We start from the raw sequence: 57671 nt of genomic DNA on the forward strand, positions 1-57671 counted from the left end.
GGGGGGTGAAGACCCGCTGCAGCAGGGAAGTATTGTTTTCGCTGACAAAGCGCTGGAAGCGGGAGATATCAACTATGTCGACACCGGTGCCGTAGATCATTGAATGGTAGTTGTCCCTTGTGGACAAGGATCAATCGAAGATTTAAAGGAAGCACTTTTTCCGGCAATCGTTAAAGTTGTGATCGTTATTTTTGACGTGGCATCCTGAGCCGCATTCTGATGGGACACGGAAACAGTTTCGCCTGGGCGGATAACGCCTTGGTCGCTCCTTGGTGATTGGTTGGTTATCGTATACTTACTCGTTGCAGTCCCGGATACGCTGATGGTTGCAGAAGTCTGGAGATTAAATATCTGTATCGGACCGGAGTCCGCAAATGAGCCTGGCGACTGACTGCACTTATTCGTCCCCTCAAAAGAGAAGGAAACATTACTATTTTTGCTTCCCGACGTGGTACTATCCTCCGGAAACCACTCAACGCCGCACCCGGCAACAACCACAACCAAAAGCACCGCCACAATCCACTTGTTCATGTCATATCTCCACATCCTGCATAAGGTTTGAATATTTGAACCTTATAACACGTTCACCGCCTCTGTTAAACCCATTTTTGAGGGGATGCATAGAAAATGACAGGTTCTGCGGATAGGGGAGATTATCTGCTTTCGACAGAATGTTCTTTAAGGAGGATGTACTTGTTGTCGAGTATCTCGATCTTGCTCTCTTTGGCAAAGCGGTTTAAAAGACGGGTGACCGTTTCGCGGGAAACGTTGGCATAGCCGGCGATATCCTTGTGCATCAGTTTCAGGGCGATGATGATGCCCCGTTCATCCCGTACACCGTTCAATTTCCCCAATTGATCGAGAACCGCTCTCACCCGCTGCTCGGCGCTTGAAAAGCTCATCACCTTCAGCATCAGCCATGACTCTCTCAATCGGTGGCATAACATGGAGATAAGCTGATTCATGACCTTTTCGTTCTGCAGGAGAAACTTTTCGAAACTCTCCCTTGCTATGAGCTGGATCAGGGAATCTTCCATGGCAATAACCGTAGCCGGCGCGGTTTTACCGTCCAGAATAGCCATTTCGCCAAAGTATTCGCCCTTCTTGTGAATGGCGAGGATATGCTCCTTGCCATCTTCACTGGACTGGACGACCTTCACTTTGCCGGAGGAAACGATGTACATATATCGCTGGGTATCCTCCTCCCAGAGAATGACATTGTTCCTGAAGAACTTTTTTTCTTCGATAATGCCCATCAGGGAAGAAAGTTGATCATCCGTCAGTGAGGCAAAAATCGGGATGCTTCTCAGAAAGGCAAAGGTCTTAGCATTGTTGTTATTGCTGGCCGTATTGGATACCGTCATTTGTGCCCTGCCTTTCGGGGTTTGGTGAAAGCCTGCTGAGGCTGTACTTTTTCATGAGGTCGTAAAGGGTCGGTCTGCTGACACCTAGAACTTCCGCCGCTTTAGCTATATTGCCTTCCTGGCGGCCAAGGGCGGAGATGATCATTTCCCTTTCCAGCCTGTCTCTTGCGTCTTTCAAAGTCACACAGCCCATGGGCGGCATCATCAGCGGCATGCTGTTTTCAGTAAGCCCAAGATCAGCCGGCTCTATCAGTGGGGAATCGGACATGATCACCGCGCGCTGCACCCTGTTCTCCAGCTCTCGCACATTTCCGGGCCAGGTGTAGTTTTTCAGGATTTTCAAAGAAGAAGTACTGAAGCCTCTGGTCTTTTTGCAGAATTCCTCCGTCGCCCTTTTCAGGAAAAGGTTTGCCAGCAGCATGATGTCGTCCCCCCGCTCCCGCAATGGGGGAAGATTTATGGTTATGACGGCAATCCTGTAGTACAGGTCTTCCCGGAACAATCCTTCGCCGATTGCCTTGGCAATGTCCATGTTGGTTGCCGAAATTATTCTGGCATCAACGGCTATGTCTTCCCTTCCACCTACCCGCTGCAGAACCTTTTCCTGAAGAAAACGGAGAAGCTTTACCTGGAGGTTACCCGGCAGTTCCCCTATTTCATCGAGAAACATGGTCCCCTTGTGGGCATATTCCGCCTTGCCGAGAATCCTGGCATGGGCGCCGGTGAAAGCGCCACGTTCGGTGCCGAACATCTCGGATTCAAGGAGGTTTTCGGGGATTGCGCCGCAGTTTATGGGTACGAAAGGGCCGTTTTTCCTGAGGCTCATATTGTGCAGGGCCTTTGCCACCAGTTCCTTGCCGGTGCCGCTTTCACCTGTGATGAACACGGCTACATCCGATAAAGATACCTTTCTGATCATGGAAAACACCTGCAACATCTGCGGACTTTTGCCGATGATGCCACCGAAACCGCACCCCTTCTGTTCCAATACCGACTGCTGCCGTGCGTTGTCCTCTTCCATATCCAGCAGGTTAAAAGCCCTGTTGATGATCACCCTCAGTTCACTCATATGGATCGGTTTCCGACAGAAGCCATATGCGCCTGCCTGCACAGCCCTGAGCCCGATGTCACGGCGTTCGTGTTCGGTAATGACTATTACCCTGGTAGTGGGGGAATGACTGAGAATCTGCTCCAGACAGCGAAAACCTTCGACTATTCCATTCTCGTCAGGAGACAGGCCGATACCCAGAGTAACTACTTTGGGACGATACCTGTAAAATAGAGCAATGGCTTCTTTACAGTCTCCTGCAAACATGACGTCATATTCTTTTCCAATTCCCCGTTTGAGCTGTTTGCATAACTCGCAGTTGTCTTCGATGATGAGGAGTTTGTTCATCGTCTCTCCCGATGACTTGTTCGCCAACCTGCAGACCGCCCTTTTAAAACCAGACCTACAGCATCGCGCATTTAATTAAATAATAATAATATACTCCTATAGGATAATTTATTTACGGGAAAATTCAATGACAGCTGGAGATATTTGTAACGGTGCCGGCATAAATGAAAAAGGGTGCCGAGATTATCCCCGGCACCCTTTTTAAGAACATTGCAATGTTTAGCTCATTACCAGCTGACGAGCCCCACTGCCCGCTGCAGGATCAGGCGGGCATCGTTCAGATTAATCACACCATCCCCCTTGGGCTTGCCATTTGCGTCAAGCGGCCACACATCCCCGGCTGCTTTCATCGTCTGCGTCTGCAGTGCCGGCTTCAAACTGGCCTGCAAAATCACCAGCGCATCGGCAATGTTGACGACTCCGTCGCCATTACCGTCACCAGCAGCTGCAGTATCCGGCACAGCAGGAGGAACTACTGCTGCATAGGCTTGTACCATGTTGGAAAAAGCGCTTTCATTCCCAGAAGCATCGTAAGCTGTCACTTCAAAAAAGTAGTCTTTCGCAGGATCAAGGCCGTTCAAGGTAAAGGTATCAAGATTCTTCACGTCAACCGGCGATTTGCCCTGGACCGCATCTGAACCGTCGAAGGTTCCTGTGGATGAACCGGCTTTGTAATAAAGCTTGTAACCTGCCAGGTCAGGCTCAGTATTACGGTCCCAGTTGAGTGTTACATCTTTGGCAAATACTTGTGCGCTTGCACCGAAACAGGAAACAGCCAAAAGCAACAGGCAAATGCTTTTTTTCATAATTACTCCTTTTACTTTAACGGATTGAATCGCCGGATCGCCGGCTCTTGCCGATTTCCAGCACCTGCTTTTACAGGTGCAGCTCAGCTTGTGTTCCCTAACTTAGCCTCAAAGCTGAATCAGGTGTGTGACGAGAATCACCAGCTTTGCAGGCTGTTGCAGGAATCAGCGGTACCGGGTTTCCGCCGGGTTGCCGCCAAAAAATTCGGAACCTGTTGACAACGCCTTATTTTATGGAAATAATTTAATAAATTTCGCTTAACGACAGCTCAAGCACCTGGTTCTGGCGCTGCTTACAAAACCTGCCCTATCCCGGTTCCTGCCGTTGATCGAGACGTCCCGACTAAATAGTGGAGGGGATGCAGAGGAAGACCCTGCGTCACCTTTTCCAGGAAAAGTGAGTATTGAATGTGTGGAATAGCGGGCATATGCAATCCGGGACGCTCACCTGAAGTTCTGGTCTCAAGGATGATCGCCGTCATGCGGCACCGGGGCCCCGATGCGTCGGGCATTTTCCTGGATGCCAACATGGCCATGGGGCATGCCCGCCTCAGCATCATCGACCTGGGGGGAGGCACTCAACCGATCTGTAATGAGGATGGGCGGCTCTGGATCGTATATAACGGCGAGATTTTCAATTATCCCGAACTGCGGGCGCTGCTTTTGAAAAAGGGGCATGTGTTTCGGACGGCGACCGATACGGAAGTGCTGGTGCATCTTTATGAAGAATATGGCCCCGATGCCCTGTCCATGGTCAATGGGCAGTTCGCCTTCGCCATATGGGATACCCGGAAGAAAGAACTCTTTCTGGCAAGGGACCGGGTTGGCATCAGGCCGCTCTTCTACACCCGGAATGACAACCAGCTTGTCTTTGCCTCGGAAATCAAAGCCATTTTTCAGGACCCGGCCATAAAAAGGGAACTCGATCTTCAGGCACTGAAGCAGATCTTCACCTTTTGGACGACAGTCGGCGATAGAACTGCCTTTAAAAATGTCCACGAATTGCGTCCCGGTCATTACATGGTCTTCAGAGACGGCAGGATAGTGGAAGAAAAGGCCTTCTGGAGTCTCCCCTTTTATCAAAAGGAAGAAAGGTGGCAGGGAACATTCGGAGAAGCCTGCGAAGAACTACGGGAGTTGCTCTTGGATGCAGTCAGGTTGAGACTGCGTGCCGATGTTCCGGTCGGAGCCTACCTGAGCGGTGGATTGGACTCTTCCATAATCACTTCCCTCATCTCAAGCAGGTTCGACAATAATTTAAGGACTTTTTCCGTCGGATTCGACGAAAGTCCCTTCGACGAAACTCCTTTTCAGGATGAGATGGTCAGATTTCTGGGGACGGGCCATACGAACCGGCGAATAAAGAATACCGACATTCGGGATAACCTGCCGAAGGTGATCTGGCATTGCGAAAAGCCCCTGCTGAGAACTGCTCCTGTGCCCTTGTTCATACTCTCGAAGGTGGTCAGTGACAACAGCTTCAAGATCGTATTGACCGGTGAAGGTGCCGACGAAATCTTCGGCGGCTACAACATCTTCAAAGAGGCAAAGATTCGCCGATTCTGGGCAAACCAGCCGGAGTCAAGGGTGCGCCCTCTTCTTCTGGAAAAGCTTTACCCATACATTTTCCAGAACCCGGCCAGGGAAAGGACTTTTCTGCAGAAATTCTACGGGGTTGACGCCGCCGATTCGGAAGACCCTTTCTTCTCCCATGGCATCCGCTGGAAGAATACCGGCAGAAACGTCATGTTTTTTTCAGAGGATGTGACCACTGCCCTCAAAGGATATCAGCCCGTTCAGGAACTGAAGGCGGCACTCCCCCTTGATTTTGACGGCCGGGATTGCCTGGCGAAGGCCCAGTACCTGGAGACGAGCATCTTCCTTTCCAACTACCTGCTTTCCTCCCAGGGAGACCGGGTAGCCATGGCAAATTCGGTGGAAATGAGGGTACCCTTTCTGGACTTCAGGGTCATCGATTTCGCCATGAGGCTCCCTCCCAAATGGAAGATCAGGGCCTTGAACGAAAAGTATATCCTGAAAAAAACCTTTGCCGGAAACCTGCCCCCCAGGATTACCAATCGTCCCAAGCACCCGTACCGGGCGCCGATACAGGATGTCTTCTTCCAGAACCTGCCCGGTTATGTCGATCACCTGGTGTCCGATCAGTATCTGAAGAAGACCGGCATCTTCGATCCCGGCAAGACCGGCTTTCTGGTTGCCAAATTCAGAAAAAAACAGAAGCTGGGCGAAAGCGAGACGGAGAACATGGCCCTGACGGGAATTATCTCGACGCAACTCCTTTACCAGCAGTTCATGGAAAATTTCCAAATTGCAGACATAACTAATTTTGAGGTGAATAAGATCATTCGACTCAATTAATCCCATCTATCTGACTACTGGAGACAATGATGAGCCCACACGGCACCTTTTCCGCGGAATCATTGAAAACAGACGTTGAGTACGAAGCAGAGCGTATCTGCACAAAATTACGCACCATTCTCAAGGAAGATCTGAAAAGAAGAGGCATAGTCATCGGAGTTTCAGGGGGAATCGACAGCAGTGTGACAGCCGCCCTTGCTGTGAGAGCACTGGGCAGGGAACGGGTATATGCACTTGAGATGCCTGAGCGGCATTCGGCAGATGAAACAAAGACGCTGAGTTCAATGCTGATCGAGCACCTGGGAGTCGAGTCCCAGCATGTGAATATTACCGGCATACTGGAAGCCGTGGGCTTCTACCAGCTTTACGATGATGCGGTGAGGATGGTAGTTCCCGAATACGGCAGAGGCTGGAAATCCAAGATCGTCACATCCAGCGTCTTCGAGAACAACGGGTTCAACCTGCCATCGCTGGTGGCCCAGTCGGAGTCGGGTTGCACCATAAAGAAGCGTCTGCCGCTGACACCCTATCTGCACATAGTTGCAGCCACAAACTACAAACAGCGCATTCGCAAGATGATTGAATATTATCATGCAGACCGTCTCCATTACGCCGTTGCCGGAACCCCCAACCGCCTGGAGTATGACCAGGGCTTCTTCGTAAAACTCGGGGACGGTGCTGCCGATATCAAACCCATTGCCCATCTGTACAAGTCTCAGGTCTACCAGTTGGCTGGATACCTTGGAATTCCGGAGGAAATCAGAAAAAGACCTCCGACGACAGACACCTATTCCCTTTCACAGCAGCAGGATGAGTTCTATTTTTCGCTCCCTTACCAGTCCATGGATCTGTGCCTGATGGGCAAGAACAAAAGCGTTCCACCGGAAGAACTGGCAGCGCTGCTCGATTTCAATGTGGAGCAGATACAGAAGACTTACAACGAAATTGACAACAAGCGCAGCACCACCAGATATCTTCATCTCCCCCCACTGCTGGTCCAGGAAGTGCCAGAAGTGTCGGTAAAGTGACAATGCCGGTAAAGCGAATATATTTCAGGAAAGGTGAAAACAATGAAAGAGACAAAAGAAACAATCAGGAAATACATCGTGGAGAACTTTCTCTTCGGCGAGGATGAAGGTCTGAAAGATGACACTTCGCTCCTGGAAAAGAAAATCATAGATTCCACCGGTATTCTGGAACTTGTGGCGTTTCTCGAAAAAGAATTTTCCATCCGCATCAGGGACGACGAGCTCGTCCCGGAGAATCTCGATTCCATCGACAACATGCAACATTATCTGTCGGGAAAAAAAACTCCGTCTGCAGACTGCTGTAGCGCAGGCACATGGGTTTCCATCTGACCTGACCATTTCGCCCGATAAAGGAGTGAGATAATGCTGGTACATGAATTCCTCATCAATTCTGCGGCACTAAGGCCTGACAAAGCTGCGCTTGTCTGCGGCCAGCAGCGGCTGGCCTACAAAGAGCTGGACATCCTTTCGGACAGGCTGGCGGTAACCCTTGTGGAAATGGGCATTACGCGGCAAGACAGGGTGATCATCTTCCTGGAAAACTCGCTGGAGTCGGTAATAGCCATGTTTGCAATTCTCAAGGCCGGCGGCGTTTTCATCATGCTGAACCCGGACATGAAGGCCAACAAACTGAGCTTCATCCTGAAGGATTCCGAGGCGAAGGGTTTAATCGGACACACCGGCAAATTCGCGGTCATCAATGACGCCATGATGGATACAAACACTCTTGAAAACATCATCTGGTGCGAAGATGGAGATACGGACCTGCACCTGATGGAACGCTCCACCAGACCTGACATGGAGACTATTCTATGGTCAGGGATCATGAATAATCATGGTTCCGTCCCCACGGACAAGCTTCCCAGGTGCATAGATGTGGATCTTGCCACCATCATCTACACATCCGGGTCGACCGGCGAGCCAAAAGGGGTCGTCTCCACCCATTACAACATGGTTGCTGCCGCCGCGAGCATCACCTCGTACCTGAAAAACCGGGAGGACGATATCATCCTCAACACACTGCCGCTCTCCTTCGACTACGGCCTCTACCAGGTAGTCATGGCCGCTCTTTTCGGCGGGACAGTGGTCCTGGAAAAATCCTTCACCTATCCCTATGCCGTAATCGAACGCCTGGTGCAGGAAAAGGTCACCGGTTTCCCCATTGTGCCCACCATGGTGGCAATATTGCTGCAACTGGAGAGCCTCGGCAAATACGACTTCAGCTCCCTCAGATATATGACCAACACCGCTGCGGCCCTGCCTGTCTCATACATTGAAAAGCTGCAGGCATTTTTCCCACATGTAACCATTTTTTCAATGTATGGCCTGACCGAGTGCAAAAGGGTCGCCTATCTTCCCCCGGAAGAGCTGAAACGAAAACCTTCGTCGGTGGGAATTGCCATACCCAATGAAGAGGTATTCATTGTCGGCGCCGACGGCAACAGAGTCGGGCCGAAAGAGGTGGGAGAACTGGTAGTTCGAGGCTCCAACGTGATGCAAGGCTACTGGAAAAGACCGGAGGAAACGGCAAAAACCTTCAAGCCCGGCAGATACCGGGGCGAGACTCTTCTTTATACCGGCGACCTGTTTACCATGGATGAAGAAGGCTTCCTTTACTTTGTCGCCCGAAAAGACGACCTGATCAAGACCAGGGGCGAGCGTGTCAGTCCCAAGGAGATAGAGAACTGCCTGTGCTCCCTGCCCGGGATTGTGGAAGCTGCTGTCATAGGTGTGCCCGATGAGATTCTCGGCCAGGCGATAAAAGCCTTTCTGGTTACAGGAAAAGAAGCCCGATTGACTCAGGACGACGTTCTGAAACACTGCAGCAAAAATCTGGAGTCATTCATGGTTCCCAAATATCTCGAATTCCATGAAATCTTGCCAAAATCGGCAAGTGGAAAAATCGACAAGAAAAAATTAAAGACAATGACAGAGTCGAAAGAAGATATCCCGGATCCTCTGCAGGCCCAGCAGTAACGATGAATAAAATGGTGCAGACGGGAGATCAATGGCCCTGAGAGTCAGACGATATACTCCGGACGATGAAGATGCGTTGTTTACCTTCAGAGAGAAAATATTTCCCGAAGGGCACAAGAGCCTCGACAGAGCACATTTCCGATGGAAATTCCTTAAACATCCCTATGCCGATGAACTGCCGTTTTTCATCATGGAGCATGATGGCAAAGTGGTAGGCACCCAGGGATATTGGCCATTTCTCCTCCGTATCGGCAACAAAAGGATGACCTGCAGCCACCTGGTGGATTTCAATGTGGATGATGCATACAGGGGGTTGCCGACACTCAGGCTGTTCAAGGCAGTATGCTCCTGCTCTGAATTGAATTTCGGGGCCTACCTTTCTTCAGATGCGAAACGTTTTTTTGCAGCGGCCAATTGGATAGATATAAGTTCGCACCTGAAGAACTATTACTGTTTCATAAGTGCGCCTGCTAAAGCAGGACTGATTGGAAAATCAAGGTCCTTCTTCAGGTCATTGCTGATCAGTGCCAAACTCAGGGCTTTGACAATTACAAACAGAAGTTACACGTTCAAACTTGAGCCGAACATCCCAACCCAGGCGGATGAAATCCTTCGCCAGTCACAAAATGAAGAACAGGTATGCTTGGTCAAGGAGAAAAAATTTCTCAACTGGCGCTATGAACCGTCTGTCAGGAGAAAATACAACTTTGCGTCTGTTTATCTTGATGGCAGCCTGAAATGCTTCCTGATTTTCAAAATTATTAAAGACAGTGGTTTGAACCGTTGCTTCATCATGGACATTATCCATACTCCAGGGGAGAAACGGCCGCTGAAAATACTTCTGATTCATCTGGCTGCATATCTTAAAAATACAAGTGACGTGGCTGTATTACAGTCAGCCGCTTTGCCGACATTGGGAAACCTGTTACTGTCATGTGGCTTTTCAAGCAATGATAGCAATATCGGTTTCATGCTGTCACACAACAGCTATAATTTTACAAAAGAATCAAATAGCTTATCAAGGTTCAACTTTGTGTTGGGGGATACGGATTTCTTATAGATTCAGAGGGAAACAATGAGAAACCTGATCAGAAACATCAAATTCAATATTAAAAAATCACTGGTAGAGATGAAGCCGATCATTCTGACTTATCACAGCATCCATAGCGGGAATCTCCCATTCCCTATCTGGACCCAGCTGGATTATCTTTATTTCGAACAACATTTACAGTTCCTATCCTCCAATTTCAACTGTATCAGTCTTGAAAGCCTGCAGAAACAGATACAAAATGGAAATTTCGAGCCCTATTCGGTTGTTGTTACCTTTGATGATGGTTATCACAATAACTTCTTTAATGCATATCCCTTGTTACTGAAATACAAAATACCGGCTACCATTTTTGTAACAGCAGGCTTTGTCGATAAAGACGAATATATCTGGTCTGATAAGATTGCCGCTATTTTGTCGCTTTTGGACAATGTGGCAATCGACCTGAATGATGTGACTGTAAAAATTGAATCGGTAAAGGACAAGGCCGTTGCATACCGTATGATAGTCAACCGGTTCAAGGCGCTGCATCCCGACGAGATCAAGACCTCCATCAGCAACCTGATGGAATACTTCGGGGTATCGGAGGAGAACCTGAAAACACCCCTCCTCAAATCCTGTTTCGGTCACCTGGACTGGGACGAGATCATTATAATGCGCGATTCAGGATTGATCGAGATAGGTTCCCACGGAATGTCCCATTCCATATTGGCCCGCCTGTCCGATAAGGAAGCCAAGGCGGAAATTTTTCAGTCCAAAAACACCATCGAGACCAAACTGGCGCGTTTTGGGCCGGTAAAATTCTTCGCCTATCCCAATGGGGGTGAAAACGATTTCACCAGGGCTCACCGGAATCTTCTCATCGAATCCAACTATCAAGGGGTCCTGACCACCAGAATCAACCGTGTCGACCAAGGTTCGGACTGCTTCGAACTGCCCAGGGTCTGCATCGGCGACGAATGCAGCGTCAACTATCTGCGCTACCTCATGTGTCAGTGACAACCTTCAACAAGGAAACCGTATGAAAGAAATGATCAACGAGCTTATCCATTACAGGGAATTGCTGTATATACTGACCTGGCGCGACATAAAAATACGCTACAAACAGTCAGTCATGGGCTTTATGTGGGCGGTGTTCATGCCCATGCTCATTGTTGCGGCCGGAATCATCATGAAACTGGTTTTTTCGTTCATCTCGGGCAAGCCCTTCAATGCCATGGATCTGGCATCCATTTCCGTCAAGGCCCTGCCCTGGTCCTTCTTCATCGGGTCCATCAGATTTTCCACTATCTGCCTTACGGCCAATTCCAATCTTGTGTCCAAGATCTATTTTCCACGGGAGATATTTCCCCTGGCGGCAATTCTGGCCAATCTTTTCGATTTCGCCATAGCAGCAAGCGCCCTGGCCGTGATCCTGACCATCAGCAATATCGGCATAAGCCTGAACATTCTATGGCTTCCGGTCCTGCTTTTCCTGCTGGTCCTGTTAACGGCAGGCATTGCCTTTGTCCTTTCCTGTGCCAATCTCTTCTTCAGGGACGTTAAATACATCGTCGAGGTTATCCTAACCTTTGCCATTTTCTTTACGCCGGTTTTTTATGAAGCTTCCCTGTTCGGCAAATGGTCGAGCCTGCTCCTGATCAATCCAGTGGGGTCCATTCTGGAAGCCATCAACAACGTGGTAGTTCTCCATCAACCTCCCGACCTGTTCTGGCTTGGTTATGCAGCAACCTTTAGTTTGTGCCTTTTTGTCGTCAGCTGGTTCGTTTTCCACCGCTCGGAATTCCTGTTTGCCGAACGCATTTAACCTTAAGAGGATCCATTATCGTGTCAGAAATAGCATTGGAATTAAACAGCGTCTGGAAGAAATTCGTCAAGGGGGAGCGCTACGACTCGCTCAGAGACCTGATCCCTGCCATTTTCAAAAACACCTTTTCCAACAACCGGACATCGGAACTGTCGGGCATGGAATTCTGGGCTTTGACCGATATCTCCTTTCAGGTCCGCCGGGGAGAAGCCCTGGGCATCATCGGCCCTAACGGCTCCGGCAAGAGCACCACCCTCAAGATCCTGAGCGGCATCCTACGCCCGACCACCGGCAAGATAACCGTTAACGGCAGGCTGAGCGCCCTTATCGAGGTGGGAGCCGGATTTCATCAGGACCTGACCGGACGGGAGAACATTTTCCTCAACGGCTCGATTCTCGGCATGAAAAAGGATGAGATCAAGCGAAGAATGGACGAGATCATCGAGTTCTCAGGTATCTCCGAGTTCATTGACACTCCGGTAAAACGCTTTTCATCGGGCATGTATGCCCGTCTTGGGTTTTCCATTGCTGCCCATGTGGACCCGGAAATACTCCTGGTGGATGAGGTGCTGAGCGTGGGGGACATGTGGTTCCAGGAAAAATGCCTGGAAAAGATGCTCTCCTTCAAGAACAAGGACATCGCCATTATTTTCGTTTCCCACAACTTGGAGTCGGTCAATGTTCTCTGCAGCAAAACGGCATTGATCAAAAAGGGCGTCCTGAGGAAAATCGGCGATACAGCTGAAACGATCAGGGAATATATCTGCTCCAATCAAGAAGATACGGTGGATACCTTGACTGAAAATTCCATCTCCAATGTGAAGCTGTTGAACATGAAAAACGAGTTGGTCTCCATCTGTTATCCCGAACAGAAGTGCCGGCTGACCTTCAAGATCAAATGCGACAAGCCCTTCAAGGAGTGCCAGATGGGCTTTCTAATCCACCGGTTGTCCGATGGATTGAGTATCTGCGACTACAACTTGTCGTTGAATTCCATAAAAACCACGGACAACAATGGGGATACGGCAGACGGCGCCATCGACTTCGATATCAATCTGCTGAGAGGGTCATATTCCGTGTCCTTACATCTGTATCATTACCCAAGCGCCACATTTCTCACCCGGGTGAAGAACATCGCCTATTTCAGTGTCGAAGAACGGGTAAGCTGGCATGGAGTTACCCATATCAGCCCACTCATTCATTCCATCGGATAAAGAATGCCTATTATTTCGGTAATAATACCTGCTTATAACTGTGAATCCTTCATTGGTAAGGCAATTTCCTCTGTCCGGACCCAGACCATGCAGGATTTTGAAATCGTGGTGGTCGATGATGGTTCGACCGACCGCACCCTGTCCGTGGTTGAATCCTTGGCCAGGCAGGATAAAAGGATCAAGATTGTTTCCCAAAAGAATTCGGGCAAACCTTCAGTTACAAGGAATGTGGGCATCAGGAATTCATCGGGGGAGTATCTCTGTTTCCTCGATGGTGATGATTTCTATCTCCCGAGGAAACTTGAAAAGGAACTGGAGATACTGCGTAAATATCCCGCCGTGGATCTGGTATTCCATGATGTCCTGGAGCAGACGGATCGCCATGCTCCCATGGAGGGTAGCTATCTGGGGAGAGCAGGTTTTCCCGCCAATGCCGCCGACTATATCTTCAGGGTTGAAGATGGCGTTTACCTGTGCAGAGAGAACTTTTACAACTTCATGTCCGCCTGTTGCGCCACGATCCTCATGTCGGCGCCCATGCTGAAAAGAGCCTGTCTGGACTCGCAAATGGTCTGGTTTCCCGAATTCATGACCATCGGCGAAGATATCGATTTGTGGTTCCGGCTTGCCATGAGCTACGGCTTTGCCTATCTGGACGAATCCCTGAGCTGTTACCGGCGCCATGACAAGAGCATTACCAAAAACGTGGAGAGTTTTCTCAAGGGTTCCATAGAAGTCCATAACCGCAATTACCAGCGGGGATGCCACCTGTTCACAAAGGGGGAAAAAATCAGGTACAAGAGCAGGATCAGCGCGCTGCACTGGCACCTGGCCTATTATTTGTACAGTAAATTTGAAATGACCGCGGCCAGAAAGGAAATAATCAACAGTTTGAAACTGAATTTTACCTTTAAGGCTCTGTTTACCTTTGTTAAGAGTTTGCTGCCCTTGAACATCATTAGATTCTGCAAGGCGTATTCCCAAAGACAGACTGTCTGAAATGGAGGGATTCAATATACTGAAACGATAACGGAGGGCATCAGCATATGACAACCAGATCTTCCCACTTGAGGTTATATCTATGCCAAAAATATCTGTCGTTATCCCGGTTTTCAATTGCGAAACCTACATAGAGGAAGCACTGAAGTCGGTTCAGACACAGCGTGTACAGGATCTCGAGATTATTGTCGTAAATGACGGATCGACTGACGGGACCTTATCCGTCGTCGAGGCGCTTGCCGAAATGGATAAAAGAGTCAGGATCATTACCCAGGCAAATTCGGGCAAACCTGCTGTAGCAAGAAATGCAGGTCTCAGGCATGCCGCCGGAGAATACATCTGTTTTTTGGATGGAGATGACCTTTTCCTGCCGGGAAAACTGGAAAAACAACTGGAAATTTTCCGACGGTTTCCCGAGCTGAACCTGGTCTTCCATGACATACGATATCTATATGAAAACAACCGGCATGACCTGGAAAGCTACCTGGGCAACGCCGGATTCATTGAGTCGGCGAAAGAATATCTGGCACCGATACAAGGGAACATCTACCTGTGCCGGGAAAACTTCTACAACTTCATATCCGCATATTTCCTCTGCATTCATACCTCGGCGGTCATGGCCAGAAGATCATGCCTTGACGACCAAAGCACCTGGTTTCCCGAAGACGTCACCATTGGCGAAGATGCCGACCTGTGGTTCAGGCTGGTATTGTCAAACCGTGTTGCGTTTTTGAATGAAATCCTCAGCTATTATCGGCAGCACAGCACCAGCATCACCAGCAACATGGCCGACTATCTCCAGGGATCGATCCTGGTGCACCGCCGGAATCTCAAGCGGGGGGAGAATCTGTTTACCCCTGGGGAAAAGAGGCTGTACGAGGAGAAGATCCGCGGGTATCACTGGCACTACGGCTATCTCCTGTACAGCAACTACGAAATGGAAGGAGCACGAAGGGAATATATGGATGCACTGAAACTGGGATATTCCACAAAAGCGGTGGTTGCCGTTGCCAAAACCATGCTGCCCAGGTCTTTCGTCAGATTCTGCAAGACCTGCCTGAGAGGATAACCCCATGCCCGAAGTTTCCATCATCATACCCGCATACAATTGCGAGCGTTACATAGGCCAGGCAATAGAATCGGTACTATGCCAGGGAGTGCGGAACCTGGAACTGCTTGTCATAAACGACGGCTCCACCGACGGCACTCTTTCTGTCGCCAACTCCCTGGCAGAAAAAGACAGCAGAATCCGCGTCCTCTCCCAGGCGAATTCGGGAAAGCCCGCAATTGCCCGCAATGCCGGGATACGGCAATCATCGGGGGAATTCATCTGCTTCCTCGATGCGGACGATCTGTTCTTCCCCCGGAAACTGGAGAAGCAACTGGACGTTTTCCGACGATACCCCCACCTCAAACTGGTCTTTCACGATGTTAAAAATCTTTACGAAAACGGGGAAGAGAGCGGCAGCTACCTGGGACGGGCCGAATTCCGTGATCATGTGGGCAACTACGTCAGCCGCGAAAGGGATGGACTTTATCTGTGCAACGGCAATTTTTACAACTTCATGTCCGCCCATTGCCCGAGTCTGGCCATACAGAACGTAATGGTACGCCGCGCAGCCCTGGAAGCTCAAAGCACATGGTTTCCCGAAGATATGAAGATCGGCGAGGACCTGGACCTGTGGTTCAGACTGGCCCTCAATACCCCCATGGCATGCATTATGGAACCACTGAGCTATTACAGGCGGCACGACAGCAACATTACCAATAATCTGTCAGGATATTTCAGGGGGTCTCTGGAGGTACACGAAAAAAACCTCAAGCGCGGCGCCAAACTGTTCACCAGGCAGGAAAAGGACATTTACAAAAGCAAGATATCAGCCCAGCATTTCCATTACGGTTACTACCTGTACCGAAACATGGACATGAAATCCGCACGTCAGGAATATATGAGTTCTCTTGGGCTGCAGCCGACACGAAAGGCCCTGTTCGCCCTTCTCAAAACCTTTATCCCCGCAAGGGTCATAAAGTCGTGCAGATACTACCTTAAGACAGATGAAGCCTGAAGATACCCGGAATCACTTGCCCGGCTACCTGTTGGTCATTCCCTGGGACCTATCATTCGTGGGAGGGGTCAACGAGGTCGTAAGGAACCTCTATCGGGAATTCCAGGAGCAGCATATTGTCGTCCCGTCAGTCCTGATTCCCCGATGGGAATGCAAGAGGCTGTCGAGGCAGCAGCTTGACGGCAGGATCACCTTCAATCTCAGGATGCCGGCGCCTCCTCTACCGGGCAACGACCTTGCCAAAAAATATGCGTCGTTTCTTGTGGGAGCGCCTAAGGCTCTGCTGCAGCTGCACCAGCTCTTGAAAAATGACCATATCCCTGTGGTCAATCCCCATTATCCGGGTCCCTACTTGATTCACTTCGCCCTGTTGAAGAAGATCTTCCCGGACCTTTTCCGCTTCGTCATCTCCTGCCACGGCAGCGACGTCCTGGCCATGGAAAACGGGACCCCCGGCACAACCACCACCCGCTGGATCCTCAAATGGGCAGACGCGGTTACCGTCCCGAGCCGCTCCCTCGCCACAAAGCTTGCGGTGGCGGTACCGGAAATATCTGAAAAGATCACCTGCATCTACAACGGCATCGGCCGGGACAAGTTTCTCTGCCGCAAAGAATGTGATCCGTATTCCGGGATGCAGCGCAGATACATCATTCACGTGGGATCTTTCGAGCGGGTAAAGGGACAGGATGTTCTTCTCCGTGCCTTCAAACGCGTCCACGACATCAACAGAGATATGAGACTAGTCCTGGTGGGGCGCAGCGGCAAACTTCTTCCCGAAATAGAGACGATGAGCAATGCATTGGGAATCGCCGATGCCGTATCGATCATGACCGACGTTGCACCCGAGAAGATTCCACCCCTGCTGGAACAGGCTCAGCTCGTGGCGCTTCCGTCCCGTTACGAGGGAGGCATTCCCCTTGTCCTAATGGAAGCAGGTGCCGTAGGCAAAGCAGTCATCGCTACTGACGTCGGCGGTAACAGCGAGTTGATCGACTCCGGGCGGAACGGTCTTCTCGTGCCGCCGGAAAATCCCCAGGTGCTGGCACAGGCCATGCTGACCCTTCTCGAAAACCCTCAACTGATGCTAGAGATGGGGAACAATCTTTACGATACCGTCTCCGGTTCATTCTCCTGGAAGATGACCGCCTGCCGATATCTTGAACTGGCCCTGCAGTGATCGCGTCCCACTGTGCTGAAGTTCGGACAGGGATCCTGCCACGACATTGTAGTGCCAGTCGTGAAACGCCGCAGCCGACGAAAAGAGCCAGGATTATGCGGTCGAGGAGCCCCTGCAGGCGCAACCGTAACCGATGACCGGAATTCCAGCGGCTGTTGCAACAAAAAATCACTTGTAGGCTGTAACCTAACAGGCTACAATCATCCCATGATCAAGAGCTTTCGGCACAAAGGCATTCAACTCTTCTTTGAAACGGGCTCGAAGGCAGGAATACAGCCACATCATGCAGCTCGGTTACGGGTGCAACTGACCCGTCTTGATGCCGCCACCTGCCCAAATGACATGAATGCCTCAGGCTGGAAGCTTCACCGGCTGACAGGAGAACTTGAAGATCATTGGGCGATAACTGTCAACGGCAATTGGCGTCTCACTTTTTCATTTGAGGATCAAGATGCAGTCCTGGTTGATTACCAGGATTATCACTAGAGGAGAATATTATGGCACGCATGCATGACCCCGCCCATCCAGGCGAAGTACTCCGCGAATTTCTTCCTGAAGACATGAGCATAGGCGAAATCGCAGCACGTTTAGGTGTATCGCGGCCACATCTTTCCCGTCTATTGAACGGACATGCGGCCATGACCGCCGAAATGGCGATCAAGGTGGGGCTGCTAACCCGAACTACCCCGGAGTCATGGTTAGTGAACCAAGCCAAATGGGATCTCTGGCGAGCTTCACAAAAACCGCTTCCCAAGGTCGAACCACTTGACCTGGAATCTGCGGCTTAAAGAAGTTGCAAACTCATCTCGTGTGTTGAGTCTGTTTTTTCTTTAGTCTGATTTTGGAATGCATCGAAAAAAAAGCTCCCCCGGTTCGTTTGCCGGGGGAGCTTTTTTGTATCCCTTTCGGGTCATGGAGTTACAGGACGATGCGCAGTCCTGTCGGTGGTGCCGGAGGCGTATCTGCAGTCGAAGTTCCGGTTGTGACCTGGATATCGTCGAGCCAGAATTTCTGGGTCTGCTTGGCGCCGTTGTGGAAGTACGGGGCGATCATGAAGGTGCTCCACTTCAGGTTCGGATTGGCGCCGGTGCGGATCATGATGTTTTTGTTGTCCATATAGGGTACACCGTCAAGCCAGTACTGCATGATGCCATCTGCCACCCCCACCCCGTTGATGATGGAGTTCATCTTCAGCCTGACCTTGACAGAATGCCATACACCGTTGGTAATGACCGGCATGGAGGCCTTCCATGTTTTTCCGTTTATCTTGGGGGTGCCCCAGCAGATGCCGTCAGGATAGGAGTCGGAACTGCCGTTACAGCCGAAGACGCCACGATTTTCACTGATTCCCTTCAGGGAAGTTCCTACCCGGTTCTGGTCGATGTTGAGAGCATCCTGGAAGGCAATAGTCTGCTTGCCTTCGATGGATTCAAGATAGGTGGTCAGATGTGTCTTTGCCGGTCCGATCCATGAGCTGTCCAGGTTGGACAGGAGGTAGAGCTCGTGTGGTCCATAGCCCAAGCCTGTCCATTGCCAGTTCGATGCGTATTTGACGTAATAGGTGATGGTGATGTCATCGGCATCGGTAAATTCCTTACGCAGCGCACCGGTTGTTGGAGTGCTGGCGCCGCTGTTGTACGAGTATTCCAGAACATTTCCCCTGGTGGCGTCGTTCACCACCTTTGAGTTGGTTGCCCCTGCGTCGAACCACCCCCTTGAAGACAGCAGGGCATCGTTGAACTTTTCCTGAAGCAAGGTTACTCCTGCAGTCTCAACCGGTGCCGCAGGTGCTGGTGCTGGTTCTACAGGTGCCGGGGCTGGTGCTGGCTCTACTGGCGCCGCAGGTGTAGACGATGTTCCGGATGTTCCAATAAATTTGTCCACTTCTTCCTTGGTGGTGGCGATAATGTAATCGTCCCAGTACATGTACTTGGTGGGACCGTTATAGGTTGCGGAAAGATTGCCCTGGATGAAGAAGAAGTACCAGCTGCCGTTATAGCCATAGTTGAAATAGGTTCCGTTGTTGATGGTTCCGTAGTCATTCCATTTTACATTGGTTCTTTCCCAGACAACGACATCGTCAACCCACAGCCTGATCACACCGTCAGCAACAGCCGAGCTTGACTGGGCGGTGAATTCCCACAGATATTTGTGCCAGTTGTTGTCAGGCCTGTAGATGCCGTTAAAAACATTGGAAGTGCCTATGAAAACTGAGTATGCACCCCCTACCAGCTCAGGGATAACGTCATTCTTCTCCATGTTGAAACGGAGCATTTTCAGGGTGCTCCCCTTCGATCCCCAATTGGAGTTGTCCGACAGCTTGGAATAATAGCCGATATACTGGGACCTGCCTTGCCATGGGGTCTGTGGATACCCCCCCATTTCACAGCCAATGGTTGTAGTGCCGCTGCCCGGAGCTACCTGGAACCGCAATCCTCGGCCGGCGTCGCCGTACGCGGATTCCTGGTTAATGACGACCGGATAGTTCGCGCCAAGGGAAGCCCACTTGTTGCCGCTTGCGTCGGTGGAGGTTATCCCCTTTGTTGCCTCATCGGTGATACCTGACCAGTCTTTGTCCATGTTGAAATGGTCGGCGACAATAATCATGGCGTTAGCCGAACTGACAGCGAACAGACATAATACAGATAGAAACAGCGTTGTAACCTTTTTTTTCATGCAGTAACTCCTTGTTGTACGAGTATAACAAACTGTCTCACCTTGTCTTTGTGAGACTACGGGTTAGTCCCTTTGGCAACCACTTCTTATGACACTGGCGCATATTCAGTGGTAGCTGTTGCCGGTATGGATTGTTGAGATTCATTGCCTGTGGCATCTATTGCCGAAACAGTGTAGCTGTAGTCAGTCGATGGGTTCAGTCCTGTGTCCGACATGGAGGTTCTGGTAACTGTTGTGACATAGGTACCATTACGATAGACCTTGTAGCCGGTAACCGCCACGTTATCCACTGCTGCTCCCCAGGAGATATCCACCTGCTTGGGCGATGAAGCTGTTGCAGCGAGTCCTGTGGGATCATCGGGAGCAAGATTATCCTCGACTGTTGCGCCACCGGTCATTGCCTTGGCTGCGGCAGTTGCCGGAGTGCCGATAAAACTTTCCACCTCAGCCTTGGTCGTGGCGATGATGTAGTTGTCCCAGTACATGAACTTTTCCGGGCCGTTATAGGTCGCCGAGAGGTTTCCTTGCAGGAAGAAGAAGTACCAGTTCGTCGTATAGCCATAGTCAAAATGGGTACCATGGGCGATAGTTCCATAGCTGTTCCACTTGACGTCGGTTTTTTCCCAGACCACTGCATCGTCAACCCACAGTCTGATCACACCGTCAGCAGCAGCCGAGCTTGACTGGGCGGTGAATTCCCACAGATACTTGTGCCAGTTGTTGTCAGGCCTGTAGATGCCGTTAAAAACATTGGAAGTACCTATGAAAACCGAGTATGCACCCCCTACCAGCTCAGGAATGACGTCATTCTTTTCCATGTTGAAGCGCAGCATCTTCAGGGTGCTGCCTTTCGTTCCCCAATTTGTATTGTCGGAGACTTTCGAATAGTATCCGATGAACTGGGACGGTCCTTGCCATGGAGCTTTTGGGTAGCCGCTCATTTCACAACCGATTGTTTCTTTGCCGCTGCCGGGGGCAAGCTGAAAACGAAGTCCTCGACCTGCATCCCCGTATCTTGATGCCTCGTTGATAACAGCAGGGTAATTAGCGCCAATTCCTCCCCATGCGTTACCATTTTGATCGGTAGATGTGATGCCTTTCAAATCTGACTCTGTTTTTCCGGACCAGTCATGGTCCATATCGAAACGGTCCGCCACGATAATGGCTGCATTGGCTGAACCGACTGCTATCATGCTGACAACTGATAAAACGACTAGATTAAAGATTTTCCTCATGTATTTCCTCCATACCCGCGCCCTTTGACGGGGAGCAAAAATAGGTTTGAAACGTGTAGTTGTGCTACGCTGTGGATAACCATTAACTATGCACAATCAAAACTTGAAAATCCTCCGTACGTTTTTGGTTGCAGGGTCCGTTGTCGCCGTCTGCGTCACGATCCGTTTTTCCATGCTCCTAGTTATGGCTGAAATAGCTTCTAATTGGTGTGACCAGAATCACCGGAGGGGAAATAGATGGACAGACGCCGTGAAGGCTTGATGATGAGGTTATAAGACAGGAGGACAGAAGTGAGGAAAACAGGGGGTGGGGAAGCAGTACGGTGCGGGAAAAGGTCTGATCAACGAAAGATCTCTCGTTCCATGATCTCTACTACCCGGGGCCAGGTGAATCGCTCCAATACCCGTTCCCTGGCCCGGTTCCCCATGGATGTTCTCAAATGGGAATTTTGATAAAAAGTGACAATCAACTCCGCCATCCGGATGTGATCGCCTGGCTCGACAATGAAGCCTGTTTCGCCGTCGGTTATGATCTCCGGCATGGCGTTCATGTTTGAGCCCACACAGACCAGGCCCTGGGTCATCGCTTCCAGGAAAACAAAACCGAAGGAATCACAACGGGAAGGAAGAAGGAAAAGGTCGGCACTTCGATAGTAGTCCAGCAACTCCTGACGGTCCCTGACGGCGCCCACATGGCGCACCCCTTCCTGATCCATATCCTCGGTGTAATTTGGCCCGATGATGGTCAGTTCAAGGTCAGGCACATATTTCCTTGCCAGGGTGAATGCCATGAGTACATCGGGCCCACCCTTCAGATGGAAAGTATAACCGACAAAAAGGCATTTTTTTGCAGGTTTTTCCGGTAACAGTATTCTCATGTTGCGCACGAAAAAATCATCCACTCCCATACCGGCGACGGTGATACGATCTGCCGGAATACCGTATTCGGCTATCAGGTGGCGGCGCACGAATTTGGAAGCCACGAATATATGTTTTGCCTCAGAGTAAAGACGCGTCTCGAGCTCGACAACCGCTTCACGCTCCCATGGTTCGGGGATCCAGGGTGAGTAGCCGTCCCTGTAGGCCAGTTTCATGGTGTAGGTGAAGAACAAATAGTATTCCAGCCCGGTTGACGCCGGATGCGGGGCATAAAGTCCGCCTATCTGCAGTATCTTGTCCTCCGGCTTCAGAACACGGTCGAGAAGGGCCCCGTTTATTCTCGTGTTTCGATGCCAGGCAGCGACGGAATAGGTTCCGAGCATGGAGCGGCGATGGAACCATTTTTTTTTGTTCGGATGGAACGACTGCAGCAGCACGCTGATCTTCGGCAAAAGACAGGATTGGGCATCGATGAAGTTGACTTCATGGCCATTACCGGTCAAGCCGTTACGCAGATAGACCGGCAGTCCCGAGGAAGACTTTTCTTGCGTCACCATATGAATAGCTGCCATTGACCGCTCCTTCGTCTGAAATTTCTGTTGATCCGTCATCATTAGCCATGCAGCCTGCTCTGGGCACCAGACTCGTACAAGCTTTCAATCTTTGCGATCCATGTTCCCACATCATATTTCGCAGCTATGTCTTTTTTTGCCCTGGAGACCATACTGTTTCTTACGGTATCGTCGGTTAAGATATTTGAGATGGCAGCAGCCATAGCCGGTGCATCGTCCGGAGGAAGCAGGATTCCGTTAATGCCGTCACTAATCACTTCCGGAACGCCACCGACCCTGGTGGCTATGACAGGAACGCCAAGACACATTGCTTCCAAAACCGTCAGAGGAATGCCTTCGTCAAGAGATGACAGGACGTACAGGTCAAGGGAGCTGAAGACCTCCGTCGGATCACTTATAAACCCTGCAAAGCGGAAATGGGCACTATGCCCCGACTTTGCCACCGACTCTTCCAGGACAGCCTTCTGGGAGCCATCACCAATGATTATGAAATAAAGATCGCTCCGTGTCTCAAGGGCGGACAAAGCAGCATCGATAAACTGTGCCCCTCCCTTAACCTTTTCCAGGCGACCGATAAAACCTACCAGCTTTGCCTGAGGCGGAATGCCCAGTTTACTCCTGGCCGATGTCGTGACAGGGGAGCGACAGGAAGAGACGGCAGGGATATTTTTGATTACTGTGATTTTGTCGGCACCTATTCCGCATTTTTCCAAACCTGATTTCACTGCATCCGAAACTGCGATGATCTTGTCGAACCGCCTCAGGCATTGAAGATTGACCCAGTAGAGGAATCGGGTGATCAGACGTTCCGCATGCAGCCCCCCATGTACCGTAGATACCGCTTTGATATTGAAAAGTTTGGCGAATAAAAAGGCCAGAATATTGGTTTTGTAACCATGGGTATGGATGACATCCGGTTTGTGCTTTTTGATAATGGCGTAGATGTCGTGCAGCTGGTTGAAATCGAAGGCAGAGCGAATGACGACCGGCTCCAGCGGAATTTTCAATTTTTTCGCTTCCTGCCACAGGAGGTCATTTTCATGATCGGGACGGACGAATATCCCCAGCACCACATCAAACCTGTTCAGGTCCACGGCTTGGGCAAAGGCAATAAGCAACCTCTCAGCCCCCCCGATCTTGTGCGATGCAATCAGGTGTAGCACTTTGGTTTTTATTGTACTGGCTTCCAGAGACAATCCCATTTATACCACCAGGGAAAACTGAAATTTTTAAGATCAAGTTGATTTAACCGGCTCGTTGAAAAGGGCTCCGGGTTGCAGCATTGTCTTCTCAACTGCAGGTGCCTGGGTTGTCGCAGGAGAAACCGCCCTGACCCGCTGGAAAAGGATGCCCAGTGACACAAGGGTGAAAAAAAAGGAATTGAATTCCTGGTCGAGAAAAAAGGAGCCAACCAGCAGCAGGTATAGAGCACCTTCCACGGCATTCACCTTCTGTATTGCATTCGAATCACCTTGTTCCCGGAACCAGGCCTTTACCGATCGCATGTTCATTACCACTTTCTTCAGCAGCAACAAATACAGGAACAATCCCATATAGCCCGTCTCTGCCAGAACCTTGAGGTAACTGTTATGGGAGACCTTCCAGGCAACATTGTATTTATGGTCATCGACTTTTGAAAACCTGCCGTCTGCCAGAAGCCTGCCATAAGCCGAGGGGAAGGCCCCAAAGCCCACACCGAATACAGGATTGGCATTGGCCATTTCCACTGCCCTTTTCCAAATGTAGGTCCTGCCGGACCCGGTTGATCCTTTCATAAAAATAGTTTGAATCCGTTCCAGATATGCAGGTGTAACCATGCCCATGAAAAAAACGGCAAAAACCCCCGTTATGAATACCCCCTTCAACAAGCCCAGAAGCGACGACCTGTTTTGCAGAATAGTCAACAGGGAAGCAAGGACCAGCAGCAGAAAGCCCATTCTCGACTGGGTCAACACTATTTGCATTAGTGTCGCCAGTGCAGTTATGAGAGCAATGATTTTTAGCATGAAATTCCTGTCCCTCAGGTGATACATGATGAAAGGTATGCACGACGTAAGGACCAAAGCAAGGTCGTTCGGGTCGTAAAAAGTTCCGACACTGGATCTTTCCGATGACTCCCCTATGAACAAGCCCCCCAAGGAAAGGGTGAGAATGGAAAACAGCACTGTCCTGCTGACAAGTTCGAAGTCTTCCTCAGTCTTGAAGCAGTAATACAATCCCCCATAGAGAACCAGGTTCTTAAGTATGACCGTCATGGTGCCGACTGTGTGCCCCAGGTGCATTGAGAAGGGGGCCGTGATGAGTACCCACAGCAAGACACGGAAAATGGCCTTGTTTTCTTCGGCTTGAACCTCCAGGCCCTGGTCCAGCTCTTTCTTTTTGAGCAGCAGGTAAGCCAATGTCAGTCCGCCGAAGATATATCCCAGGCTCAAGGGTTTAAGAAAAGTAAGTACATCCTGTGGCCGGCCTATATTGATGTACAGCAGGCCGAGAATGAACAGTTTTGGCATCGTCATAAGTCACCATGTCCGTTGGTTCCATCAACCGGTAGCCTTTCAGAAACGTAAACCCCACCGGTTTAAAGGTAGCCGTTATGGGTTATTCGACTTGTCCCACACCACGATAGTCTTCTTCCGGAATATTTTCAGCCAGGCAAGGAGACACGCCTCATTCATCTGAACAAATGATCTCATCAGGGCGAGAATGGCACTGCCCCCCGGCTTGATAAAAAGGAAGAATGCTACAAAAGCCGCAATCAGGAAAAACAGAACCTGGTGGAACAGGCTGCCGGCAAGGGCCAGAAAAACAATCACGCCGTAGAGCAATATGGCAAACCAAGGCAGAAGAAAACGAAGCATCTTGTGGGACCAGAGCATCCAGGCGAAAAAGCCGTGCCTGAAAGGGTTGAGCATGTCCCGGTTACTTATGAGGGCGCGGATGGTCCGGTTGGTGATCCTGATCTGCCGCGAGAACTCCATTCCCTCATCGTCAGCATGCTCTTCCAGGCAATGGACATCCTTGTCCAGAACCACCCGTTTCCCCTGCCGGACAACGTTCAGGGGAATGACGAAATCGTTGATGTCCTTTTCGTCCAGGGGACGGTAATACTCCCGTCTCATGGCGAATATTGCTCCGTCCGCACCGATACACGAACCGATGCGACTCTCCTGTTCCTTGATCCATCTCTCGAAGAGGGTGTATTTGCCCATGGTTGCCACCATGCTGCCGTCCCCTGCCTTACTCAGATAGCGGGTGCTCCCGGTGACCAGGCCTATCTCCTTGTCGGCAAAATTGCGCACCAGCAGATTTAGCATTTCCTTGTGGAACATGGAGTCGGCATCGGTAAATACCAGCACCTCCCCTCTGGCCAGGTCACAGGCGCAGTTCAACCCGTAGGTTTTACCCTTTCGCGTCTCATTTCTCAGCAGTTTCACCCCTTCTTTGGCGAAGCTGCCGGCAATTTCATCGGTTCCGTCCGTTGAAGCATCAGATATGACGATGATCTGCAGAAGCTCACGGGGGTAATGAAGCATCAGGGTGTTTTGCAGCTTCTTGCCGATGACGGCTTCCTCGTTGAAGGCAGGGATTATGATCGTCACCGGCGGTTTCCCCGAGCCTGCAGCGACTTTCCTGTTGCGGACAAGTCCCAGCAGATAGAGCATCCCCGGGTAAATGACATAGGGGTAAAAAATGAGAATTATGAGAACCCAGAACAAAAACGCCAGTATTTCCATGCTCTCTCCCGAACCGTTATTTGCAGATTAGTGAGGTAAACAGCTCCTTGTAACGGTTCACGGAGCTTTCAAGCAGATAGTTATCCTTGACGAAACGGTGGCCATTCTCTGAAATCCTTTGCCTCAACGGGGCATCGTTCTGCAAAACGGTGATGGCAGCAGCCAGGTGGGGGCAGCTGTCATCAGGTACCAGCAGTCCGTTGTGATTATGGGATACAACCTCGGCAATCCCCATCACTTCAGTGCCTATAACCGGCAGAGAGGCGGACATGGCTTCGAGAATGGTCAAGGGCAGGCCTTCGAAGCGGGAAGAGAGGCAATAAATATCGAAGGCGGCATAGAGCGATGGGACGTCATTGCGGGTGCCCAGAAATATGATTTCTTCCCCCGCCCCAAGAGTTGCCGCCAGTTCTTCAAGCTCCTTGCGACAGGGCCCGTCACCAACGATAACCGCCTTGCAGGGCCTGCCCCAATCCTTGAGCATGGCAACGGCTCGAATAAGGAGGGCCTGGTTCTTTTCCCGGCGCAGGTTGCCAACCGTTCCCACGACAGTCTCACCAGGCTTAAGCCCCAGAGACTCCCTCAGCTTGCCCCTGTCGCATTTTGATTTGAAAAGTTCCATATCGATACCATTCAGGGTCAATACCGCCTTGGAATTGCTGACGCCGTAAGCCTGTTGCAAATGGGCGAAGGATGCTTCCGATACGGCATTCACCACCTGGATGTTCCGCAGAAAGAACCTGAACCAGCCGTTCCAGAAAGGGGTATGTGCTTCCATCTCCCATTTGGAGTGCTCCGTGTGCATGACCGGCATCCCCAAAAAGCGGGCGGCCCAGAAAGCATAGAAGAGGGAGACGAAGTGATGGCTGTTCACCAGCCGAATCCCGTATTTTCTCATCAACTGCAAAAGCTTGAAGATCAGGCTCACATCGATGCCGCCGCGCCGGTCCAGGACATGACAGCAAATGCCGGCCCTGGTAAATTCACTTCGAAGAGCCCCGTCACGGAATGCGGCAACAACGGGAAAATACTGGGGCCCGGCATTCAAGCACAGATTGAAGACGACCCGTTCCGAACCGCCGGTGCCAAGGGTCGGCAAAACGAATAAAACGGGAACGGGAACTTTCATTGCCTTTTTCATATTTTGACCCGCCTGGCGAAGAGCCGTCTCTTCAGGTAAAAACCGAGACCCGGTTTTTCCTTGTTCAGAAGCCGCAGCTTCAGGTGCGTTTCCCGGGAAATGGGGCGTCTTTGCTTCATCATCTCGGGCAGATGCAGCAGAGCGTCCCCGACTGCTTTCACCCAGTAGTGGAGAAAACCGTCCCGCACCGCATAAATAAAAGTTGCAGGTAATCTCCGCACCAGATGCAACATGATGAACAATGGTCTGTAGTTGCGGATGGCCAGCCAAAAATCATTCCTGGTATCGTAATAGTAACGGCGCCACCCGGGCCGGGCATTCTGGGCATATTTATGGCTGACGGTCACTTGAGGCGTGTACCTGATTTCATAGCCACGGTCGATGATCCGGGCCGCCAGGTCTGCCCCCTCATGGCTGATAAAAAATTCGTCCGGATAAAGCCCCACCTGGTCAAGTACCTCCTTGCGAAAGGCCACTGCCCCCTCGGTTATCTCATTGGTTTCGAAGGAAAATTCCGCATAAGTACCGGGATCCCTGGGATGGCACCAGTTGCAGACAAGGCCCGAATAGTGATCGATCACCCTGAAGCAGACGGCACCCAATCGCGAATCAACGGCAAACATGCTGCCGATCCTTTCAATGGCAGTGGCATCAAGGCCAAGAATGTCATCGTCTATGGTAATTACAAACCTTCCCCTGGCAACGGCCATTCCCCGATTCCGGCCCACAGCACCCATGTTTTCAGGCGGCCGCACCAGGGTAAAAGCAGGAAATGATGCTCTGACGAATTCTTCGGTGCCATCCGTAGAGCAGTTGTCCACCACTACCACCTCCACAACCGGGCTAGTCAGTCCGTCCAGCTGCTGCAGCAATTCGGCGAGAACTTCCTTCCTGTTATAGGTAAGGACGACAATGGAAAACAGCGGCATGGTTCCCCCAGCTATTCCCATATTCCTTCCAGCGATTCATGACTTCTCGATCTTCCTCCCCGCTTACTGAGCGACCGATAGAAGGCATCGGCCATCCAGTACATGAAAGGCAATGGATCGGAAAAACTCAGGTCATCGTAATGACTGGCTTTGCGGTGCGGCCGGAAATATTCCCTGAGAAAAGCGAGCTTGTTCTCGGCCTCTCGCAGCGACGGCATGAAGGCGGCCAGATCGCCCCCTATCCAGCGTGTGACGACCCCAGTGCTGAATGATGCTTGTGAAGGAACATCACCCCTGGCTGCAATCTTGTAAACCAGGTAGGGAAAATCGACCCCGCAGGCGATACTTTGGGCCAGAGAGCCCCAGAAACGGGGATTGACGTCAATCAGGTAAGGGACCCCGCTGCATTTTTCAACGATGAAGTCGGCCTGACAGACCCCATGCCATTTCATCTCCTCAAGGAGCCGCTGCAGGCTGTCTTCTGCCCCCTTGTGTTCGACGCTGATCCTCAGGGTGGCCTGTCCGCATTTGATGGGATAGCTGCGCAGCTGCCTGTAGCCAACCTTTGCCCGGTATTCCCCCTGTCGAAAGAGCATGGCCACGCAATGGGTCTGGCCATCGATTTTTTGCTGAATGAAAAAGCGTTCCCAGGGGCGTCCCCAGTGGTCGTCACGGCTCAGCAGGCTTTCCATTTCCTGGGGCGAATCCACCTGGACTATTCCCCATCCCCCGCCCCCTTGTTTGGGCTTGATCAGCACAGGAAAAGGCAATCGATCAGCCCTCCCCAGCCTTACATCCTCGATTTCGAAGGTGGCGGGGCAACGGATGCCAAGTTCTGCAGCCAGCGCTCCCCAGCGGTCCTTGTTGTGGGCAGTCAGGATTTGATCATAGTCAGGGACCACCACATTTGTATGCTGTAGAAACTTCTGTTTGTGTTTGGCTATCAGATAGGTTTCTTCCCCGACCGGTATCAGCACATTGCAGCAATGGAGCTTTACTTTTTCCATCAGTGTCTGGACGAACCCACTTTGTTGGCTGAAGGGTGAAGGGTAGAGAAATGACCCGCTACTGTATTTGGACGCAAAGGACATGGATCGGGGAACGAAATCAGAAGTGTAAACCCGAATGTGCTTAGTCCCCAGGCTTTTGGTTATGGCATAGGCCATTCTGTTTCTGGCATTGGTCACTATTACAGGCATTTTATCTCTTTTATACGTTGTTAATTCAGGAAGCAACGCAACTATTTTTGTTCAAGTGAACAAGCCAATGATAAACGCTGATCAGTATCATGAGCCCGATGACAAAAATGAACATGCCTATAACATCATGTATGGTTCCTGTTATGGCTTCTATACCGTAATGTTGCCCGATAATTCCAGTGCTGGTTATGCGCATTATATTGTTCAGCAGGGCAACGGGAATGGTAACAGCAATGAGTGTCAATTTTTTCCATGAAGATGACTTCATATGATAGGCAAGAAGGCTGCCGAGCATAATGTAGGAAACCAGGGATTGCATGCCGCTGCAAGCCTCGACAACGCTCAGTTGCAGGTTGGACAACTGGATAATGTTTCCGTCTCTTAAAACGGGGATGCCGAAACTTGAAATTATTCCGGCAGAAAGAGTGCTGGCTAAAAGCTTCATGGAGCCGGTAAGGCGCAAATAGACAGAACTTGGTATGGGAAACATGAAGAAAAGAAACAGGTATGGAAAAATAAACAATTTGAAAAGCTGTAATCCAAAAAACGAAACTATTAGTCCGGCGATTGAAATCATATAGGATAAATAGGCAAATGTATCAGATTCATAAGCTAAAGCAGCGACATATACAAAAAGACCAGCGTATGTCATGATGCAACCCCTGTAGGATGGCTGCACATGGTTGCTCTGCAAGCTTTTATGTTTCATGAAACATAACCAGGCAATAATCGGCAGTACAAAATAACCGTGGGAACACTGTGGCATCGATCCCCATGCCTGGACAAGCCGTAAGTAAACCGGGAAATAAAGGACCGTATGCAAAACAATGAATAAAGCTACAACTGTTAAAAAATAAATGTTTTGCCCCTTATATCCTGGATTTGCCATATGGATCACCATTATCTTCCTGTAAAGCACTGTCTATGAAAGGATACACATCTGTAATGAACTGGCCCAAATATCGATCTGACGCTTCATTATTCTCTGGTTTTAAGGGCATTGAAAATCTTATTAAGGCATTGTCTGTTTTTTTTCCCTGTATCAATTTCTTTACCAAATCAGTTCTAAGCCTTAGTAAGTTATTTGTATTCAGGGTGTTGTTCATGAAACCGAAATACACAATTTCATTAGTCGCACCTTTACTTACTTTCAATCTGGAAAGATCAAGTTTTTTACCACCGGCGAATACGGTGATATCGGAATTTTCCACAATCTTCCATCCCTGGGCCGGGTAACAGATTGTAGGTAGATGGGCTGAGTCAGATTTCTTCAAGCTGCTGTAATAACCCACATAAAGGTTAACCTGTCCGCCGTTATTCTGATAGTTCCTGAAGAGGAACGCATCAGGCTTGATCTTGTCGATTGTTGCATCGTCAAGGCCCAGATCTCGCCCTTTCCAGCCATTTATATGCAAAGGTATGCGAAGATCTTTTTCATTTTTTGTTTCCGGGCGCATGTTACGAACAAGAGTGCCTGCAGCAACAAAAACAATCAGTGTTAAAAAGGCTATGATGGTCAATTTCATAGGGCATTCTTACCCAATATCGAATTGAAGACATCTGATAGCATTCCCGTCAATGTGCGTCCGTTGAATTTTGCAATAAATTCCGGGTTTACTTTTGGTTTAAGGCTGTTTGACTGCCATTTGCCGTATAGGTCTCGTAAAGCAAGATATACTTTCTCGGGATCCTTATCAGTGATGACATATGAATTGGAGGAGTAACTTCTGAACAATTCCGCGTTGTCACCTTCAGGCAGGTCAGCAATGACAGGTTTGCCTGTCTCCAGATATTCGAATGATTTATTGGCAATCGATACGGAAAAATACCGGTCCACATGGGGCAATTGAGAAAGAAACAATACATCAGATTGGTAAATGTGAGCTAAAGCCTGTTCGTGTGGCAAATTGCCGATGATCTCAACCTTGTCCTCAATGCCAAAAAATTTGGCCTTTTGCATAATGCCTTTGTATGTGTCCCCTATGGATCTGAATAGTATTTTACATCCCTGCATTTTTGCCATAGCTGCAAACAGTCTGTCCGGGTCTCTTTTCATTCCGTATAAATGGCCCGCATGAGATATTATCATTTTATCATTTTTCAGTTCAGGACAGTTTGATCTGAAGTCAAACCCATTGTTGATTACTGATATATTCAGTTCTTTATAACGATCTTTGTATAATTGTTCTCCGCCTTTTGTATTTGTTATGAGATAGTCTGTGTATTTCAATACAAGTTTTTCCATATACTTTCTCATGACTGAATAGTATGAAGGTACTTTTTCATGATAGTCCAGGGCATAGGGGTCCCTGAAATCCAATACTAGCGGGAGTTTCAGCTTTTTCTTCAATAAAACCCCGGCAAGGGCTGTGGAAAAAGGTTTGCAGGTTACATAAATAAGGTCGTACCCGTGGTTTTTATAAACTTCAAGACTCTTTGAAACTGCGGAGGGGACAAATCCAACAGCGTTGTCAGGAAAAAGCAACAACCGCTCAAAAAGCCTGAAATTGCTGTCAAACCCGCACTTGTCCCAGAGTTTTCTGACCAGAACATCGGGCAGTGCCACAGCATCAAAGGTAAACTGGCTGGCTCGAAAAACATTACTATCATCGGCGGTAATGACATTGTCTTTGCTTTTTACCGTGACAACCAAAGGCTCATAACCATAGAACGGCAGATTGTCCACAAACCTCTTGATTCTCATGCATCCTGAGGCAATGGCAGGCGGATAGTGATAAGAGAGCATCAGCACTTTTTTTTTCGGCAGTTGATCCAAGCTTTTCACCATTTTTTCAAGAATTTTGTTACTCGCCGGACATCTTTGACCGTTACCAGAGGGTGAACAGGAAAGGTTATCAGTTCGCGCGCCATTTTTTCAGCGACTGGATATTCCTGGTTGAGAAACAGCTTCCTGGTCTGTTCAATGTGATTGACCGGACCAGGGTAACCCGGCATTATTCCCAAACCTGATCGTTCTGCATCATCAAGGATTTCCGTCCTGAGCCTTGAATCAGCGATCCCGATCGGGAAACGAATCAGGTCAGGTACATTTCCAGGGTTATGAAATATTCTTCCGGCCCTGGTTTTTCCCGCAAAATCTTGCCAGCACATCACTATTTCCTTGCGGGCACGTTTAAATTCGTTGATTTTGCCCAGCCACCTTCTGGCCAGTCCAGCCTGAAAGGAAGACATGTATTTCAAGGTAAAGGTGCTTGGGTAAAGGGTCTTACCAAGCCCAAGGAACGGTATGGACTTGGGTAACCAGAAAAGAGACGGCCGCATAAACAGCCACAATATAAGTCCCTGAATAACCAGCACCAGGTTTTCAATGAAAGTACAGTGGGGCAGCATCTGCAACCGTGTTTGCAGATGCTTTGCAATGTCGTCCCTGTTTGTGACGATTATTCCCCCCTCGACCGTTGATAGCGCCTTTCCCCGGCCAAGGCTGAAAAAACCAACATCGCCAAGGCATCCCAGTTTCTGCCCCCCATATTCACCCCCCATGGCCTGGGCGGCATCTTCGACGAGAATTGTCCCGGCTTCCGCCATCTGCCTGATCCTGCCGATTTCGCAGGGGATGCCGAAGAGGTGGGTGGGGATCACGCAGAGAATTCTGCCCTCCCCTTTAAGGAGCGAGGAAAGCATCTTCCGGTCGAAACCGAGGGTCCTGGAATCCATATCGCAAAGCCTGATCTTCAATCCGGCCCGGATCACCGCTGCCGGCACCGAATAGCAGGTGTAGGCAGGAATCACCACCTCTTCCCTGCCGGGCGAAAGCTCTTTCAGGGCTTGAAGGATCACCGTCAGAGCCGCCTTACCCGATGAGACGAGAAAGCAGTGCTTTACCCCGAAGTATTGCTTCAACTCATCTCTGAACCGTTCAATTTCCCGTTGGCCATTGAACAATCCGCGGATGCCGTTCAAGATATCGACAAGGGAGATGGGCGCTGCTGCCGGCGGTATCGATCTGCCGATTCTCATGGTATGCCGCGCACGATTTTAGGCCCCACATAATTGGCAACAGCCAGGGGCAGGCGCTGCCAGACCTTGATCATGGTCCTGTATTTGGGGTTCGACGGATTAAGTTGCGGCAGACGGGTCCCTTCCTCGATCAGATACTGCCAGTACAGGGGTACCGCCTCAGCTCCCCACTGTTTCTTGAAACGGTAGGTGCCCTCTCCCGGCGTCGAGCGGCCGAAGTCGAACCTGCGCGCCCTCATCTTCAAGGCACACCTTATGGCTTCCCAATACAGGAGGTTGTTGGGACAAAGGTTTCGATATTCCTTGATGGACGAAGCCCAGGGCACCTCCACCGTATCCCTGAACCACATCATGATGCCTGATGCTACCGTGGTGCCATCCAGCAGTACCGAGACAATTTTCGTTGTCCGGGGAAAGGTTTCCATGATGTTCCTGAAAAATTCCTTGCCGTAAACCGGCGTCCCCAGGTCCCGCATATTTCTGCAAAAGACCCTGTAGAACGGATCGAGCAGTTCCACATGCCCTGTGATCACCTTCAGGCGGCTTTTTTCGGCCTTGCGGATCTGGTTTCGCACTTTTGTATCCAGGATCTTCCATTGCGCCGCTTCGTTCTCCTGCAGCGTAAGGATCATGGTCACCTTATGGCTCCTGGTCGCCATTCCCTTCAGGCACTTGTCCAGATGGCGCAACTCCACATGGGTTACCTCCAGCTCCTCCCTCATTGCCTTCGCCCTGTTGATAAGCAGCCTCTCCACTGTCGTGTCGTCACAGAGCACGCCACCATAATTGCAGAATGGCACTGATACCAGGTATCTGCCAAAGAGGGCGCTCTGCATCTTCACCAGCGGCAATACGCCGCACACCTTTCCCGAGTCGCCCCTGGCCGCCAGAAAATACGCCTCATGGCCAAAGCTTTTCTCGATGACCTCTTTCCATCCATACTGGTGATAGCAGGTCCCTTCATCGTGACCGAGGACATAGGCATCCCAGGCTGAATCGCTGTTTGTGATCAAATCTACGCTGATTGGCATCAATGGAATCCTTGGTTTCTAATTGGCAGCAACCTGCCCTGCGTTGATATGGGCATCGCTCCCGGAGCCGATTATTTCCTGCTTCAGGACTTCTCCCATGCTGGTGAATTTCAGATGGTCCAGCAGGTACCTCACCTTGCCTTCCATTTGCTCAAGGTTCAGGTAATGGCGGAAGGAGGACTTCAATCCGGCTTTTATGCGCGGCTGTCCCGGGTCTATTTCCCATGGATGAAAATAGACTACCGCCGGCTGCAGCTCTTTCTCGTTCACCCGCCTTATGGCCCACGCCACCAATTGGGCGGGTAAAAGCCTGAGATATCCCCCCCCGGCCACCGGCAACGTCCATTTCCGTCCCCCAAACTGCAGCGGCAATGTGGTGATAGGAAATTCCCTGAGCCTGCCGGATTTGGTCTCGATGTCATGGATAAACCTGTTGCCCCCGGGGATGCCGTAAATATCATGGACTATGGGAAAGATGCTCGAATCGAAGGTAAATCCCTCTTCCACCAGGATCTCCTGGGCCCAGAGGGATCTGCCGGTTATCGAATAACTGGGCGCCCTGTAACCGCAGACAGCCATACCGGTGATATCTTCAAGGAGTGCTTTCGACCGGCGGATATCCTGGCGAAACCGTTCACGGCCTATTTCATAAACCAGCTGATGACTGTAGCCATGGCAGGCGATCTCGTGGCCACGGGATCGTATTTCCCGCACCAGGTCAGGGAGGCGGTTGGCCAGCCAGCCGAGAATGAAGAAGGTGGCCCTGATCGATCGGATTTCCAGGAGTTCCAGAATTCTCAGGGTGTTTTCCCTTGCCCGTATGGGGAAATTGTCCCAGTCGGCCATCTTTACGCGACCGGCAAATGCCGTCACCTGGAAGTAGTCCTCCACATCGATGGTAAGTGCATTATCCATGGGGCTCCGTAGCGGCTCAGAAAACCTTTCTGAATTCAAGGGCAATCCTGTTCACTTGCCCCTGGTAGCCGGAAAAATAGTTGGCGTACCGATAGAGGGCGGAAGCTGACATACCCTCGCCGAAAGTATAAGTGATGCCGGTTGCGACCAGCAACCTGTGGGTATCGTTGTTGCTGGTAGAGAGATTATTGCTGGAAATCAGGCTGTTGTTCTCATAGCGGGAACCTTCCACGGTCATGTCGGCAGCCAAGCGGTTCAACAGTTCATACCGCCCTCTTATGGCGGCTGTAGCTCGTTGGGTTACCAGTCGGTCAAGTTCCGTGTCTACGAACCTGGAATAGGAAATCATGCCGCCCACCAGTCCCTTGGAAAGTAGCAGATCTATCGCTCCAGAATAGCTGGTCTCCTTGGTGACCGCTCTCAGGGGGTCCTCGTCGTAAAATACCCTGGTGTTCAAGGTAGTTAACACGTTGCCCATCTGATGCTTTATCTCTGCGACCCAGAACGGAGCGTTGTACCGTCGCCCCTGCCGGTAGCGAATGGTTGTCCAGCCCCCTTTGAGGGAAATGAGCGATGTGCCATCAGGCCCGTATTTCTTTTCCAGCCCAAGGTACGAGTCCTGCTTGTTGGAACTTCCCGAGGACCGGTCAGTACGGGTAAAGGAATATCCGGCGCTGGCCCTGGCGTTCCTGGCGAACTCGTAGGCAACCTCGCCGAAGCCGGTATGCGCCCTTCTTGAAATGCTGTCGACCTGGCGCAGGGCCACAATTTGAGCTTCATCAGGTCTCTGATACCAGATGTTGGTATACCGGTAACCCAAACGGGTTGTGGTTCTCGGCGAAAGATTGAAGGAGAAGTATGGCGTGGCGGTGAGGTCGTTCTGGTCGGTCTGGCCGACGAACAGGCTTTCCTGGGTCACATCCCGCGACACATCCAGGGAAACTCTCTGGTAGTTGTCCCCCGCATCCAGGAACAGCAATTGGTCAATCAGTGCCAAATGTGCATTGACATTGGCATAATGGGTATCATCGTCCTTCCTTGACTGGCGCAGGTAATAGCGGTAGTCATACCGATACTCCCCGTCAACCGTACCTATGGGGGCCTCATACCTGAGCTGGATGCCGGGCATGGCCCGCGTTATGTAATCGCTCTTTTTGTTGTTCTTGTTTTCGTAGACGTTGTCCGTAAACTCCTCGCTTACTGTAATGCCGGGATGCATCTCGAAATCGGCAAGGGCATCCCCCTCGGCAAAAACAGACAAAAAGAGGCAGAAGAACAGTAAACGGCAAATGTAAAGAAAGCCTTTGTTTTTCATTTCAGTTTCCAAAAATGCGGCGGATAAAGTTGGTTTTCTCTTCTTTCTGCATCGCCGGCTGACTTGCAGCATGGCTGGACTTTTCCATGTAGCTGTCCATCTTGCGCCTGATCTCGCTGATGGAATGATCGGTCTCGCCACGATAGGTTGTGACCAGGTTCTGCACGGATTTGATCCTGTTGCCGATATCATTCACCATGTTGGTATTGAACCTGGTGGATTCCTTTTCAAGGGATTCCAGCCTCGACCTGATATCAACCAGCACTGAAGCCAATTGACTCTCTTTCTCACTGTTTCCGGCACCCGCACCATCAACTGAGCCTTTATCGGTTTCGGCAATGGTTGTCTTCCAATACTGGTTTTCAAAGTCCAGGTCGCCGATGATCTCGTGGACCATTTGGCCGTCAAGCTTCTTTAGGCCTTCGGCAGCGGCCGAGAGCATGAGGAAGTCGCAGATGATGTTGATCAGCCTGGGGATCCCCCTGCTGTATGTGAAGATGTTATCCAGGGCCTCCGTTTCGAAGATCACGGCTGCACGGTCCCCGGCCACATCCAGCCGGTGATGGATGTACTCCTCGACCTCCTGACGGGACAATGGCTGCAGGTGGCAGTTGATGCTGATTCTCTGCCTGAGCTGCAGCAATTCCGTACGCGCCAGGGTCTTGCGTAACTCCGGCTGGCCCACCAGTATGATCTGCATCAGCTTGGCGTGATCGGTTTCAAGGTTGGACAGCAGGCGCACCTCTTCCAGGAGCGAGGCACTGAGATTCTGGGCCTCGTCTATGACCAGGGTCGGCTGGTTTCCCTTGGCATATTGCTCTATGAGAAAAACGTTCAGGTCCCTGAGCAGCTCTATCTTGTCCTTGCCGTGCACCGGCAGGCCGAAGTCGTCATTGATCATGGAAATCAGCTGCTCGGAATTCACCCTGGTATTGAAAATTTTGCCCAACAACACCCTTTCGTGGTTTTTCTTTATCAGGTCCCGGATGATGGTCGTCTTGCCTGAACCCACTTCACCGGTGAGCAGGATAAAGCCAGAGCGCTCCTTGATGCCGTAGTTCAGATAGGTCAGTGCCCTTTTGTGAGATTTGCTCAGGTACATGAAATCCGGATTGGGCAACAGGTCGAACGGCTTTTTGGTCAACTTGAAATATGATTCGTACATGCCTTCTCCCCTTATGGGACGTCTCCGTTGCTGATCCGGTTCCTTCACCAGGCATACTGCTTATGCTGATAATAATCGTGATAATGCCCGTTGAGGTTCTCATTCACCGTTTCGTTGTAAACGATCCCCAACAGATTGCTCTTATCCAAGGCGGTCAGCGCATCGTTGACTTCCTTGACGCTGGCAGCCCCTTCCTTGACCACAAACACGATCCCGTCGACAATGGTGCTGATGGTGCGGGTTTCGGCAAAAAGCAGCACCGGCGGCGTATCGATGATTATATAACGGTCAGGGTAACGGCTTTTGATCTCGGCTATCAGGCTCTTCATCTTCGACGAGGAGAACAGCTCACCCGGATTCTCCACCTTTTTCCCGTAGGGCAGGATCGACAGTTTTCCTATGCCGGTCTTGATCAGCGTCTCCCCCACATCGATTCCCCTGGTGAGACAATCGGTAAGACCCAGTTTCGGCTCGAAACCGAAATATTTATGAATTGAAGGTTTTCTCAGGTCTGCATCCACCAGGAGCACCGTATGGTCGAATTCCTGGGCCAGACTCACGGCCAGATTTATTGCCGTTATGCTCTTCCCCTCGCTGGCAAAGGCACTGGTAACCATGAGGGTATTCCTGAACCGGTCGCCGTTGGTGAGCTTGACCAGAAGGGACTTCAGCTTTCGGTATTCTTCAGCCACGGACGTCTGCGGTGCGGTAACGCTTACCACCAGCGGATTTTTCACCTTCAGCCTTTCATTGGGCATCGGCTGCTGATAAGCATGCACAGATCCATGGGCAACGGCCAATGGCGAGCCGGGCACTTTGCCCAGGGCTGCTTTGCCATCCGTACCCCGCATTTTCGCCGCTTTCTCCAGTGCTTCTTCTATTCTGCTCATAAAATTTCCTCTCCTGTTTGGCTTTCTCCGTAACCTTTCATTTAAATTGCCCCACGGCTTGGGACAAGTACTGCTTCAGCTGGAGGGAATTCAGGGATGAGGAGAAGAGGGGTATTTGCAAGAGCTCCAGCAACAGGACAATAAGTATGAGCGAAAAATAACAGGCCGAAATGGCGTAGAGCCTGACATCGTGAGCCTTTTGCAATTTGATCTCTGCCGGGATCTGCATCTTGGGAATGACCGCCAGTACCGGCAATCCCAGTGCCTTGAGCCCATCCAGGCTCTTCACCGATTCATCATAATAATCCAGGAGCAGCACCAGACCGAATGCAACCGCAAGGCCCCCGGCAATCCCCCCGAGAATGATGGCGATCCTGTTGGGACTTATGGGCTTGACCGGCAACACTGCAGGGTCGACTATTCTGAAAGTGGTCCCCTTGTCCTCCACCTCCATCTGTTTTGAGAACTCCGACTGCCCATGGCGTGTGACAAGCTGGTCGTAGACCTGTTTCTGATTGGCCTTGTCACGTTCCAGCTGTTCCAGTTCTGCCCTTGCTGCGGGAATGTTGCGAAGCATAGCCCGTGACGAGGCAATATTGGCGTACTGCTTGGACTCGGCCGATCTGAGGACCCTGAGTTCGGCGTCGATCCTCTCCAGTTCCTGCATTTCCGCTCCACCCAGTCTCGCTTGGCCGGAGGAAGCAAGAGCCTGTTCCCGCACCGATTCTATTTCTGACTTCAACCGCATGACTTCAGGATAGCGATCAGTGTATTCAACCCGCATCTCCTCCAGCTTTTTCTCCAGTGTCTGTAATCGCATCTGGGCTGGATTGTGCTTTTTCAGCTGATTGCGTGAAGCTTCAAGCTGTGCTTTTCGAAACGCTATCTCGTCAATTCTCTGCTGCGCCCCCGATATTTCCCTTTCCAATGCAGCCGGGTCAGCCGTTGCGACCGAACCCTTCTCCATTCTGAACCTGCTGACTTCTGCCTCCGCCTTGTCCATTTTCTCTTTCAATACGGTGATCTGCTCCGAAAGAAACTTGCTGGCGCCATAGGATTCGGCCCGTATCGAAGAAGAGTTTTCTTCGATGTATCGCCTTACCAGGGTGTTCACGTAATCCCTGGCCCGCTTCGGGTTTTCCCCCGTATATGAAATGGTGAAGAGATTTTCCTTGTCTCTGAGCTCGACTTTAGTGTCCTTCTGAAACTGGCTTATCAATGTATCAGTATCGCCGTTCTTGCCAAGATTCAGGTCAAGATCGCTGACGACTTTCTGCAATAAGGGGCGGCTTGCCATGGCATAATTCAGGCCCTTGATTTTGTCCTCCATGGATGGAGTCACTGCGAAGCCTCTGACCAGCTCATTTATCAGTGCTTTTTCGATAAACACCGTGCACTTTGCCTCATATTTTTCAGGCAGAACATAACTGACGATAACAGTAATGGTCATGACTGCCAGTGCCGTCACCAGAAAGAGTGTTTTGCGCTGCTTGACCAGATTCAGATATCGCTTGTAATCGAAATCATTCGTTGTCGGCATAACAACTCCATATGACTTATTTTATTTACCTACCCCTCTCAATCCACCCTGTTCCATAGGGAGGAAGCGAACGTAAGTGGCAGGGGTAATCAAAACATGCCTTCTTTGACTATTATATAATCGCCAGGTTTCAGTTTTATGTTTTGTGCCAGATCTCCATCCATTATCAAATCCTTTGCTTTGATGGATATGGTTACATCTTTCTTGCCGTTCTTTCTCAGTATCGATGTATCATTCAGTTTGGCAAACCGGGTAAAACCGCCCGATTCAAGAACAGCTTCCATGACTGTCATTCCCTCCCGGTACTCGATGACGCGCGGAGCATTGACTGCCCCAAGCACATAGATGTTCTTATCCAGAAGCTGCGGAATAAATACGGCGTCGTTACTCTCTATGATCATATCTTCGCCCACATCCCCGTCCACGAATAGTTTATGAAAATCCTGCTTTATCTTTGCCCCGTTCCGCAACACGTACGCGTTCTTGTAGTCGGCAACCCTTGAGTTGGCAGCAACTCCTCCACCCCCTTGGCCCCTGGCTACCGGGCCGGGCGCAGCGCCAGGACCTGAATTGCCGATGGCGCAGAGCAACTGCAGCAGGGTCGTCCGCCGGTTCAGATCGAAAACGCCGGAACTTACCCCACCGCCAAATACATAGACCTTGCTGTTGGTGATTTCCCGCACCGCCACCGAGACGATCGGGTTTTTCACCAGGGACTTGAATTTGACCGCCAGGGTTGACTGTAACTCCTTGGGGGTCACACCGGATGCGGTGACGTCGCCAAGACCGGGAATAGTAATTTTCCCGTCGGGCCTTACCCGCACCGATACGTTAAGGTCCCTCACCCCCCATACGGAAATGTCCAGGCCATCCCCCTCCCCTATGACATAATCTCCGGCAAACACGCACAGGGGCAGTAACATCAGAACTGTCAGTACAAAAGCCGTCAATCCCATACATCGTTTTGTCATCTTCCACCTCGCCTGAAAAGAACCACCTTTATTGTCTCCAGGATGATCATCAGATCGAAAATAAGGGTCAGGTTCTTGATATAGTAAAGGTCGTACCTGAGCTTTTCTATGGCATCATCAACTGACGCACCGTAGGGATAGCTGACCTGCGCCCATCCTGTGACCCCCGGTTTGACAAAATGCCTGCTGGAATAGTAGGGAATGATCTCCTTCAGTTTCTCCACGAATTCCGGGCGCTCGGGTCTGGGGCCCACCAGGCTCATGGAACCTCCCAGCACGTTGAAAAGCTGGGGGATCTCATCGATCCTGCTTTTGCGGAGAAATTCACCTGTTCTCGTCACCCTCGGGTCGTCCTTGCTGGCCCAGACCGCACCGGTCCCTTTCTCCGCATCGGCCTTCATGGTCCTGAACTTGTAGATGGTAAACGGCTTTTCCCTGGCCCCCACCCGCTGCTGCCTGAACAGGACCGGCCCTGGAGAATCAAGCTTGATCAGGAGCACGATGATTGGCAAAAAAGGGAGGAACGCCAGCAGAATGAGCGCTGCGCAGACTATATCCACTACCCTTTTCAGGATACGCAGAAGTATGGTGACCCTGAATCCCTGGGAGAATATGAACCAGCTGGGAGTGATATTCTCCAGAAGCAGCTTTCCCGTCATCTGCTCGTAGAAAGAGGGAGCATCCACCACCTCTATGCCGCTGAATTTGCAGGTCAGGACTTCCTGCAGGGGAAATATGCCTCTCCGTTCGGACAGGGAAATGACGATCTTGTGTGCCCGTGAATTCTTCACCCTTTCGTAAAGTTGGACAGACAGGGCAGGAATCTCTGCCGATGTTTGATCGAATATCTCACTGGTGCAGTCCACATAGCCGGAAAGAACATAGTTCTGATTACCAGCGGTGATGAGCCCGCCGATCTGCCTTGCCAGAGGGCCGGTCCCGAGCACCAGCACCCTTCTGGCAAAGGCTGAGAACCTGGAGCTCAGATAACAGAGATAATGCCAGGCCAGCTGCAAAGACCCGAACAGCACCAGCGCCAGCACCAGCATCCACCCTCCATACATATGGAGTGGCTGAAAATGGTAGATCACCGACAACACGAAAAATGAAAAAATGACCGATGTGCCTATACGGACGGCACTTTCCTTGCCACCGAGAAACCTGTTCAGGTAGTAAATCTCCACCAGGAAAGAAGAAAACAGGGAGGTAAAAATAAAGATAATTACCCTTACCAGGTGGATCTCGCCCAGCTCCTCACTTGCCGGCAGAAACCCGTAAAGGGCGTAATGGGCCAGGATCAGAGCAAGACATGCCGCTACCGCATCCCCGGTTATCAAGATTAGGACCCTTTTGACCATGAGCTAATTCCTTTTTTCAGACCTGCGCAACTGGGCAAGTATGTTTTTTGCCTGGTCCTGTTCGGGGAATTTTCCCAGCTGAAGGGCCTTCTTCAGCTTCAATCCGGCCTGGACTTCATTTCCGGTTTCCATGAGGGCTAAAGCCAGATGATACTGGGCATAGCCATTATTCGGCAGTCTCTCGGCCGCCTTTTGCAATAGTTCGAGGGCATGGGGCTTTTGCCCGTTTTTGAGCAGAACGTAACCAAGGGTTTCCATCACGGCAGGATTGGAGGGTTGAAGCTTGTATGCCCTCATGGCCAGACGTTCGGCCTCACTGAGGCTGCCATAACCGTCGGCATAGAGACAGGCCAGATTATTCAGCGCCTGGACATAGTTTTCCGACTTTTCCAGGGCTGCCCGGTATTTTGCCGCCGCCTCTTTCTTTTGTCCCGACTGGTCCAGCAATACCCCCTGTGCGTACAATGCAGGAGCATAGTCGGGTTTGTTCCGCGCCGCTTCGGTAAATGCTGCCATGGCTGCCTTGTTGTCCTTGTTTCCTGCATTCAGATCACCCAGTATCATCAGGGTTTCAATATTCCATTGATCCCCTTCGCCCCCTCTTTTCAACATATCGCCGGTGGCTGTCGGACCCAGGCCGGTCGCTGCCTTGAGTTCCCTCACTCCCTCTTCATTCATCCCCTTCGCCAGATATCCCCTGCCGAGGACGTTATGGGCAAAGGCATGGCCTGGGTCAATCTGCAAGACCTTCCGGATTTCACCGATAGCATCATCGGCCCGCCCCTGCCTGAGAAGTATCAAGCTGTTGAGGACGCGAGCCTGGACAAATGACGGGTTATAATCGATTATTCTTCTGAACTGGCTGAGGGCATTCTCCAGTTCACCATGGCAATAGAGGCTAAGCCCGAGAAAGTAATACCCTTCCATGGATGGTTGTTTTTTCAGGGATTCCTGCAAAAGTGCGATAGCTTCCGTGTAATTCTTCGTATAGTACTGGACAAGCCCCTGCAACCGGCTCCCCTCACCCTTGTCCGGAAAGGTTTTCACCAGGTAAGCTGCCAGTTTCCGGGCCTTTTCCACATCATGCTTGTCCAGATAGACAAGGCCCATTTTGTAAGGTGCAACCGGGTCGGCCTTATCGAAACCGGCAATCTGCTGATACAGCTCAAGGGCTCTGTCGCTGTTGCCCATGGTATTCTCAAGTGCTGCCATAAGGTAGCAGGCCTTGCTGTTTTTCGGCTCCATGGCCAGTGTTTCCTCAAGCTGCCGCCTTGCTTCCGGGTGCTTCCGCCAGGCCATGTAGATACCTGCAAGGGCAAGTTTTACGCCGGTGTTTTTTGTGTCCCCCTGCATGGATTGCAGCAGGTAGCGTTCGGCCTGTTCAAGGTTTTTCTGCAGGGCATAGCTTTCTCCGATCAAGCCCAGCGCCTCTGCGGTACGGCCATTGCTTTTCAGGTATTCTTCAACTTCGGCACGGGCCTGTTCAGGCTTTCCCATGGTGTTGTAAAGCCTTGCCAGGTCCAGATGTACCGTACTTTTTGCAGGATTTTGCTCCAGTACCTGCAGGAACTCCTTTTCCGCCTGTTCGTGCTTGTTGGCCTTCACATAAGCCAAAGCCAGCTGATATCGCGCACTCAGATACTCGGGATCCTTTTCCAGGGCATTCTTCAACAACACTATCGCGCCGCCGGCGTTGCCTTTGCCGATCTGACTGATTCCCTCGGCATATAGCTCTTCCTTTGCCTTGCTGCTGCAACCGGGCAAGATGAAGATTAAGACGAGCAACACGAGAAACTTTAGCAAAACCGAATCCTCCAGCCATGGATTGTGAACAGTATTTCGCCTTACCGGAAAGTCCAATGTGATCTGGGCGGTTTACTCGAGGACTCCTCAGGGACCAAACCCGTGCGGGGGACCAGCAAGTTAATTATTTTTCTATTATTTAAATAGCTTAATTTAATTTACCGCAGCACGGTGCGATGTCAAGGCAGATCAAAGGAAAAGAATAAGGATGACAGAGGGTGTTTTGATAAGGATTTGAGAGAGGAAAATGGCTATGGCAGCCCACAGGCCAATTTTAATAATGGGGGGTTACACGAGTAAGGAGAAGATTGCGGCACAATGGGGAGATTTTCCCCTCACTATTCGTAGGGGGAATTTCCTGGAGAGATGCAAGGTTGCAGTTCAACGGGTAGTGTCTTTTATTTCCTGTCCCGAGCTTACAAAGGAGATGCCTTGTCCGGACTTCATGCCGATCATCACGCTTTCTATGACAGGAACATTTACTTCTTTCTGCGAAGTCCATCTGACGATAAAATTGGCGCCAGTACCGCCCGTTGTATCCTCCTCAGGAATAAAAATATCCGTTGACTCCAAAGGTCCGAGGGTTACTGGTTGTTGGTAGTATTTTCTCACCAACCTACCCTTTGTATCATAGTAATCCGCAGCAACAATTTTGATAGGATTCCACATATCCGTATTCCTGATACTTAAAATAGTTGCCAGATTGAATGGAATCTTTTTTGGGGCGCTGAAGATATTGGAATAGACGGGCACATATAAGATTTGTCCTTTTGAAGCCCTGTATTCTGTTCCTGCAAACGCGATTTGGCCAATAGACAAAAGCATGACAAGTAATATACAGATGGTAAGTAATTTGTTGCACTGACATCGGTATGTCATAAGAGTCTCCTGATATCTCATTTTATGGATACAGAGCCGGATCAATTTGTCAGTTTCTACTTTCAAAAAGATAGTCAAAATCATCGATATATTGAATGCCGTTGATTTTCCATGTATTCAAGGGTTTATAGAAGGTGAAACGCCAAAGCAGCGAGTGGTTCTCGAATTTATGCAGATAATAATAGCGAACGAAGGATTTTCCTATACTCTCTTCTCTCACAAATTCTTTGCCGGTAGCCTTTCCGAAACGTTGTTGAACCACCGGCCATTGGGTTGCTATTTGATTTGCAAGCCCGTCTATTTCCACTTCCGGCAGAGGCCAGAATGGTTTGGCCAGCTCCAGCCCCTTTTTGAAGTCAGCCTTGATAAAGTAACCGACGATATTTTCAGACAGTTCCTTAGCTTCCTTTGTCGTTTGCAGCTCGCCTGCCAGAGAAAACTGCGGGATCAGCCACAATAAAACGAAAATAATTTTTCTCATCACACTCTCCAGGTCTCTTTAACGAGATGTGAATACAACTTTTCCAACACGGGCGCACTATATAACTACCGTCCATTCTTGTCAAAGGTGAAACACCAGATATTGGATGCAGGTCCGCCAAACACGGGCATTGCTGGACATCGTCCGTGTTGCTTTTTTACAGATTCAATTTCGCGGAACCTGTGGGTAGAGGGTAGAAAAAATTAGAGCATTGCTGGTTATCTTCCTGTTGTTCAAAGCGAATGTGAGGTTTTCTACGATTCAATCATGTCAGCCTTCGGGCGGCAAGGTACGTCATGGGGGGTCCGGAGACATTGCCCTTTGCCCCGCCCCCCCCAATTATCGGGACTTGACGGCCCATAAGCCGGATTTGTGCGCGTAATTATCCAGCACCACAAATTGATGCTTGACAATTTATAATTACGACAATTATATTAACCATTCTTAAATACCTCCCGTTATTCTTCATACCATCCCCTTATTTTTGATTGTTCCACCTAAACCGTTACTGCCGGCTGCATCAAATTACCCAAAAGATTCATAGTTCGTTGTGTTGACGCTTGTTATTTTCTGCAGCAGCAAAAAAAACAGAGGAGGATGCAATGTACAGGTACAGGCTAAGCAGGATGCTGGGATTGTTGTTGCCGGTATTGATCATTCTTGGCGGGGTGGGAATCTCACACGCCCAGAACCGAGTGCAGATCAACGGTTACAACTTCGACCTGAAAGAAGGAGAACCTTCCGTTCCGGCAGTACTCGATACTGCGGACGAGCAGGAGCCTGACAAGGGACCGCCAGAGAACGGACGGCAGAAAAAAAGAAGCGACAGAAAGTGGATCGTTCAGTTCGACGGCCCAGTGCATGAGGCAGACAAGAAGCAATTGGCCGAACTTGGAGCCCGAATCGGAGATTATGTCCCCGATTTCGCATTTATCGTCAGCATGGACAATAAGACGACAAATGAGGTGAAAAAGCTACCCTTCGTAAGCGGTGTCGTGCGGTACAAGCCCGCTTACAAGATTCACCAGAATCTCAAGGACGAGAGCGGTGAGCTGAGAGTACAAAAAGGAAAGAAGGTAAAGCTTCATATCAAGCTGGACAGCAAGGAAAATCAATCACAGGTATTGTCCATTGTTCATGGGAAGAAAGGAAAAGTCCTCGATGTAAGCGGCGATTTGCTCCGGGTGGAGGTAAACCAGGAGGATATTGCCCAGTTGGCCCAGATCGAAGAAGTGCTTTCCGTCGAAGAAGCAACTGATCTTCAGCTCCTTAATGACACCTCCAAATGGGTCATACAGACCTACACTTCGAATAATACCAAGATATGGGACCATGGGCTCCACGGAGAAGGCCAGATCGTGGGCATCGGCGACAGTGGGATCGACTACGACATGCCCTGGTTCCGTGATCCGGCAGGGACAACCATCGGGCCTATGCACCGGAAGGTCGTCGGTTACGATCCGACCTACGGCGATGATTACGATTCCAACTCCGGTCATGGAACCCATGTGGCCGGCTCTGTGGGTGGCGACCGTACCCCCGTCGACGGCCTTGCAAACGCTAACGGCATGGCCCCCAAATCCAGGTTCTTTCTCCAGGATATCAGCCCCGGTGAAACAAGGTATGTCTACCCACCTTCAGACTTGGGTCTCATGTTCATAACTGCGTATAACGCAGGCGCCAGGCTTCATACCAACAGTTGGGGGGGCGGCGGCAGTTCCTATAATGCAGCTGCAATGAGCGTCGACCGCTTCATGTGGGAACATAAAGACTTCCTGGCCCTTTTCGCCAATGGTAACGCCGGTCCCGGAGTCGGCAGTGTGGGATACCCGGCTTCAGCCAAGAGCGTTGTCAGCGTCGGGGCCACGGAAAATGGAACAGGTGCAGAAAATATCGCCTCCTTCAGCTCAAATGGCCCCACTGCAGACGGCCGCATCAAGCCAACAATAACAGCGCCGGGAGTCAATATCATCTCGGCTGACTCCGACGGAATCAAAAACAGCAACAACAGCGGCACCCTCTCCTATAGCGGTACTTCCATGGCCACTCCCACGGTGGCTGGAGCAGCGGCATTGGTCAGGCAGTATTACACCGAAGGTTTCTACCCAGGGGGAGCGGCCAATTCTGCTAATGCCTTCACACCCTCAGCCGCCCTCATCAAGGCAACCCTGGTGAACAGCGGCCAGAACATGAGCGGCAGTAACACCGACGACGTGATCCCTTCCAGCGGTCAAGGGTGGGGAAGGATCAATATTTCAAAAACCCTCAGCTTCAGCGGTGACGCGAATACGCTTGAAGTCCTGGACAATAACACCGGATTGGCCACCGGCGAAAGCTGGAGTCAGCCCTACTTTGTCACCGGCGACCATGCCCTGAAGGCGACCCTTGTCTGGACAGACTATCCCGGTGCAGTAGGCGCCGCAAAGGCGCTCGTCAACGATCTGGACCTGACAATTACGGCACCAGACGGGACCACATATACCGGGAACGTCTTCTCCAACGGCGAATCAGCGGCCGGCGGCAATGCCGACAGGCTGAACGTGGAAGAGCAGATCCTCATCAAAGCGCCGAATAAAGGCACCTATACCATCACCATCAGCGGGTATAACATTCCGAACGGGCCACAACCGTTCGCCCTTGTCCTTACCGGCGCTTCCGGGGTAACCTCCAAAGGGATGATCAGTCTCAACAAGAACAGGTACAACGCAGCCGGCACCGTAGAGATAAAGGTGGCCGACCTCGACCTCAATAGCGACAGCACAACACTTCAGGAAGTATATGTAAACATAAAGAGCGACACGGAGCAGGCAGGCGAGCGTGTGAGACTTGTTGAAACCACCCCCGACTCGTCAGTCTTTACCGGCACGGTCGGCCTCAGGCTCGGTGCTCCGGCCTCAAACAACGGTTATCTTGAGGTAATCGGGGGCAACACCGTTACCGGTACCTATGAGGACGCCAACGACGGTACTGGGTCTCCGGCCACGGCAACCGCTACGGCCCTGATCGATATCACCCCCCCGGTCATATCGTCGGTAACCGTTGATTCCATATCCGATATCGGTGCAACAGCCGCATGGCTGACAGACGAACCGGCCGATTCTACCATTAACTACGGTGAAACAGGCGCCCTCGGCTCCTATAAATCCGACTTCAAACTGTCAACCCAGCATGGTATCGGCCTTGGAAACCTCAAAGAAGCCAAGACCTACTACTATGAGCTTTATTCGACCGACGAGGCCGGAAACCTTGTAAAAAGCGACAACGGCGGAAGACTATACAGCTTCACCACGGCAAACGTTCCACCGGAACTGACCGCCAACTCCTCGAACGGCTATGACACGTATCTCCCCGAGTCGAACATATACGGGACTGCGACCGACCATTCCGGAATCGCCTCGATTACGGTCAACGGGACGGAAGCCACTTACCGTTCAAGCGACGGATATTATGAACTGGCGGTTCCACTGACACTGGGAATGAATAACTTCACCGTCATTGCCACCGATACTCTCGGTAATGCGCAAACGACGGGTGTGAGTATTAATCGTCTCCAGCCCCCCGACCTGGTGATGCAGACAATCGCTGGTCCTCCGACAGCGGGAACAGGAGCCTCGGCTGCCATAACCGATACCGTGTGCAATATCGGGGTGGGAAACTCAAATGCCTTTTCGTTAGGATTATACCTTTCATCCGACAACAGTATTGCCACAAGCGATACACGCGTTGGCAGCCGGTCAGTAGCTTCTCTTGCAGCAGGACAATGTTCTTCGGGGACGACCACCGTAACTCTTAACGGCAGCATGGGGAGTTACTATGTCGGCGCGATAGCAGATTACGCCAATGTACAGTACGAGGCCGATGAGACCAACAACAGCCTGGCAGGAAACCTGCTTGAACTGCGAGGTCCCGACTTGGTGGTAACCTCAGTATCCGGTCCGACCGTCATCGACACCGATACCGACAGCACGCCACCGGCAACCGTCGTGGTCAAAGTAAAAAATATCGGGGAAGGCAGGGCGTCCAACACCTTCCTGGTCCGTCCCTACCTCTCGACTGACAACGCGATCACCACGGCCGATACTTCCCTGGGTGCCCAGTACATCTACGGTCTGGCCGCAGGGGAAGAGGTAACACTGACCTTCACCACCACCATTCCCCGTGGAGCCGGGGGTGCCACACCCTATTACTTCGGAGCCATAACCGACACCGGCAACGCCAATACCGAGATTGACGAAGCCAACAATGCTCTTGCCGGAAACCTGGTTACGGTCAACCGCACCCAGGTGACTCCCGATCTCGTCGTCACTTCCGTTGCCGGTCCGACCGTCATCGATACCGATACCGACAGCACGCCACCGGCAACCGTCACCGTCAAAGTCAAGAACAGCGGTAACGGCAGGGCATGGAACACCTTCCTGGTCCGTCCCTACCTCTCGGCTGACAACGCGATCACCACGGCCGATACTTCCCTGGGTGCCCAGTACATCTACGGTCTGGCCGCAGGGGAAGAGGTAACACTGACCTTCACCACCACCATTCCCCGTGGAGCCGGGGGTGCCACACCCTATTACTTCGGAGCCATAACCGACACCGGCAACGCCAATACCGAGATTGACGAAGCCAACAATGCTCTTGCCGGAAACCTGGTTACGGTCAACCGCACCCAGGTGACTCCCGATCTCGTCGTCACTTCCGTTGCCGGTCCGACCGTCATCGATACTGATACCGACAGCACGCCACCGGCAACCGTCACCGTCAAAGTCAAGAACAGCGGTAACGGCAGGGCATGGAACACCTTCCTGGTCCGTCCCTACCTCTCGGCTGACAACGCGATCACCACGGCCGACACTTCCCTGGGTGCCCAGTACATCTACGGTCTGGCCGCAGGGGAAGAGGTAACACTGACCTTCACCACCACCATTCCCCGTGGAGCCGGGGGTGCCACACCCTATTACTTCGGAGCCATAACCGACACCGGCAACGCCAATACCGAGATTGACGAAGCCAACAATGCTCTTGCCGGAAACCTGGTTACGGTCAACCGCACCCAGATGACTCCCGATCTCGTCGTCACTTCCGTTGCCGGTCCGACCGTCATCGATACCGATACCGACAGCACGCCACCGGCAACCGTCACCGTCAAAGTCAAGAACAGCGGTAACGGCAGGGCATGGAACACCTTCCTGGTCCGTCCCTACCTCTCGACTGACAACGCGATCACCACGGCCGATACTTCCCTGGGTGCCCAGTACATCTACGGTCTGGCCGCAGGGGAAGAGGTAACACTGACCTTCACCACCACCATTCCCCGTGGAGCCGGGGGTGCCACACCCTATTACTTCGGAGCCATAACCGACACCGGCAACGCCAATACCGAGATTGACGAAGCCAACAATGCTCTTGCCGGAAACCTGGTTACGGTCAACCGCACCCAGGTGACTCCCGATCTCGTCGTCACTTCCGTTGCCGGTCCGACCGTCATCGATACTGATACCGACAGCACGCCACCGGCAACCGTCACCGTCAAAGTCAAGAACAGCGGTAACGGCAGGGCATGGAACACCTTCCTGGTCCGTCCCTACCTCTCGACTGACAACGCGATCACCACGGCCGATACTTCCCTGGGTGCCCAGTACATCTACGGTCTGGCCGCAGGGGAAGAGGTAACACTGACCTTCACCACCACCATTCCCCGTGGAGCCGGGGGTGCCACACCCTATTACTTCGGAGCCATAACCGACACCGGCAACGCCAATACCGAGATTGACGAAGCCAACAATGCTCTTGCCGGAAACCTGGTTACGGTCAACCGCACCCAGGTGACTCCCGATCTCGTCGTCACTTCCGTTGCCGGTCCGACCGTCATCGATACCGATACCGACAGCACGCCACCGGCAACCGTCACCGTCAAAGTCAAGAACAGCGGTAACGGCAGGGCATGGAACACCTTCCTGGTCCGTCCCTACCTCTCGGCTGACAACGCGATCACCACGGCCGATACTTCCCTGGGTGCCCAGTACATCTACGGTCTGGCCGCAGGGGAAGAGGTAACCCTGACCTTCACCACCACCATTCCCCGTGGAGCCGGGGGTGCCACACCCTATTACTTCGGAGCCATAACCGACACCGGCAACGCCAATACCGAGATTGACGAAGCCAACAATGCTCTTGCCGGAAACCTGGTTACGGTCAACCGCACCCAGGTGACTCCCGATCTCGTCGTCACTTCCGTTGCCGGTCCTTTGAGCGCAAACACAGGTCAGATGGTACCTGTGACCCTGAAAGTCAAGAACGCCGGTAACGGCAGGGCATGGAACACCTTCCTGGTCCGTTCCTACATCTCGGCTGACAATGAAATCACCACGGCCGATACTTCCCTGGGTGCCCAGTACATCTATGGTCTGGCCGCAGGGGAAGAGACAACCATAACCATTAACGGAACTGTCCCTTCAACCTTTGTATCCGGCACCTACTATTTCGGTGGGATAGCCGACACAGGCAACGCCAACGCAGAGCTCAACGAAACTAATAACGCTCTTGCAGGCAATGAAATTGTCATTACCAAACTCTAGGACCTCCTGAAACAGGGAAGCAGGCTGACAAACGTCAGCCTGCTCCTTCGTCTTCCTATCTTACCCTCTTATCTCTCCTAATGCCGATGCAATGGCTAATGCGCCCACCCGATTCCCCGTTGACCTGCCTGAAAGAAAATTCCTTGACAAATTTAAATTATTTTCAAGTTTCCTGAATTACTGACGAAAAGAGAAAGTACACCTAGACCTGCCTGTCACAACAATATGTTGCACTTTCCATAAAAGCAGCAACAGAGGGGGAAGGAATGGACAAAAGAGGGTTTCTCTCCGGTGGAGCGATCAGCAGGGTTATAGAAAGATTATTTCATTCCATGTGGGGAAAGAAAAGCTGTCCGTCAACAGATCAGACGGCCAGAAATGAAGAATTGCAAAGGATTGCAAAGCTAATCGAAAGAGGGTCGTTTACCAGGTGCAAGTGAAACCACCATAGGGTAGCAGTACTGCCTGCATCCCACCGATTACTGCCAGTCAGTTCCTCCTTGCACCGCGCAGGAGTCGTTAATCAAGCTGATTTCGCCAGCTTATACCAAAGCTACATCTCTACCCGCGTCACAACCCCCTGAAGTTTACTCGGTGGAAGTTTGTAGAATTTTACGAAGTTGGGGGTCAGCTTCTTGATTGTGCTGAAAATGCGCCAGGCGAAGTTGGTCGTGTCGATATCCTCGATACCATAGAAAATGACCTTCTCCCTGATGCCGATCTCTTTCAGGATTTTCTCGAGATCTATTATTTCCATGTACCCTGCCATAACCTCCAGGGCATCCAGTCCGGAACCCAATCCTTCGGTCATCTGCTGCTTAACTCCAAAGGGCTCGTCAGTGCGCACTATTGAAACGAAAACATTGCGAGAATAGATGATGTTGCTTGAAATGACGCAGTGCACAACATACGGGGGGACAACACGCGCCTCTCGCGTGAAAAAGAGGGCCGTACCGGGAATGTTGCTCCCTTTCGAAAATATCTGCTCGTAGGCAATGAGAAAAGTATCCAGATCCAGGGGACGCAACGCCCTGTAAAGTGCGCGCTGGCCCCGGGTCCAAATGAGGATCGTAACGAACGGGATGGACGCGAGCACAATCGACCAGTAGCCGCCGTGGGGAATTTTGTTGAGACAAGCAATTAAAAACACCACGTCCACCAATGTCACGAGCACGGCGAAGGGTACTTTCCATTTCTTAGTGGTTCGGCTGTAAATCATAATTATCATAATGCCGGTGAGAGTCATGGTGCCTGTTACCGCTAGACCGTAAGCGGCAGCCAGGTTCTCCGACTTCCGGAAGATGAGCATTATGCAAATCACGGAGCCGAGGAGCATCCAGTTTACCGAGCCGATGTATATCTGTGACTTGAGATGGGTCGAGGTGTAGTCCACCTTCAGGAGAGGCATGATCCTGGTGGTTATCCCTTGGTACACGACGGAGAATACACCGCTGATCATTGCCTGGGATGCGATGATCGTCGCCATGATAGTGAGGATGAGGAACGGTATGTAAAACATGGGCGCCATCTCCTGAATCATGCCGAAAAGGAGGTTCTTTGCTGTTCCGTGGGAAAGCACATAAGCCCCCTGCCCCAGGTAGTTGATGATGAGAGCGAAAAAAACGATTGACCATGCCCTGATGATGGGCTTGCGTCCCAGATGGCCCATATCGGCGTAAAGCGCTTCTCCGCCGGTGGCGCAGAGGATGACCTCGGACAGGACAAAAAATCCGGCAAATCCGTTGTCGGCCAGGAATTTCACCGCGTAGAACGGGCTGACGGCAGCCACGACTTCCGGATGGCTTGTGATAGAGATGACACCGGAAACGCTTAAAGCTAGAAACCATACCACCATGATCGGCCCAAAGGCACTGGCCATTCGGTCTGTCCCCCAATACTGAAAGAAAAACAGCATTACGGCGATAACCGCAGCAATAAGAATCAGGCTCCCCTGGTGGAGATCTTCCAAGCCGGGAATCAGAACCATACCTTCCACTGCCGAAAGGATGCTGATAGCCGGAGTGATGACCCCGTCCCCCAAAAGGAGCGAGACTCCCAGGTAGGAGAGGAAACTGATGACGGCAATCTGCCTCCCCGGCTTCAGCATGCGGATGAGAATTTCCCTGAGGACGATGGTGCCCCCTTCCCCCTTCCTGCCTAGAGCCATGGCCAGCCAGGCATACTCGGCAGTGACTAGAATTGTCATGGTCCAGAACACAAGGGAGAGGATACCCATGACATTGTCCGGCGTCGGTTTGGTCAGGGCGAAAATCACGGTGAGCGTATAAATGGGACTGGTACCGATGTCGCCGAATACCAAGCCGAAGGACCTTACAATCCCCTTCCAGGCGGGTTCTTGAACTGATTTCATGTGTTCTCCCGATGCTTGAACAAAAAGACGATGTAATTGGCTGCTGACTCAGAAAATACCCCGATTCGCATAAAGATAGACTCAAAACTGACCGCATCCCCATCAAGAAAATATCAAGAAACCTTCCAGCGCTCAAAAAACAGCATCGTTGAAATGAATTTCATGTAAAATGGTCGCCATGACTGAATGCATCGCCAAAGATGATATACAGGAAACCGAATTTCCCGTCAGCTACGGGCCGATACCATTTGGGGAACGGCTCATGGTTTGCGTGAGCGGCAGCCCCTTCAGCGATAAGTTGATCCGCACCACGCACCACCTTGCCAAGGGCATGAATTCTCCCTGGATGGTCGTATATATTGAAACGACAGCAGGGGGCAGACACCTGCAGGAAAACAGGGAACGGGTCTGGAACAATCTCCGTCTGGCGGAAACCCTTGGTGCACAGATAGAGACCGTGACGGCAGCATCGGTGGCCGAGGCGATAGTCGACTTTGCCGTCAGCCACAAGGTCACCAAGATCGTAGTGGGAAAACCGAAAAAGCCGCGCTGGCTTGAATTCCTGCGCCCTCCCCTGGTGGATCGCATCATCTACTTAAGCGGCTACATTGACGTTTACGTGGTCAGCATCGACCAGGTGGAAACAAAACGGGAACGCAACTTCTTCAGGAAAACGCCTCCATGGGCAGGTTATGCGACAGGCGTTGCACTCGTTACGGCTGCTACACTCATCAGCAAGCTCGTTCACAATCACATCGCGCCGACCAACCTGGTAATGATCTACCTGCTCGTTGTGGTTCTCGCTGCCGTTCGCCTGGGGCGAAGAGCGGCCATCCTGACCGCTACTTTCAGCGTTCTGGCCTTTGATTTCTTCATCGTCCCCCCCCACCTGACCCTTGCCGTCTCCGACAGCGAATACCTCATCACATTCCTGGCGCTTTTCATGGTGGGAGTTGTCATCAGCTCGCTGGTGGCCACGGCCAACGAACGCGCCGATGCCGTGCGACAACGGGAGGTGCAGACTTCGGCACTCTACCGCCTTAGCCGGAGCTTGGCCGCTGCTGTCGATGTGGATTCAATCGTAGAAGCGGTCGTCAATAACGTAGGCGAATCGCTCAAGGCGGAGGTGGCGGTATTTCTACCCGATGAGAACCGGCTGAAGCTCCATGGGGTAAGTCACGATAGCAGGTGGGGTGACAAGGAACAGATAGCTGCAGAATCGGCCTTTTACAGTACCCGGACAGAAGAGGGAGAAGTCATGATTCCCGATGGATCCAACCACTTGTACCTGCCTCTCCAGACCAAGGGGGCGGTCCGGGGAATTCTTGGGATCAAGCTGAACGTGGAGGAGGAGCATCAAAATCAGCAAGTGCGCCGACTATTGGACGCTTTTGCCGCACAGACGGCAATGGCACTGGAGCGAGCACATCTGGCTCGACAGGCAGAGCATGCCCAGATACTCCAGGCAAGGGAGAAACTGGAGCGGGCCCTTCTCAATTCTGTCTCACACGATTTGCGCACTCCGCTGGTTTCCATTACCGGAGCTTTGAGCACACTCAGGAACGAAGGGTGCGCTCCCCATGAGAAGGGTCGGCTGGAGCTGGTGGATGCCGCTTGGGAGGAAGCGGAGCGGCTCAATCGTTTTGTCGGCAATTTGCTGGACATGACCCGGGTGGAGGCAGGCGAACTGAAACTGAAAAAAGAGCCCTGCGATATACAGGATCTGGTCGGATGTGCCTTGGCGCCTTTGGATGCACGTCTGCAAGACAGGGAGGTTCTTATTGACCTGTCCGATGACCTGCCACTGGTTCAAATGGATATGGTGTTCATGACCCAGGTCCTTGTCAATCTTCTGGAAAACGGCATGAAGTATTCAACTCCACGGACACCTCTGGCAATTTGGGCCAAAACGGATGACGATCTCATTATTCTTGCCGTTGAAGACCGGGGGCCAGGTGTTCCTGAGAAGGAGCTGGTAAAGATCTTCGATAAATTCTACCGAGTACCTGTTCCGGAAGGCGCGGGAGGAACGGGCCTGGGGCTCTCTATTTGCAAAGGCATCGTAGAAGCACACGGCGGAACAATCCGGGCAGAAAATATAGAAGGTGGCGGATTGAGAGTCCTTGTAGCCATTCCACTGAATAAGGAAGCTTGAATGACGAACCAGAAAAACGGCTTGCCGCGAATACTTATTGTTGACGATGAACCTGCAATCCAGCGATTTCTTCAGACCGCGCTCGATACGGGTGAATTCAGCCTCCACAAAGCTGACGACGGCCACTCGGCACTGGCTGCGGCAGTGGCGACGCGGCCTGACATTATCCTTCTCGACCTGGGGCTTCCGGATATGGACGGGGTCGAGGTGATCCGGCGGGTGAGGGAATGGTCTCAGGTACCTATTATCGTATTGTCGGTGCGGGAGCGGGAAGATGACAAGGTAAAGGCGCTGGATGCAGGGGCGGATGATTATGTGACCAAACCCTTCGGTATCCCTGAACTCCTGGCACGCATGCGTGTAGCTCTGCGGCGTTCTTTGCAGGAGGTGGTGGAACCGGTATTCAGGAGCGGCGGCCTGGAAGTGGATTTACATCTACGGAAGGTGAAGGTGCAGGAAGAGGATGTACAGGTAACTCCGACGGAATATGATCTCCTGCGTCTGCTGGTCACACACGCGGGCAGAGTTCTTACCCATGCCCACCTCCTGAAACAGATCTGGGGCGTAGGTTATGTGGAACAGCCGCATGTCCTGCGCGTAAACATAAGCAATCTG

47 protein-coding genes (2 of these 47 cut by a window edge) are annotated in these 57671 nt (G+C 51.2%); 17 read left to right on the top strand and 30 right to left on the bottom strand.

The features are described from left to right. The 5 genes from GEOB_RS14590 to GEOB_RS14610 form a co-directional block, all read right to left on the bottom strand. Positions 1 to 100, bottom strand: partial view of a holo-[acyl-carrier-protein] synthase gene (locus GEOB_RS14590; protein ID WP_012648014.1) — the beginning only. Its footprint begins 278 nt before the window's first position; 100 of the gene's 378 nt are visible here — the first part of the coding sequence; its start codon is at positions 98 to 100; its stop codon lies off the left edge, out of view. Then, positions 97 to 531: a hypothetical protein gene (locus GEOB_RS14595; RefSeq protein WP_012648015.1), complete on the bottom strand. Its 435-nt coding sequence runs from the start codon at positions 529 to 531 to the stop codon at positions 97 to 99. The genes GEOB_RS14590 and GEOB_RS14595 overlap by 4 nt, the downstream gene beginning before the upstream one ends. Positions 532 to 653: 122 nt before the next feature. Continuing rightward, positions 654 to 1364: a Crp/Fnr family transcriptional regulator gene (locus GEOB_RS14600; protein ID WP_012648016.1), complete on the bottom strand. Its 711-nt coding sequence runs from the start codon at positions 1362 to 1364 to the stop codon at positions 654 to 656. Further along, complete coding sequence (gene prsR, locus GEOB_RS14605; RefSeq protein WP_012648017.1) at positions 1336 to 2760, bottom strand: PEP-CTERM-box response regulator transcription factor; 1425 nt, start codon at positions 2758 to 2760, stop codon at positions 1336 to 1338. The genes GEOB_RS14600 and prsR overlap by 29 nt, the downstream gene beginning before the upstream one ends. A 227-nt stretch (positions 2761 to 2987) precedes the next feature. Further along, complete coding sequence (locus GEOB_RS14610; RefSeq protein ID WP_012648018.1) at positions 2988 to 3566, bottom strand: dockerin type I repeat-containing protein; 579 nt, start codon at positions 3564 to 3566, stop codon at positions 2988 to 2990. A gap of 408 nt (positions 3567 to 3974) precedes the next feature. Here GEOB_RS14610 and asnB point away from each other — a divergent pair, with 408 nt between their 5' ends. From asnB to GEOB_RS14680, 14 genes are all read left to right on the top strand, one after another. Continuing rightward, on the top strand, positions 3975 to 5945 hold the full coding sequence (asnB, locus tag GEOB_RS14615) for an asparagine synthase (glutamine-hydrolyzing) (protein ID WP_012648019.1): 1971 nt from the start codon (positions 3975 to 3977) through the stop codon (positions 5943 to 5945). Between the two features lie 26 nt (positions 5946 to 5971). Next, entirely contained in the window at positions 5972 to 6973 is a 1002-nt protein-coding gene (gene nadE / locus GEOB_RS14620) for an NAD(+) synthase (protein WP_230198963.1), read from the top strand. Positions 6974 to 7015: 42 nt separating this feature from the next. Beyond that, entirely contained in the window at positions 7016 to 7303 is a 288-nt protein-coding gene (locus GEOB_RS14625; protein ID WP_012648021.1) for an acyl carrier protein, read from the top strand. A 33-nt stretch (positions 7304 to 7336) separates the two neighbouring features. Beyond that, complete coding sequence (locus GEOB_RS14630; RefSeq protein WP_012648022.1) at positions 7337 to 8950, top strand: class I adenylate-forming enzyme family protein; 1614 nt, start codon at positions 7337 to 7339, stop codon at positions 8948 to 8950. A gap of 31 nt (positions 8951 to 8981) precedes the next feature. After that, on the top strand, positions 8982 to 10010 hold the full coding sequence (locus GEOB_RS14635; RefSeq protein ID WP_012648023.1) for a GNAT family N-acetyltransferase: 1029 nt from the start codon (positions 8982 to 8984) through the stop codon (positions 10008 to 10010). A 15-nt stretch (positions 10011 to 10025) separates the two neighbouring features. Then, positions 10026 to 10997, top strand: coding sequence for a polysaccharide deacetylase family protein (locus GEOB_RS14640; RefSeq protein WP_012648024.1), 972 nt, complete (start codon positions 10026 to 10028; stop codon positions 10995 to 10997). 22 nt (positions 10998 to 11019) lie between these two features. Further along, positions 11020 to 11805, top strand: coding sequence for an ABC transporter permease (locus GEOB_RS14645; RefSeq protein ID WP_012648025.1), 786 nt, complete (start codon positions 11020 to 11022; stop codon positions 11803 to 11805). Positions 11806 to 11825: 20 nt separating this feature from the next. Further along, positions 11826 to 13019 (top strand): ABC transporter ATP-binding protein, encoded by a 1194-nt coding sequence (locus GEOB_RS14650; protein WP_012648026.1) that lies wholly within the window; start codon positions 11826 to 11828, stop codon positions 13017 to 13019. A 3-nt stretch (positions 13020 to 13022) separates the two neighbouring features. After that, positions 13023 to 14018 (top strand): glycosyltransferase family 2 protein, encoded by a 996-nt coding sequence (locus tag GEOB_RS19415; protein ID WP_012648027.1) that lies wholly within the window; start codon positions 13023 to 13025, stop codon positions 14016 to 14018. A gap of 82 nt (positions 14019 to 14100) precedes the next feature. Next, positions 14101 to 15087 carry a glycosyltransferase family 2 protein gene (locus GEOB_RS19420; RefSeq protein ID WP_012648028.1) on the top strand — a complete coding sequence of 329 codons (987 nt, stop codon included), beginning with the start codon at positions 14101 to 14103 and terminating at the stop codon, positions 15085 to 15087. 4 nt (positions 15088 to 15091) lie between these two features. Then, entirely contained in the window at positions 15092 to 16084 is a 993-nt protein-coding gene (locus tag GEOB_RS19425; protein ID WP_012648029.1) for a glycosyltransferase family 2 protein, read from the top strand. Continuing rightward, a complete protein-coding gene (locus tag GEOB_RS14670) occupies positions 16074 to 17264 on the top strand; it encodes a glycosyltransferase family 4 protein (protein WP_012648030.1) in 1191 nt (396 codons plus the stop codon). The genes GEOB_RS19425 and GEOB_RS14670 overlap by 11 nt, the downstream gene beginning before the upstream one ends. Before the next feature lie 207 nt (positions 17265 to 17471). Next, on the top strand, positions 17472 to 17750 hold the full coding sequence (locus GEOB_RS14675) for a type II toxin-antitoxin system RelE/ParE family toxin (RefSeq protein ID WP_012648031.1): 279 nt from the start codon (positions 17472 to 17474) through the stop codon (positions 17748 to 17750). An 11-nt stretch (positions 17751 to 17761) separates the two neighbouring features. Continuing rightward, positions 17762 to 18052 carry a HigA family addiction module antitoxin gene (locus tag GEOB_RS14680; protein WP_012648032.1) on the top strand — a complete coding sequence of 97 codons (291 nt, stop codon included), beginning with the start codon at positions 17762 to 17764 and terminating at the stop codon, positions 18050 to 18052. A gap of 130 nt (positions 18053 to 18182) precedes the next feature. Here GEOB_RS14680 and GEOB_RS14685 read toward each other — a convergent pair whose 3' ends face one another. The 24 genes from GEOB_RS14685 to GEOB_RS14800 form a co-directional block, all read right to left on the bottom strand. Continuing rightward, entirely contained in the window at positions 18183 to 19940 is a 1758-nt protein-coding gene (locus tag GEOB_RS14685; RefSeq protein WP_012648033.1) for a hypothetical protein, read from the bottom strand. A gap of 86 nt (positions 19941 to 20026) precedes the next feature. Next, positions 20027 to 21175 (bottom strand): fibronectin type III domain-containing protein, encoded by a 1149-nt coding sequence (locus tag GEOB_RS14690; RefSeq protein ID WP_012648034.1) that lies wholly within the window; start codon positions 21173 to 21175, stop codon positions 20027 to 20029. A gap of 341 nt (positions 21176 to 21516) precedes the next feature. Then, positions 21517 to 22626 carry a glycosyltransferase family 4 protein gene (locus tag GEOB_RS14695; RefSeq protein ID WP_012648035.1) on the bottom strand — a complete coding sequence of 370 codons (1110 nt, stop codon included), beginning with the start codon at positions 22624 to 22626 and terminating at the stop codon, positions 21517 to 21519. A 41-nt stretch (positions 22627 to 22667) separates the two neighbouring features. Next, positions 22668 to 23828, bottom strand: coding sequence for a glycosyltransferase (locus tag GEOB_RS14700; RefSeq protein ID WP_012648036.1), 1161 nt, complete (start codon positions 23826 to 23828; stop codon positions 22668 to 22670). A 33-nt stretch (positions 23829 to 23861) separates the two neighbouring features. Continuing rightward, positions 23862 to 25136 carry an O-antigen ligase family protein gene (locus tag GEOB_RS14705; protein ID WP_041267162.1) on the bottom strand — a complete coding sequence of 425 codons (1275 nt, stop codon included), beginning with the start codon at positions 25134 to 25136 and terminating at the stop codon, positions 23862 to 23864. A gap of 81 nt (positions 25137 to 25217) precedes the next feature. Further along, the gene (locus GEOB_RS14710) at positions 25218 to 26360 is read right to left on the bottom strand and encodes a glycosyltransferase family 2 protein (protein WP_012648038.1); all 1143 of its coding nucleotides are present in this window, start codon (positions 26358 to 26360) and stop codon (positions 25218 to 25220) included. Between the two features lie 16 nt (positions 26361 to 26376). Next, positions 26377 to 27501 carry a glycosyltransferase gene (locus GEOB_RS14715; RefSeq protein WP_012648039.1) on the bottom strand — a complete coding sequence of 375 codons (1125 nt, stop codon included), beginning with the start codon at positions 27499 to 27501 and terminating at the stop codon, positions 26377 to 26379. Continuing rightward, the gene (locus GEOB_RS19430) at positions 27498 to 28451 is read right to left on the bottom strand and encodes a glycosyltransferase family 2 protein (RefSeq protein ID WP_049764383.1); all 954 of its coding nucleotides are present in this window, start codon (positions 28449 to 28451) and stop codon (positions 27498 to 27500) included. Before GEOB_RS19430 ends, GEOB_RS14715 begins: the two co-directional genes overlap by 4 nt. After that, positions 28442 to 29629, bottom strand: a complete 1188-nt coding sequence (locus GEOB_RS14725; RefSeq protein WP_012648041.1) for a carboxylate--amine ligase — start codon at positions 29627 to 29629, stop codon at positions 28442 to 28444. The genes GEOB_RS19430 and GEOB_RS14725 overlap by 10 nt, the downstream gene beginning before the upstream one ends. Positions 29630 to 29654: 25 nt before the next feature. Continuing rightward, complete coding sequence (locus tag GEOB_RS14730) at positions 29655 to 30518, bottom strand: exosortase/archaeosortase family protein (RefSeq protein WP_195892551.1); 864 nt, start codon at positions 30516 to 30518, stop codon at positions 29655 to 29657. Then, positions 30499 to 31155, bottom strand: a complete 657-nt coding sequence (locus GEOB_RS14735; protein ID WP_012648043.1) for an exosortase C-terminal domain/associated protein EpsI — start codon at positions 31153 to 31155, stop codon at positions 30499 to 30501. Before GEOB_RS14735 ends, GEOB_RS14730 begins: the two co-directional genes overlap by 20 nt. After that, complete coding sequence (locus GEOB_RS14740; protein WP_195892552.1) at positions 31152 to 32333, bottom strand: glycosyltransferase; 1182 nt, start codon at positions 32331 to 32333, stop codon at positions 31152 to 31154. The genes GEOB_RS14735 and GEOB_RS14740 overlap by 4 nt, the downstream gene beginning before the upstream one ends. A 77-nt stretch (positions 32334 to 32410) precedes the next feature. Next, entirely contained in the window at positions 32411 to 33610 is a 1200-nt protein-coding gene (locus GEOB_RS14745; RefSeq protein ID WP_012648045.1) for a DegT/DnrJ/EryC1/StrS family aminotransferase, read from the bottom strand. Beyond that, entirely contained in the window at positions 33607 to 34641 is a 1035-nt protein-coding gene (locus GEOB_RS14750) for a FemAB family XrtA/PEP-CTERM system-associated protein (protein ID WP_012648046.1), read from the bottom strand. The genes GEOB_RS14745 and GEOB_RS14750 overlap by 4 nt, the downstream gene beginning before the upstream one ends. A gap of 18 nt (positions 34642 to 34659) precedes the next feature. Beyond that, a complete protein-coding gene (locus GEOB_RS14755; RefSeq protein WP_012648047.1) occupies positions 34660 to 35556 on the bottom strand; it encodes an XrtA system polysaccharide deacetylase in 897 nt (298 codons plus the stop codon). A 16-nt stretch (positions 35557 to 35572) separates the two neighbouring features. Continuing rightward, the gene (locus tag GEOB_RS14760; RefSeq protein WP_012648048.1) at positions 35573 to 36871 is read right to left on the bottom strand and encodes a TIGR03016 family PEP-CTERM system-associated outer membrane protein; all 1299 of its coding nucleotides are present in this window, start codon (positions 36869 to 36871) and stop codon (positions 35573 to 35575) included. 1 nt (position 36872) lies between these two features. Next, positions 36873 to 38036 carry an XrtA/PEP-CTERM system-associated ATPase gene (locus GEOB_RS14765; protein WP_012648049.1) on the bottom strand — a complete coding sequence of 388 codons (1164 nt, stop codon included), beginning with the start codon at positions 38034 to 38036 and terminating at the stop codon, positions 36873 to 36875. A gap of 44 nt (positions 38037 to 38080) precedes the next feature. Then, positions 38081 to 38926, bottom strand: a complete 846-nt coding sequence (locus GEOB_RS14770; RefSeq protein ID WP_012648050.1) for an XrtA-associated tyrosine autokinase — start codon at positions 38924 to 38926, stop codon at positions 38081 to 38083. A gap of 37 nt (positions 38927 to 38963) precedes the next feature. Beyond that, on the bottom strand, positions 38964 to 40466 hold the full coding sequence (locus GEOB_RS14775; protein WP_012648051.1) for an XrtA system polysaccharide chain length determinant: 1503 nt from the start codon (positions 40464 to 40466) through the stop codon (positions 38964 to 38966). 89 nt (positions 40467 to 40555) lie between these two features. Continuing rightward, the gene (locus GEOB_RS14780; RefSeq protein ID WP_041267593.1) at positions 40556 to 41422 is read right to left on the bottom strand and encodes an XrtA/PEP-CTERM system exopolysaccharide export protein; all 867 of its coding nucleotides are present in this window, start codon (positions 41420 to 41422) and stop codon (positions 40556 to 40558) included. An 11-nt stretch (positions 41423 to 41433) separates the two neighbouring features. Beyond that, positions 41434 to 42795 carry a TIGR03013 family XrtA/PEP-CTERM system glycosyltransferase gene (locus tag GEOB_RS14785; protein ID WP_012648053.1) on the bottom strand — a complete coding sequence of 454 codons (1362 nt, stop codon included), beginning with the start codon at positions 42793 to 42795 and terminating at the stop codon, positions 41434 to 41436. 3 nt (positions 42796 to 42798) lie between these two features. Further along, positions 42799 to 44598 (bottom strand): tetratricopeptide repeat protein, encoded by a 1800-nt coding sequence (locus tag GEOB_RS14790; protein ID WP_012648054.1) that lies wholly within the window; start codon positions 44596 to 44598, stop codon positions 42799 to 42801. 381 nt (positions 44599 to 44979) lie between these two features. Further along, on the bottom strand, positions 44980 to 45477 hold the full coding sequence (locus GEOB_RS14795) for a DUF3124 domain-containing protein (RefSeq protein WP_012648055.1): 498 nt from the start codon (positions 45475 to 45477) through the stop codon (positions 44980 to 44982). Positions 45478 to 45526: 49 nt separating this feature from the next. Next, entirely contained in the window at positions 45527 to 45958 is a 432-nt protein-coding gene (locus GEOB_RS14800) for a hypothetical protein (RefSeq protein ID WP_012648056.1), read from the bottom strand. 602 nt (positions 45959 to 46560) lie between these two features. Between GEOB_RS14800 and GEOB_RS14805 the strand changes: the two genes are divergently transcribed. Next, the gene (locus tag GEOB_RS14805; RefSeq protein WP_012648057.1) at positions 46561 to 52530 is read left to right on the top strand and encodes a CARDB domain-containing protein; all 5970 of its coding nucleotides are present in this window, start codon (positions 46561 to 46563) and stop codon (positions 52528 to 52530) included. A 553-nt stretch (positions 52531 to 53083) separates the two neighbouring features. On the opposite strand, the gene GEOB_RS14810 is transcribed toward GEOB_RS14805, so the two are convergent. After that, positions 53084 to 54901, bottom strand: a complete 1818-nt coding sequence (locus GEOB_RS14810; RefSeq protein ID WP_012648058.1) for a KUP/HAK/KT family potassium transporter — start codon at positions 54899 to 54901, stop codon at positions 53084 to 53086. 178 nt (positions 54902 to 55079) lie between these two features. Between GEOB_RS14810 and GEOB_RS14815 the strand changes: the two genes are divergently transcribed. After that, positions 55080 to 57056, top strand: coding sequence for a DUF4118 domain-containing protein (locus tag GEOB_RS14815; RefSeq protein ID WP_230198964.1), 1977 nt, complete (start codon positions 55080 to 55082; stop codon positions 57054 to 57056). After that, on the top strand, positions 57057 to 57671 hold the 5' portion of the coding sequence (locus GEOB_RS14820; RefSeq protein WP_012648060.1) for a response regulator. The gene runs 84 nt beyond the window's last position; 615 of the gene's 699 nt are visible here — the first part of the coding sequence; it begins with the start codon at positions 57057 to 57059; its stop codon lies beyond the right edge, outside the window.

This window comes from Geotalea daltonii FRC-32, assembly GCF_000022265.1.
Taxonomy (GTDB): Bacteria; Desulfobacterota; Desulfuromonadia; order Geobacterales; family Geobacteraceae; genus Geotalea; species Geotalea daltonii.

What these genes read in the sequence shown, in the direction of transcription:
- GEOB_RS14595 (WP_012648015.1), bottom strand. Translation starts at nt 531, where the DNA reads ATGAACAAGTGGATTGTGGCGGTGCTTTTGGTTGTGGTTGTTGCCGGG.
- GEOB_RS14600 (WP_012648016.1), bottom strand. Translation starts at nt 1,364, where the DNA reads ATGACGGTATCCAATACGGCCAGCAATAACAACAATGCTAAGACCTTT.
- prsR (WP_012648017.1), bottom strand. Translation starts at nt 2,760, where the DNA reads ATGAACAAACTCCTCATCATCGAAGACAACTGCGAGTTATGCAAACAG.
- GEOB_RS14610 (WP_012648018.1), bottom strand. Translation starts at nt 3,566, where the DNA reads ATGAAAAAAAGCATTTGCCTGTTGCTTTTGGCTGTTTCCTGTTTCGGT.
- asnB (WP_012648019.1), top strand. Translation starts at nt 3,975, where the DNA reads ATGTGTGGAATAGCGGGCATATGCAATCCGGGACGCTCACCTGAAGTT.
- nadE (WP_230198963.1), top strand. Translation starts at nt 5,972, where the DNA reads ATGATGAGCCCACACGGCACCTTTTCCGCGGAATCATTGAAAACAGAC.
- GEOB_RS14625 (WP_012648021.1), top strand. Translation starts at nt 7,016, where the DNA reads ATGAAAGAGACAAAAGAAACAATCAGGAAATACATCGTGGAGAACTTT.
- GEOB_RS14630 (WP_012648022.1), top strand. Translation starts at nt 7,337, where the DNA reads ATGCTGGTACATGAATTCCTCATCAATTCTGCGGCACTAAGGCCTGAC.
- GEOB_RS14635 (WP_012648023.1), top strand. Translation starts at nt 8,982, where the DNA reads ATGGCCCTGAGAGTCAGACGATATACTCCGGACGATGAAGATGCGTTG.
- GEOB_RS14640 (WP_012648024.1), top strand. Translation starts at nt 10,026, where the DNA reads ATGAGAAACCTGATCAGAAACATCAAATTCAATATTAAAAAATCACTG.
- GEOB_RS14645 (WP_012648025.1), top strand. Translation starts at nt 11,020, where the DNA reads ATGAAAGAAATGATCAACGAGCTTATCCATTACAGGGAATTGCTGTAT.
- GEOB_RS19415 (WP_012648027.1), top strand. Translation starts at nt 13,023, where the DNA reads ATGCCTATTATTTCGGTAATAATACCTGCTTATAACTGTGAATCCTTC.
- GEOB_RS19420 (WP_012648028.1), top strand. Translation starts at nt 14,101, where the DNA reads ATGCCAAAAATATCTGTCGTTATCCCGGTTTTCAATTGCGAAACCTAC.
- GEOB_RS19425 (WP_012648029.1), top strand. Translation starts at nt 15,092, where the DNA reads ATGCCCGAAGTTTCCATCATCATACCCGCATACAATTGCGAGCGTTAC.
- GEOB_RS14670 (WP_012648030.1), top strand. Translation starts at nt 16,074, where the DNA reads ATGAAGCCTGAAGATACCCGGAATCACTTGCCCGGCTACCTGTTGGTC.
- GEOB_RS14675 (WP_012648031.1), top strand. Translation starts at nt 17,472, where the DNA reads ATGATCAAGAGCTTTCGGCACAAAGGCATTCAACTCTTCTTTGAAACG.
- GEOB_RS14680 (WP_012648032.1), top strand. Translation starts at nt 17,762, where the DNA reads ATGGCACGCATGCATGACCCCGCCCATCCAGGCGAAGTACTCCGCGAA.
- GEOB_RS14685 (WP_012648033.1), bottom strand. Translation starts at nt 19,940, where the DNA reads ATGAAAAAAAAGGTTACAACGCTGTTTCTATCTGTATTATGTCTGTTC.
- GEOB_RS14690 (WP_012648034.1), bottom strand. Translation starts at nt 21,175, where the DNA reads ATGAGGAAAATCTTTAATCTAGTCGTTTTATCAGTTGTCAGCATGATA.
- GEOB_RS14695 (WP_012648035.1), bottom strand. Translation starts at nt 22,626, where the DNA reads ATGGCAGCTATTCATATGGTGACGCAAGAAAAGTCTTCCTCGGGACTG.
- GEOB_RS14700 (WP_012648036.1), bottom strand. Translation starts at nt 23,828, where the DNA reads ATGGGATTGTCTCTGGAAGCCAGTACAATAAAAACCAAAGTGCTACAC.
- GEOB_RS14705 (WP_041267162.1), bottom strand. Translation starts at nt 25,136, where the DNA reads ATGCCAAAACTGTTCATTCTCGGCCTGCTGTACATCAATATAGGCCGG.
- GEOB_RS14710 (WP_012648038.1), bottom strand. Translation starts at nt 26,360, where the DNA reads ATGGAAATACTGGCGTTTTTGTTCTGGGTTCTCATAATTCTCATTTTT.
- GEOB_RS14715 (WP_012648039.1), bottom strand. Translation starts at nt 27,501, where the DNA reads ATGAAAAAGGCAATGAAAGTTCCCGTTCCCGTTTTATTCGTTTTGCCG.
- GEOB_RS19430 (WP_049764383.1), bottom strand. Translation starts at nt 28,451, where the DNA reads ATGGGAATAGCTGGGGGAACCATGCCGCTGTTTTCCATTGTCGTCCTT.
- GEOB_RS14725 (WP_012648041.1), bottom strand. Translation starts at nt 29,629, where the DNA reads ATGCCTGTAATAGTGACCAATGCCAGAAACAGAATGGCCTATGCCATA.
- GEOB_RS14730 (WP_195892551.1), bottom strand. Translation starts at nt 30,518, where the DNA reads ATGGCAAATCCAGGATATAAGGGGCAAAACATTTATTTTTTAACAGTT.
- GEOB_RS14735 (WP_012648043.1), bottom strand. Translation starts at nt 31,155, where the DNA reads ATGAAATTGACCATCATAGCCTTTTTAACACTGATTGTTTTTGTTGCT.
- GEOB_RS14740 (WP_195892552.1), bottom strand. Translation starts at nt 32,333, where the DNA reads ATGAGAATCAAGAGGTTTGTGGACAATCTGCCGTTCTATGGTTATGAG.
- GEOB_RS14745 (WP_012648045.1), bottom strand. Translation starts at nt 33,610, where the DNA reads ATGAGAATCGGCAGATCGATACCGCCGGCAGCAGCGCCCATCTCCCTT.
- GEOB_RS14750 (WP_012648046.1), bottom strand. Translation starts at nt 34,641, where the DNA reads ATGCCAATCAGCGTAGATTTGATCACAAACAGCGATTCAGCCTGGGAT.
- GEOB_RS14755 (WP_012648047.1), bottom strand. Translation starts at nt 35,556, where the DNA reads ATGGATAATGCACTTACCATCGATGTGGAGGACTACTTCCAGGTGACG.
- GEOB_RS14760 (WP_012648048.1), bottom strand. Translation starts at nt 36,871, where the DNA reads ATGAAAAACAAAGGCTTTCTTTACATTTGCCGTTTACTGTTCTTCTGC.
- GEOB_RS14765 (WP_012648049.1), bottom strand. Translation starts at nt 38,036, where the DNA reads ATGTACGAATCATATTTCAAGTTGACCAAAAAGCCGTTCGACCTGTTG.
- GEOB_RS14770 (WP_012648050.1), bottom strand. Translation starts at nt 38,926, where the DNA reads ATGAGCAGAATAGAAGAAGCACTGGAGAAAGCGGCGAAAATGCGGGGT.
- GEOB_RS14775 (WP_012648051.1), bottom strand. Translation starts at nt 40,466, where the DNA reads ATGCCGACAACGAATGATTTCGATTACAAGCGATATCTGAATCTGGTC.
- GEOB_RS14780 (WP_041267593.1), bottom strand. Translation starts at nt 41,422, where the DNA reads ATGGGATTGACGGCTTTTGTACTGACAGTTCTGATGTTACTGCCCCTG.
- GEOB_RS14785 (WP_012648053.1), bottom strand. Translation starts at nt 42,795, where the DNA reads ATGGTCAAAAGGGTCCTAATCTTGATAACCGGGGATGCGGTAGCGGCA.
- GEOB_RS14795 (WP_012648055.1), bottom strand. Translation starts at nt 45,477, where the DNA reads ATGACATACCGATGTCAGTGCAACAAATTACTTACCATCTGTATATTA.
- GEOB_RS14800 (WP_012648056.1), bottom strand. Translation starts at nt 45,958, where the DNA reads ATGAGAAAAATTATTTTCGTTTTATTGTGGCTGATCCCGCAGTTTTCT.
- GEOB_RS14805 (WP_012648057.1), top strand. Translation starts at nt 46,561, where the DNA reads ATGTACAGGTACAGGCTAAGCAGGATGCTGGGATTGTTGTTGCCGGTA.
- GEOB_RS14810 (WP_012648058.1), bottom strand. Translation starts at nt 54,901, where the DNA reads ATGAAATCAGTTCAAGAACCCGCCTGGAAGGGGATTGTAAGGTCCTTC.
- GEOB_RS14815 (WP_230198964.1), top strand. Translation starts at nt 55,080, where the DNA reads ATGACTGAATGCATCGCCAAAGATGATATACAGGAAACCGAATTTCCC.